49 protein-coding genes are annotated in these 56568 nt (G+C 72.7%); 13 read left to right on the forward strand and 36 right to left on the reverse strand.

The window, feature by feature from the left end:
* A partial coding sequence (locus tag HLB15_RS03940) for a TM0106 family RecB-like putative nuclease (RefSeq protein ID WP_171103897.1) occupies positions 1-2447 on the reverse strand: 2447 nt, incomplete at its 3' end.
* Positions 2448-2977: 530 nt separating this feature from the next.
* Here HLB15_RS03940 and HLB15_RS24685 point away from each other — a divergent pair.
* Positions 2978-3856, forward strand: a complete 879-nt coding sequence (locus tag HLB15_RS24685; protein WP_171103899.1) for an excalibur calcium-binding domain-containing protein — start codon at positions 2978-2980, stop codon at positions 3854-3856.
* Positions 3857-3994: 138 nt separating this feature from the next.
* On the opposite strand, the gene HLB15_RS03950 is transcribed toward HLB15_RS24685, so the two are convergent.
* From HLB15_RS03950 to HLB15_RS24690, 14 genes are all read right to left on the reverse strand, one after another.
* Positions 3995-5332: a hypothetical protein gene (locus HLB15_RS03950; RefSeq protein ID WP_171103901.1), complete on the reverse strand. Its 1338-nt coding sequence runs from the start codon at positions 5330-5332 to the stop codon at positions 3995-3997.
* On the reverse strand, positions 5329-5895 hold the full coding sequence (locus HLB15_RS24445) for a SigE family RNA polymerase sigma factor (protein ID WP_268241004.1): 567 nt from the start codon (positions 5893-5895) through the stop codon (positions 5329-5331). The genes HLB15_RS03950 and HLB15_RS24445 overlap by 4 nt, the downstream gene beginning before the upstream one ends.
* Positions 5896-6247: 352 nt before the next feature.
* Entirely contained in the window at positions 6248-7648 is a 1401-nt protein-coding gene (locus HLB15_RS03960) for a hypothetical protein (protein ID WP_171103903.1), read from the reverse strand.
* Positions 7645-8217 (reverse strand): SigE family RNA polymerase sigma factor, encoded by a 573-nt coding sequence (locus tag HLB15_RS03965; protein ID WP_171103905.1) that lies wholly within the window; start codon positions 8215-8217, stop codon positions 7645-7647. The genes HLB15_RS03960 and HLB15_RS03965 overlap by 4 nt, the downstream gene beginning before the upstream one ends.
* A 110-nt stretch (positions 8218-8327) precedes the next feature.
* The gene (locus HLB15_RS03970) at positions 8328-9146 is read right to left on the reverse strand and encodes an amino acid ABC transporter ATP-binding protein (protein WP_373291114.1); all 819 of its coding nucleotides are present in this window, start codon (positions 9144-9146) and stop codon (positions 8328-8330) included.
* On the reverse strand, positions 9143-10114 hold the full coding sequence (locus tag HLB15_RS03975; protein ID WP_171103907.1) for an amino acid ABC transporter permease: 972 nt from the start codon (positions 10112-10114) through the stop codon (positions 9143-9145). The genes HLB15_RS03970 and HLB15_RS03975 overlap by 4 nt, the downstream gene beginning before the upstream one ends.
* Before the next feature lie 111 nt (positions 10115-10225).
* Positions 10226-11158 carry an ABC transporter substrate-binding protein gene (locus HLB15_RS03980; protein WP_171103909.1) on the reverse strand — a complete coding sequence of 311 codons (933 nt, stop codon included), beginning with the start codon at positions 11156-11158 and terminating at the stop codon, positions 10226-10228.
* 290 nt (positions 11159-11448) lie between these two features.
* Positions 11449-11625 (reverse strand): methionine/alanine import family NSS transporter small subunit, encoded by a 177-nt coding sequence (locus tag HLB15_RS03985; protein WP_171103911.1) that lies wholly within the window; start codon positions 11623-11625, stop codon positions 11449-11451.
* On the reverse strand, positions 11622-13184 hold the full coding sequence (locus tag HLB15_RS03990; protein ID WP_171103913.1) for a sodium-dependent transporter: 1563 nt from the start codon (positions 13182-13184) through the stop codon (positions 11622-11624). The genes HLB15_RS03985 and HLB15_RS03990 overlap by 4 nt, the downstream gene beginning before the upstream one ends.
* Before the next feature lie 57 nt (positions 13185-13241).
* Complete coding sequence (locus HLB15_RS03995) at positions 13242-14498, reverse strand: FAD-binding protein (RefSeq protein WP_171103916.1); 1257 nt, start codon at positions 14496-14498, stop codon at positions 13242-13244.
* A 46-nt stretch (positions 14499-14544) separates the two neighbouring features.
* On the reverse strand, positions 14545-14925 hold the full coding sequence (locus tag HLB15_RS04000) for an STAS domain-containing protein (protein WP_171103919.1): 381 nt from the start codon (positions 14923-14925) through the stop codon (positions 14545-14547).
* Positions 14926-15196: 271 nt separating this feature from the next.
* A complete protein-coding gene (locus HLB15_RS04005) occupies positions 15197-15664 on the reverse strand; it encodes an aminoacyl-tRNA deacylase (protein WP_171103920.1) in 468 nt (155 codons plus the stop codon).
* 58 nt (positions 15665-15722) lie between these two features.
* Positions 15723-16031 (reverse strand): DUF2087 domain-containing protein, encoded by a 309-nt coding sequence (locus HLB15_RS04010; protein WP_229785610.1) that lies wholly within the window; start codon positions 16029-16031, stop codon positions 15723-15725.
* Positions 16032-16039: 8 nt separating this feature from the next.
* Positions 16040-17977, reverse strand: coding sequence for a M15 family metallopeptidase (locus tag HLB15_RS24690; protein WP_171103922.1), 1938 nt, complete (start codon positions 17975-17977; stop codon positions 16040-16042).
* Between the two features lie 389 nt (positions 17978-18366).
* Here HLB15_RS24690 and HLB15_RS04020 point away from each other — a divergent pair, with 389 nt between their 5' ends.
* From HLB15_RS04020 to HLB15_RS04030, 3 genes are all read left to right on the forward strand, one after another.
* Entirely contained in the window at positions 18367-18633 is a 267-nt protein-coding gene (locus HLB15_RS04020) for a hypothetical protein (protein ID WP_171103924.1), read from the forward strand.
* Between the two features lie 167 nt (positions 18634-18800).
* Positions 18801-19268, forward strand: coding sequence for a hypothetical protein (locus tag HLB15_RS04025; protein WP_171103927.1), 468 nt, complete (start codon positions 18801-18803; stop codon positions 19266-19268).
* Positions 19269-19471: 203 nt separating this feature from the next.
* Entirely contained in the window at positions 19472-20137 is a 666-nt protein-coding gene (locus HLB15_RS04030; RefSeq protein WP_171103929.1) for an HNH endonuclease family protein, read from the forward strand.
* A gap of 25 nt (positions 20138-20162) precedes the next feature.
* Here the strand turns inward: HLB15_RS04030 and HLB15_RS04035 are convergent, their stop codons facing one another.
* Complete coding sequence (locus tag HLB15_RS04035; RefSeq protein WP_171103932.1) at positions 20163-20738, reverse strand: hypothetical protein; 576 nt, start codon at positions 20736-20738, stop codon at positions 20163-20165.
* 218 nt (positions 20739-20956) lie between these two features.
* Here HLB15_RS04035 and hrpA point away from each other — a divergent pair, with 218 nt between their 5' ends.
* Positions 20957-25459 carry an ATP-dependent RNA helicase HrpA gene (gene hrpA / locus HLB15_RS04040; RefSeq protein ID WP_229785609.1) on the forward strand — a complete coding sequence of 1501 codons (4503 nt, stop codon included), beginning with the start codon at positions 20957-20959 and terminating at the stop codon, positions 25457-25459.
* A gap of 28 nt (positions 25460-25487) precedes the next feature.
* Here the strand turns inward: hrpA and HLB15_RS04045 are convergent, their stop codons facing one another.
* The 5 genes from HLB15_RS04045 to HLB15_RS04065 form a co-directional block, all read right to left on the reverse strand.
* On the reverse strand, positions 25488-27833 hold the full coding sequence (locus tag HLB15_RS04045; RefSeq protein WP_171103934.1) for a hypothetical protein: 2346 nt from the start codon (positions 27831-27833) through the stop codon (positions 25488-25490).
* A 122-nt stretch (positions 27834-27955) separates the two neighbouring features.
* The gene (locus HLB15_RS04050) at positions 27956-29242 is read right to left on the reverse strand and encodes a hypothetical protein (RefSeq protein ID WP_171103936.1); all 1287 of its coding nucleotides are present in this window, start codon (positions 29240-29242) and stop codon (positions 27956-27958) included.
* A 4-nt stretch (positions 29243-29246) separates the two neighbouring features.
* Positions 29247-30011 carry a hypothetical protein gene (locus tag HLB15_RS04055; RefSeq protein ID WP_171103939.1) on the reverse strand — a complete coding sequence of 255 codons (765 nt, stop codon included), beginning with the start codon at positions 30009-30011 and terminating at the stop codon, positions 29247-29249.
* Positions 30008-31228, reverse strand: coding sequence for a putative T7SS-secreted protein (locus tag HLB15_RS04060; RefSeq protein ID WP_171103941.1), 1221 nt, complete (start codon positions 31226-31228; stop codon positions 30008-30010). The genes HLB15_RS04055 and HLB15_RS04060 overlap by 4 nt, the downstream gene beginning before the upstream one ends.
* Positions 31228-31518, reverse strand: a complete 291-nt coding sequence (locus tag HLB15_RS04065; protein WP_171103943.1) for a hypothetical protein — start codon at positions 31516-31518, stop codon at positions 31228-31230. Before HLB15_RS04065 ends, HLB15_RS04060 begins: the two co-directional genes overlap by 1 nt.
* Positions 31519-31764: 246 nt before the next feature.
* On the opposite strand from HLB15_RS04065, the gene HLB15_RS04070 reads away from it, so the two are divergent.
* Together HLB15_RS04070 and HLB15_RS04075 are read left to right on the forward strand one after the other, a co-directional pair.
* Positions 31765-31968: a PspC domain-containing protein gene (locus HLB15_RS04070; protein ID WP_171103945.1), complete on the forward strand. Its 204-nt coding sequence runs from the start codon at positions 31765-31767 to the stop codon at positions 31966-31968.
* 137 nt (positions 31969-32105) lie between these two features.
* A complete protein-coding gene (locus HLB15_RS04075; RefSeq protein WP_171103948.1) occupies positions 32106-33539 on the forward strand; it encodes an alpha-amylase in 1434 nt (477 codons plus the stop codon).
* 142 nt (positions 33540-33681) lie between these two features.
* Here HLB15_RS04075 and HLB15_RS04080 read toward each other — a convergent pair whose 3' ends face one another.
* Complete coding sequence (locus HLB15_RS04080; protein ID WP_171103950.1) at positions 33682-34026, reverse strand: hypothetical protein; 345 nt, start codon at positions 34024-34026, stop codon at positions 33682-33684.
* Positions 34027-34037: 11 nt separating this feature from the next.
* On the reverse strand, positions 34038-35795 hold the full coding sequence (locus HLB15_RS24450) for a polymorphic toxin type 30 domain-containing protein (RefSeq protein WP_171103952.1): 1758 nt from the start codon (positions 35793-35795) through the stop codon (positions 34038-34040).
* A 107-nt stretch (positions 35796-35902) separates the two neighbouring features.
* On the opposite strand from HLB15_RS24450, the gene HLB15_RS04090 reads away from it, so the two are divergent.
* Positions 35903-37204 carry an MFS transporter gene (locus HLB15_RS04090; RefSeq protein WP_171103954.1) on the forward strand — a complete coding sequence of 434 codons (1302 nt, stop codon included), beginning with the start codon at positions 35903-35905 and terminating at the stop codon, positions 37202-37204.
* Between the two features lie 105 nt (positions 37205-37309).
* Positions 37310-37714, forward strand: a complete 405-nt coding sequence (locus tag HLB15_RS04095; protein WP_171103956.1) for a hypothetical protein — start codon at positions 37310-37312, stop codon at positions 37712-37714.
* Here HLB15_RS04095 and HLB15_RS04100 read toward each other — a convergent pair.
* Positions 37674-38507 (reverse strand): hypothetical protein, encoded by an 834-nt coding sequence (locus tag HLB15_RS04100; protein ID WP_171103957.1) that lies wholly within the window; start codon positions 38505-38507, stop codon positions 37674-37676. The genes HLB15_RS04095 and HLB15_RS04100 overlap by 41 nt on opposite strands.
* Before the next feature lie 119 nt (positions 38508-38626).
* Between HLB15_RS04100 and HLB15_RS04105 the strand changes: the two genes are divergently transcribed.
* Positions 38627-41902, forward strand: coding sequence for a DEAD/DEAH box helicase (locus HLB15_RS04105; RefSeq protein WP_171103959.1), 3276 nt, complete (start codon positions 38627-38629; stop codon positions 41900-41902).
* Positions 41903-41930: 28 nt separating this feature from the next.
* Positions 41931-42641 carry a DNA-binding transcriptional response regulator gene (locus HLB15_RS04110; protein WP_171103962.1) on the forward strand — a complete coding sequence of 237 codons (711 nt, stop codon included), beginning with the start codon at positions 41931-41933 and terminating at the stop codon, positions 42639-42641.
* 16 nt (positions 42642-42657) lie between these two features.
* On the opposite strand, the gene HLB15_RS04115 is transcribed toward HLB15_RS04110, so the two are convergent.
* Together HLB15_RS04115 and HLB15_RS04120 are read right to left on the reverse strand one after the other, a co-directional pair.
* A complete protein-coding gene (locus tag HLB15_RS04115; RefSeq protein ID WP_171103964.1) occupies positions 42658-42795 on the reverse strand; it encodes a hypothetical protein in 138 nt (45 codons plus the stop codon).
* Positions 42796-43631: 836 nt separating this feature from the next.
* Entirely contained in the window at positions 43632-44345 is a 714-nt protein-coding gene (locus HLB15_RS04120; RefSeq protein ID WP_171103966.1) for a hypothetical protein, read from the reverse strand.
* A gap of 198 nt (positions 44346-44543) precedes the next feature.
* On the opposite strand from HLB15_RS04120, the gene HLB15_RS04125 reads away from it, so the two are divergent.
* Positions 44544-45071 (forward strand): PDDEXK nuclease domain-containing protein, encoded by a 528-nt coding sequence (locus HLB15_RS04125; RefSeq protein ID WP_171103968.1) that lies wholly within the window; start codon positions 44544-44546, stop codon positions 45069-45071.
* Between the two features lie 8 nt (positions 45072-45079).
* Here HLB15_RS04125 and HLB15_RS04130 read toward each other — a convergent pair whose 3' ends face one another.
* Positions 45080-45961, reverse strand: a complete 882-nt coding sequence (locus HLB15_RS04130) for a hypothetical protein (RefSeq protein WP_171103970.1) — start codon at positions 45959-45961, stop codon at positions 45080-45082.
* Positions 45958-46554: a DUF6318 family protein gene (locus HLB15_RS04135; RefSeq protein ID WP_171103972.1), complete on the reverse strand. Its 597-nt coding sequence runs from the start codon at positions 46552-46554 to the stop codon at positions 45958-45960. The genes HLB15_RS04130 and HLB15_RS04135 overlap by 4 nt, the downstream gene beginning before the upstream one ends.
* Before the next feature lie 170 nt (positions 46555-46724).
* On the opposite strand from HLB15_RS04135, the gene HLB15_RS04140 reads away from it, so the two are divergent.
* Entirely contained in the window at positions 46725-46931 is a 207-nt protein-coding gene (locus HLB15_RS04140; RefSeq protein ID WP_171103973.1) for a hypothetical protein, read from the forward strand.
* A gap of 79 nt (positions 46932-47010) precedes the next feature.
* On the opposite strand, the gene HLB15_RS04145 is transcribed toward HLB15_RS04140, so the two are convergent.
* The 8 genes from HLB15_RS04145 to HLB15_RS04180 form a co-directional block, all read right to left on the reverse strand.
* Complete coding sequence (locus HLB15_RS04145) at positions 47011-51612, reverse strand: LysM peptidoglycan-binding domain-containing protein (RefSeq protein ID WP_171103975.1); 4602 nt, start codon at positions 51610-51612, stop codon at positions 47011-47013.
* Positions 51612-52070 (reverse strand): pilus assembly protein TadG-related protein, encoded by a 459-nt coding sequence (locus HLB15_RS04150; protein ID WP_171103977.1) that lies wholly within the window; start codon positions 52068-52070, stop codon positions 51612-51614. The genes HLB15_RS04145 and HLB15_RS04150 overlap by 1 nt, the downstream gene beginning before the upstream one ends.
* Positions 52067-52504 (reverse strand): TadE/TadG family type IV pilus assembly protein, encoded by a 438-nt coding sequence (locus HLB15_RS04155; RefSeq protein WP_171103979.1) that lies wholly within the window; start codon positions 52502-52504, stop codon positions 52067-52069. The genes HLB15_RS04150 and HLB15_RS04155 overlap by 4 nt, the downstream gene beginning before the upstream one ends.
* On the reverse strand, positions 52501-52878 hold the full coding sequence (locus HLB15_RS04160) for a TadE/TadG family type IV pilus assembly protein (protein ID WP_171103981.1): 378 nt from the start codon (positions 52876-52878) through the stop codon (positions 52501-52503). Before HLB15_RS04160 ends, HLB15_RS04155 begins: the two co-directional genes overlap by 4 nt.
* Before the next feature lie 3 nt (positions 52879-52881).
* Positions 52882-53181, reverse strand: a complete 300-nt coding sequence (locus tag HLB15_RS04165) for a hypothetical protein (RefSeq protein ID WP_171103984.1) — start codon at positions 53179-53181, stop codon at positions 52882-52884.
* A gap of 62 nt (positions 53182-53243) precedes the next feature.
* Positions 53244-54137 (reverse strand): type II secretion system F family protein, encoded by an 894-nt coding sequence (locus tag HLB15_RS04170; protein WP_171103986.1) that lies wholly within the window; start codon positions 54135-54137, stop codon positions 53244-53246.
* A gap of 28 nt (positions 54138-54165) precedes the next feature.
* Positions 54166-55044 (reverse strand): type II secretion system F family protein, encoded by an 879-nt coding sequence (locus tag HLB15_RS04175; protein ID WP_171103988.1) that lies wholly within the window; start codon positions 55042-55044, stop codon positions 54166-54168.
* A partial coding sequence (locus HLB15_RS04180) for a TadA family conjugal transfer-associated ATPase (RefSeq protein ID WP_171103990.1) occupies positions 55041-56568 on the reverse strand: 1528 nt, incomplete at its 5' end. The genes HLB15_RS04175 and HLB15_RS04180, both read right to left, overlap by 4 nt.

Raw genomic sequence — 56568 nt, forward strand, 5'->3', positions numbered from 1 at the left:
AGAGCGGCCCGCGCCGCATCCTCCACCGCCTGCTCCTGCGCCTCGTGCCCCGGACCCGCCTGCGGCGCGAGCGCCACGGGCGGCTGCTCGTGCGGCTCGGCCCCGCCGGCCAGCCGCTCGCGCAGCACGACGACGTCGCGCGTGCCCGGCGCGCCGTCGGGCCGGTCGACCTCGCGCAGCTCGAGCACGACGCCGCCGGAGTGCACCCCGCGGACCGCACGCCCTGCCACCTCGTCCCGGGGCTCGGCCACCGGCGGCACGGGCGGGTCGTAGAGGACGTGGACGCCGTCGCCGGACGCGAGGTCGGAGCCGTCCACCCGGGCCCCGTCGAGCATGCGGCCCACGAGCTCGAGGTCGCGTGACGCGAGGCGGTCGCGGCCCACGACCGCCCAGTCCCGCAGCACGCGTGACTGTTCCACGTGGAACGTCGACCGCCGGCCGGGCCACTCGTCCAGCGGGAGCTCGAGCCGCGCGTAGTGCTCCTGCCAGAACGGCTTCATCTCGCGCTGGTAGTACCCGACGGCAGCGCCCAGCAGCGCCAGCGCCTGGGTCTCCGGCGACCGGGTGCCGCGGTTCTCGCCCACCCGCTCCGCGATCTCTGCGCCGAGCGCGAGCCGCCGATCGCGCGCCTCCCGGCGGGCGGCGGCCCGCGCGGCCGCGGACTCGGCTCTCGCGTCCGGCACCGCGGTGGACGCCTCGATGGGCACCCGCGCCGCGGCTCGCGCCGCGCCGTCGACGCCTCCTGCCGCGTCCGCTCGCGCGGCCGGCACCGACCCGACCCGGGCCCGCGCCGCGCGCAGCCAGTCCAGCAGCCGGAGCGTCGAGCGGCAGTCGTACTCGTTGTAGTCCAGGATCCGCTGCCGGAGGGCGCGGGCCCGCTCGTCGCCCTCGGCGGCGAGCTTCGCGTACTCGGCGTACTCCGTGACCGACGCCGTCGCGCTCGTGACGCCCGCGCGGGCCGGGTCGTCCTGCATGTAGAGCGGTTCGAGCTTCTTGATGGACCTCGACCGGTCGGAGATCCGCAGGCACGCGCGCACCACGGCGTACAGGTCCACGAGCACGCCGTCACGCAGCAGCTGGTCCACCTCGTCCTCGTAGACGCCGTGCCGCGCCGCGATGGACAGCAGGTGGGTCTTCTCGTAGGCGGCGTAGTGGTAGACGTGCAGGTCCGGGTAGACGGCCCGGCGCCGGGTCAGATGGTCGACGAAGCGGACCAGGGCGTCCCGCTCGCCCGCCAGGTCGTCCGCCCACAGCCCGTGGAACGGGGGCGCCGGGTCCTGCGGGCCGGGTCGCTCGACCCAGCCGAACAGGTAGTCGAGGCCGGTCGCGGGTGCCCGCTCGTCCCCGGGCAGGCGCGGCGCCTCCCACAGCGGGTCACCCTCGAAGTCGAAGAAGATGTCCCCGGGGCTCGGCGCCGGCAGGTGGTCGATCGCGTCGGTCGCGACGAGCTGCCACCGCAGCCGCGCGTCCGGGCCGTCCGGGTCCGCGCCCTCGGGAAGGTGGTCGAGCGGCACCGACCCGTCGCCGTCGTCCAGGCCGAGCTGGAGGCGCGCCTGGGCACGCAGGCCCTCGAAGCGGCCCGCGGCCATTCCCTCGGGCGGATCCTGCGCGGCCGCCAGCGCGTCGATGGTCGTGAGGCCTGCGGCCGCCAACCGCACCCGCTGCGGCTCGTACACCCCGCCGACCAGCAGCACGTCGCGGCTCGCTGCGGCGGCCTCGGCACAGTCCGGGCAGTCGCGCAGGCGGCCGCACGCCTGGTACCGGTCGCCGCCCCAGCGCACCGGGCCGTCGTCCGCCACGTGGGTGTCGAGCAGCTCGAGCAGGCGGGCCCGTCTGCGGCGGAAGACCGGCAGCAGGTCGGCCAGGCGGTGGGACGTGGTCTCCCCCGTGCCGAGCACGAGGTGCACCTGGTCGGTCGGGTCGACGCGAGCCGCCACGAGCTGGTCGGCGTAGGCGGCGAGCTGCAGCAGCGCGCGCACCTTGGTGCGCCGCGCGAGCTTGGCGTCGTGCACCGCGTAGCGGAGCCCCCCGGACGTCGCGTCGCGCACCAGGAAGTCGGCCCGGCCGTGGAACCTGCCGTCGAAGAACGAGGCCTGGTACACGACGTCGGCCCCCTGCTCCAGGGCGGCGAGCGTCCGGGCGTGCGCGTCGGCGAGGTCGGTGGCGGACATGCGCCGGGCAGGCGTCACCTCGACCACCCCGCCGGCCCGGCCGGGCGTCGCGCGACCGTGCGCACGCAGGTACCCGTCGAGCACACGCTGCTCGTGCGCCTCGCCGAGGGCCGCTGTGCGGGCCAGCATCGCGTCCTCCTCGCGCGGCCGGCGCGGGGCGCGACCCAGCAGCTCGTCGAGGCGCCGCAGCAGGCGGAACTCGCACTCGCCGGCGGTCACGAGGTCGCTCGCCGAGTACACCAGGGTGCCTGCGTCGTCACGCTCCAGGAGGAACATGACCCAGGTCTACCAGCGACCTCTGACACGGGCACGCTAGTGTCGGTCGGTCAGCCGGTCGATATGCCCGATTCGACCTCCCGTTCTAGCGCCGACCCGGCCGGATGGCCGATAGTGGGGCCGACCGTACCGAAGGAGCAACCATGCCCGTGCGCTTCAACCCGCCTCCGGGTTGGCAGGTGCCCCCGGGATTCCGACCCGACTCCGCGTGGACCCCCGACCCCTCGTGGCCCCCGGCCCCGCCGGGGTGGGAGTACTGGGTCGACACCCCCCAGCCGGGCGGCGCCGACCGCACCGCCCCTCCCCCCGGACCACCGGCCCCCGGCTCCGCTCCCCCCGCGGCCCCCGGCGCGGACGCGGACACGCGCACCGTCGCGATCCAGGTCGTCGACGCACCGCCCGCCCGGCCCGCCTCCCTGGCGCCCGCCGGACTCGCGAGCCCTCCCGGTCCGCCGCCCGGACCGACCGCCGTGCCGGTCTCGGGACCGACCGCCGGACCGACCTCAGGGCCGACCTCCGGACCCACCGCCGTGCCGCCAGGAGCTCCGGCGCCCGGCTCCGCCGACGCGCTGGGCGCCACCATGACCCTGGCGCCGATCAGCGCACCGCCGGTCCGGCCTGGCTCGGGCCCGCAGCCGGCGTACCCGCCGCAGCACGGCACCCCGGGCGCACCGCCGCCCCCGCCCGCACCGCCCGAGACGGCGCGCAAGCCTGCTTCCGGCGTGCTCGCCGCGCTGAAGAACCTCGGCACCAAGCCCTCCGCGACGGCGCCGGCCCAGCAGGGCCCCGGTCCGCTGAGCATCGACGACGCCAACCACCACACCGACCGGCCCGCCGGTCGGCAGGGGCCTCGTGGCCCGGTGCCCGCCGTCGCACCGCCGTCGGCCGGCCGGCCTGGCGGCAGGAGCGGTTCGCGTGGTCCCGGCGTGGGGCTGATGGCCGCGATCGGTGTCGCCGCGCTCGCCCTCGGCGTCATCATCGGCGTCGTGGTGACCGCGGGCCAGCAGGCCGACGCCAACCAGGCGATCGCGGACGCCCGCACCGCCCAGGCGGGCATCGACGAACAGCTCGCGGACGTCGAGGCCCAGCAGTCGCGCGTCGACACGCAGCGGGACGAGGTCGCCGCCCGGGAGCAGGCGCTCGGCGAGCGCGAGGCCAAGCTCGAGGAGCGCGAGAAGGCCCTCAAGCAGCAGGAGGAGCAGCTCGCCCAGCAGCAGCAGGAGCAGGAGCGGGAGCGGGAGGACGACGACCGCGGCAACGGGGGCGGCAACGGCCCCGGGACGGTCTTCTACTGGAACTGCGACGCGGTCCGTGCGGCCGGCGCCGCCCCGCTCGCCGCGGGCCAGCCCGGCTACCTGCCGCACCTCGACCGCAACGGCAACGGCATGGCCTGCGAGGACGGCGAGTAGCAGGCGCGGGACGCCGGGCACCGGGGGCCGTCCACGAGAAAGGAGCGGGCCGAGACAGATCCCCAGACTCTGTCTCGGCCCGCTCGTGTGTTCCCGGCCCACGCCATCTCCCCAGACGAGACGTGGGCCGGGAAGTCTTTATCCGCCGAAGAGGCCCTCCAGGAGGGCCCCGAGGCCCAGCGGGTCGCTGTCGCTCTCCTCGGACGTCTCGCTCGGCGACGGCTCGGGCGTTCCCGGGCGCGGCGAGACCGCGCCGTCGGGCTGGACCTCGCCGGTCGCGGCCAGCTGCAGCGCCTCGCTCAGATCGATGAGGCACAGGCGCCACACCGCCGGGTCCACGCCGTCGGGCGCCTTCCAGAACGCCGTGCCGGACAGCTCTGGCGGGGCGGTCCAGCCGGTGCCGGTCCGCTGCGCGACACAGGTCTCCATGGCGGGGACCTCGTTCGCCTCGGCGTCCTCGACCAGCATCGGGGCGAGCTCCGCGACCACGGGCGCCGGCGCGACAGGCTCCGGCTCGCTCACCGACTCCTTGGCGGCGTCGTGCACCACCGCGCAGTCCGGCGACGTGGTGCGGCACCAGGAGGCGCTCCAGGTCCCCCGCTCCGCGTAGACGAAGCCGCGCGGCTCCGCCGTCGCGCGGTCCACCTGCAGCACCCGCATCCAGACGCTGCCGTCGCCGAGCACGTCGAACGGCGTGACCGGGAGCGACGACCCCGGAGCGGGCTCGTCACCCGGTGACGCGGGCGCCCCCTGCGCGCCCGCGGCACCACCGGTCTGCGGATCGTCGAAGACGAGGTGCTGCTCCCCGTCCGTCGCTGCGGACGAGAAGCCGAACACGAGGGCCGGCCCGCCGTCGGCGGGCAGGACCATCGCGTCCGAGGTCACGCCGCGCCACAGCAGCGTGCCGCCGAGGTTGCCCTCGCGGAGGTTCTGGAGCGCCGTGTCGCCGCCCGCGACGAGCTCGAGGTCGGTCGCGCTGTGGCGGCCGTCGATCGTCGCGAGGGTCACCACGGCGAGGTACCGCAGGCCGTCGCCCGCGGGCAGGCCGAGATCGAGCACCACGGTGTCGCGGTCGACGCGGTAGGTCGCGGGCCGCACCACCGACTGGACGCCGGGCACCAGGTACACCGCCTGCGCCTCGGGCTCACCGGACGGGAGGTCGGTCGGCGAGGGCACGGGCCGCTCGACGTCGAGGTCGCCGTCCTCGAGGAGCATCGGCGGCTCCGCGCTCGGCGACACCTCCACCTGCGTGCTGGGCCACAGCCCCGGGATGCCCGGGAGCGCGCCCGCCACGCCCGCACCCGCCGTCGCGAGCGCCAGGGTGGAGGCCACCGTCACACCGGTCCGGCGCACCGTGTGCTTGCGCCGGCTCGACCGCAGCACACCGTCGAGGTCCAGCGTCGACGCAGGGACCGCCGCGTGCGCGGACTCGCGCAGGCGCGTGACGAAGTCGTCGTCGGAGTGGTTCGTGGTCATCGGGTTCCGCCCGGGGCGTCGATGTCGAGGATCGTGCGCAGGTGGGCGAGGCCGCGCGAGGCCGTGGACTTCACGGTCCCGAGGGGGATCCCGAGCTCGCTCGAGACCTCCGACTCGGACAGGTCCAGGAGGTGGCGCAGCACCACGACGCGGCGCTGCTTCACCGGGAGCCGCAGGAGGGCACGGACGACGGCGTCCCGGTCGTCCACCGTGCGGGTGGGCGTGCGCGCGGAGCGCGGCGCGGCGACGTGGTCCTGCGGCAGCTCGTCCGGACCGGTGAGGATCTCGCGCCGCGTGCGGCGCCAGGTGTCGATGCGCAGGTTGGCGAGCACGCGGCGGGCGTAGACGAGCGGGTCGCCCTGGCGGGCCTTGTGCCAGTGCCGGTAGCACCGCTCGAAGGTCTGCTGGGTGAGCTCCTCTGCGCGGTGGGCGTCACCGCTGAGGAGGAAGGCCATCCGGTGGAGGGGATCCTTGGCCTCTCGCATGAACGCGGTGAACTCGTCGTTCTTCGAGGCCGCCGCGTTCCTGCGCGCGTGAGTGGCACGGGGCCGGTCTGTCCGCACGGGGAGCGAGGCTACGTCATCGGCGTCGCCGGCCCCACCTCGGACGACCGTCAGCGGGCGCGTGGTGGGGGCTTGGGTCTCCGGGTCCGCCGTCGCGGACGCGGAGCGGGGGGTCGAGGTGGATGGGGAGTCTGGGGTGTTCTGCTGGGTGGTCACGGTCTCCAGGTCGTCCGCAGAGCTGGAGTCGGCGCGCACGACGCGCAGCACCACGGGTCGGTGGACCCGCGGTTGCGGCGCCAGTGGGCGCGGACTCGTGACTGTCACGAACGGAACACGGCCCGGCGGGGGTGAAGGTTCCATCCAATTTTCCGGATGTTCCCCTCGGCCCGGCCGGGCCGTGCGGACCCGCGGGTCAGCGGCGGAAGTCGAGCGACCCCAGGAACGCGTGCAGGTCCCGCAGGCCCTGCTCCGTCCCGTCGAACTCGACCACGAGGAACAGGTTCTCGCCCCGGTCCTCCTGGTGCAGGTAGATGTCCACCCAGTAGTAGTCGGGCTCGCCGGCCGTGTTGTGGACCGTGGGCAGCACCTCGGCGTAGTCGGCGCCGGGCACGTCGATCATCTGGGACTGCGGCTCGGACATGCTCCGGGTCCACCAGCTGCCGCCCGGCTTGCCGCCCTGCACGTAGACCCGCTCGTGCCACTCGACGTCCTGCGGCTCGGTCGCCGGCAGGTCCGACGGCACGCCCGCCGGGTCACCGGGCAGGGGCGCCCCGACGTTCTCGTCCACGTGCGTGACCGTCGGGCCGGTCCACTCGACGCCCGGGGAGAACTCACCCTCGGTCGGCTCGCTCGTCCAGCCCGGCGGCACGGCGAACCGCAGCCCGTTGTGCTCGGTCTCGGTCCAGCCGTCGGGCACGCTGTGCTCGATCGCGTCGAGCACCGGCGTCGAGAACTCGGGCTGGAACCAGTCGGGCGCGCCCGCGTCCTCGAGCCACAGGTTGCCGACGAAGTCCCGCAGCATGGACTCGCCCTGCTCGTCCGCCGTGAACCGGGTGTCGATCACCCAGCCCTCGTCGCCCGCGCGGACCCGGACGGTCGCCGGGCGCACGCCGTCCTCGGGCTCGTGCTGCTCGATGACGACGAGGTCCGCGCCCTCGATGTCGAGCGTCGTCGCGCCCGAGTCCCGGGCGGGCACGGTCCAGTCCGCGACGTCGAACACGTTGCGGAGCTCGATCGTGGCGTCCATGTCGTCGATGGTCCCGTCCTCGCCGAGCCCGCCGGCCCGCGGGTGGTCCGGGGACAGCCAGCCGGCCACACCTCCCGCGTTGACGTCGCCCACCGCGATCCAGCCGCCCCCTGGCACCTCGTACCAGAGGCCGCCGAGGATGTACGGCGTGTGGCCGCCCTCCTCCACGACCCCGCGCTCGACGCCGGGCAGGACGGGCAGCTCGCCGTCGCCGGTCCGCAGGTAGCGGGTCGGCTCCGTCGCGGACGACGACGGCGACGGGCTCGGTTCGCCCGGGGACGATCCGTCGGTCGGTGCCGAGCGCGTCGCCGTGCGGTCGGTGCCGGGCAGGGGCTGCCGCTCCCCGAGGATCGTCGAGGCGGCGCCGAGGCCTGCTCCCAGGACGGCGAGCGCCGCCGCCCCCGCCGTCACGGCCGTCACGAGGCGGCGGCGTCGCACGGTGCGGACCGCACGCACGGCCATGGTGGTCGCGTCCAGCGAGGCCGGTGGCTCGATGGCCGTGCTGGCGGCACGCAGGTCCGCCAGCATGGCCGCGTCCTTCTTCGCGTTGATGTCGTGCACGTTCATGATCGACCTCCCTCGCCGTCGGCCACGATCGCGCGCAGGCGCGCGAGGGCGCGTGAGGCGGTGGACTTCACGGTGCCCGCCGAGATGCCGAGCTCCGCGGCCGTCTCCGCCTCCGAGCGGTCCAGCAGGTAGCGCAGCACCACGACGCGGCGCTGCTTGACCGACAGGGCCATGAGCGCCCGCACGAGGCGGTCGCGGTCGGCGAGCCCGGCGTCGGAGCCCGGCGACGAGCGGTGGCCGACGGCGGCGCCCGGGTCGTCGGTGAGCACCTCCCGGCGGGTGCGGCGCCACGTGTCGATGCGGGCCGTCGCGAGCACGCGGCGCGCGTAGGCGAACGGGTCACCGTCGCCGACCTTGCGCCAGGCCTTGTAGGTGCGTTCCAGGGCGAGCTGGACCAGGTCCTGCGCACGGTGCGGGTCGCCGCACAGCAGGTAGGCGATCCGGTACAGAGCCGCCGTGCTGGTCTGGGCGAACGCCGTGAAGTCGGCGACCGGGTCGACACCGCTGCGGATGACGGCGATCTCGCCGCTCCTCGGTTGCACCTGCTGCCCCACCGCCACCTCGCTCATGCCGCGCTCCGCCCCGGACCGGCGGACCACCCCGGCCTGCGGCGCACCCCGCGCCGCGTCGTCTGCGTCATGCACCCTAGACGCAGCCGAGCGGCGGGAGGTTGTCTGCGTCAGAGAACGTGCGAGAGGAAGTTCTTCGTGCGCTCGTGCTGCGGGTCGTCCAGGACCCTCTCCGGCGGGCCCGCCTCGACGATGACGCCGTCGTCCATGAACACGACGTGGTCGGCCACCTCGCGGGCGAAGCCGATCTCGTGCGTGACCACGATCATGGTCATGCCCGAGCGCGCGAGGTCCCGCATCACGGCGAGCACCTCGCCCACGAGCTCGGGGTCGAGGGCCGAGGTCGGCTCGTCGAACAGCATGAGCTCGGGGTCCATGGCCAGGGCCCGGGCGATCGCCACACGCTGCTGCTGACCGCCGGAGAGCTGCGCCGGGTAGTGGTCGGCCCGGTCGGCCAGGCCCACCCGCTCGATGAGCTCGAGCGCCCGCTGCCGCGCCTCGCGCTTCGACAGCCCCTTGACCTGCACGGGAGCCTCCATGACGTTCTCGAGCGCCGTCATGTGCGGGAACAGGTGGAAGCGCTGGAACACCATGCCGATGCGCGAGCGCTGCCGCGCCACGACCTTGGGGTGCAGCCGGTGCAGCACGCCCTTGGCGTCCTCCCGGTAGCCCATGAGCTCGCCGTCGACGACGACCGAGCCGCCCGTGATCTCCTCGAGCTCGTTCACGCAGCGCAGCAGCGTCGACTTGCCGGACCCGGAGGGGCCGAGGATCACGGTGACCGAGCCCCGTGCGACGTCGAGGTCGACACCCTTGAGCACGTGCACGGCGTCGTGCCCGTGCCCGAAGACCTTGTGCACCTGCCGTACCGCGACCATGGTGTCCTGCGCGGCACCGGTGTCCGGTGCGTCCGTGTCCGTGGCGCTCATGGCGTCACCTCCTTGGCGAGATCGACCGTGACCGTGCCCGACGCGGCGATGGCCGCCTGCCGGCCGCCCGGACCCTTGCCCCGGCCCCTGCGGCCCGTCGCCGTGCCGAACCCGCGGCCGTAGTACTGCTCGAGGTAGTGCTGGCCGACCATGAGGATCGACGTGATGAGCAGGTACCAGATCGCCGCGATGACGAGGAACGGGATGGGCAGGAACTGCCGGTTGCCCATGGCGGAGGTCGCGAACTGCAGCTCCAGCGTGAACGGCACGGCCACGACGAGGGAGGTCGTCTTGAGCATGGAGATGGTCTCGTTGCCGGTCGGCGGCACGATGACGCGCATGGCCTGCGGCAGGATCACGCGGCGCATGATCTTGCCGTCCTTCATGCCCAGCGCCTTGGCGGCCTCGGCCTGGCCGGGGTCGACGGACGTGAGGCCCGCGCGCACGATCTCGGCGAGGTACGCCGACTCGTTGAACGCCAGGCCGAGCAGCGCGGCCCAGAACGCGGTGATCACGTCGTCGGTGCGGAACGTGAAGAACTCCGGGCCGAACGGGATGCCGAGGGACAGCCGCGGGTACAGCACCGCGAGGAGGCCCCAGAAGATGAGCTGCGTGTAGATCGGGGTACCGCGGAAGAACCAGATCCATGCCCAGCTCACCCAGCGCATCACCGGGTTGTCGGAGCGGCGCATGATTGCGAGCGTGATCGCCAGCACGACGGCGATGGCCATCGAGCCGAACGTCAGGATCAGCGTCCACATGACGCCGCGGACCACCACGACGTCGCGCAGGTACAGCCACACCACGTCCCAGCGGAAGTTGTCGTTCGTGACCAGCGCGTTGGCCACCATGGCGGCGAGCACCAGCACGACGGCGGCCGCGACGAGCCGGCCGGGACGCGGCACGGGCCGCGCGTGGATGCGGTTGGGCACGGGGTCGTTGCCCGGCGGCGACGTCTGCGTCGTCACGTCACCCAGTCCTTTCGTCGGAGGTCGGCGGAAAAGCTGAGTGCACGGTACCCGCGATCGCACGGCGTGCGGACCGCGGGTGCCGTGCACCCCGGTGGGTCACCGAGCGGCTCACTCGGCCGGGTTCAGCTCCGCCTCGTCGACGACCGGCTCCGAGCTGCCCCAGCCGGCGAAGATCTCCTCCAGCGTCCCGTCGTCGATCAGCTTCTGCACCGCGGCCTGGACGGCCTCGGTGAGCTCGTCGTCGTCCTGCGACACGACGATGCCGTACGGCGCGGCGTCGCGGATCTCGCCGATCGTCTCGACCTCGCCGCCGGTCTGCTCGATCGCGTAGGCGGTCACGGGCGAGTCGGCGTACATGGCCTGCAGCTTGCCGCCCACGAGGTTGGTCGTGACGTCGGCCTGCGACTCGTAGCGCACGACGTCGACCGGCTCCTCGCCGTCCTCCTCGCACTGCTCCGAGATGTCGGCGAGCTCCTCGTCCTGGATGGTCGAGGTCTGCACGCCGACCGTCGTGCCGCAGAGGTTCTCGGGGTCGAAGTCCTCGGGGTTGCCCGCCGCGACGCCGAACTGCGAGCCGGCGACGGCGTAGCTGATCATGTTCGCCTGCTCGGTGCGCTCGTCCGTGATGGTGAACGACGAGATGCCGACGTCGTACTTGGTACCGATCGCGGGGATGATGCCGTCGAACGCGGCCGACTGGATGTCCGCCTCGAGGCCCAGCACCGCGGCCACCGCGTGGATCGTGTCGATGTCGAAGCCGACCGGCGTGGTGCCGTCGGCGTCGATGAACTCGGCGGGGGCGTACTCCGTGTTGGAGCCGACGGCCAGCGTGCCCTTCTCGGCGATCTCCTCGGGCAGCAGCGCGGCGATCTCCTCGTCGGCCCCGACGGTCGAGGGGTCGAAGGACGCGGCGGCGCTCGCGTCGTCCGAGCCACCGGTCGATCCGCCGGACGGCTGCTGCGACGCGTCGGTGCACGCGGTGAGGACGAGGGTGGCCGCGGCGAGCGCTGCCGTGGCGGTCAGGGCGGGAAGCCTACGCATCAGGGGTCTCCTGGTCGGGTGCTGAACGTCGTGCGGAACGTCGTGTGACGTCTCACGAGGCCCTCAGCGACCCGGCAGATCTCTGTCATCAGGGGAGCAGAGGACCCGACGGCGCACGAGGCGCCTCGATTCGAGTCTCACCCAACCGTGAGGATGCTCTGACGTAAACCCATTGTTTCGAGACCTATATCACATTGTGACATCCGGTAACGTTTTCGTTTTTTCACCCCCGCGCCAAGCGCTGGCCTGCGCAGACGCCGTGGCGGTGTCCGCGCAGGCCTGGGCGCCCGTCAGGTGTCGTGCTCGACCGGCTCGTCCGGGCGGTCCTCGGGACCGCCCTCGTGCTCCCAGCCGTGCGGGTAGGACGTGCGCTCGGGGCGCCGGACGAGGGCCACGATGCTCGCGGCGAGCCCGCCCCACACGACGACGAGCGCGACGACCAGGAGGGCGACGGCGGCTCCACTCATGACTTACCTCCGTAGGTGGGCCAGGCGACGAAGTCGTCGGGGGCGACGCGCCAGCGCATCCGGCTCAGCACCAGCGCCGCGACGACGAACAGGGCGACGACGCCCCAGCCCATGACGGCGAGGTACCAGGACGCGTAGCCCTCGTAGCCCTCGGTGATCAGGGTGACGATGCGCGAGACGAGCATGGCCGTGAGCACGACGGGGCCGAGCACCACGATGCAGAACGACCACCAGCGCCCGACCGGGATGGTCGACACCCCGTTGAGGTGGAACCGCATCTCCTCGGTGCGCCGCAGGACCCAGCCGATCACGACCGTGGTGACGACGGCGGACGCCACGATGCCGATGTTGTTCGCCCACTGGTCCACGGTGTCGAGGGCGATGAGGCCCGTCGTCGTGGAGAAGGCCCCCACCGACAGCACGCCGGCCACGACGCCGATGCGGACCGAGGCCTGCCGCCGTGTCCAGCCGAACTTCTCCTGGAACGACGCCGACACCACCTGGAGGATCGACAGCAGCGAGGTGAACCCGGCCATCACCAGCGACCCGAAGAACAGCGCGCCGAACAGCCAGCCGACCGGCATCTGCGAGACGATCGCCGGGAAGGTGACGAACGCGAGGATCGGCCCCGAGAGGCCTTCGAGCTCGGCGACGGCGACGCCCTGCTCGTGGGCGAGGAAGCCGAGGGCGGCGAACACGCCGAGCCCCGCGAAGACCTCGAAGCCCGAGTTGGCGAACGCCACGACGAAGCCGGGCGACGTCAGGTTGGCGCGGCGCTTCCGGTAGGACGCGTAGGTGATCATGATGCCGAAGGCGATGGACAGCGAGAAGAAGATCTGGCTGTAGGCCGCGATCCACACGTTGGGGTCGAGCATCGCGCCCCAGTTCGGCGTGAACAGCGCGTCGAGGCCATCGGCGGCGCCCGGCAGGAACAGCGCCCGCACCACGAGCGTGCCGAAGGCGAGCAGCAGCAGCGGCATGAAGACGACGTTGACCTTCTCCAGGCCCTTGGCCACGCGGGCCGCCAGGACGACGACCACCGCGACCCACACCAGCACGAGCGGGATGAGCACGGCGGGCACGAAGTCGAGCGTGAACCACGGGTCGGCCCCGCCGACGTCGGCGAGCTGGAGGTAGGTGCCCGTGAAGAACCCGGCCGTGTCGTCGCCCCACTGCAGGCCGAACGAGTACACGAAGTAGCTCAGCGCCCACGCGATGATCACCGCGTAGTACACGGCGATGGCGAAGCAGATCGCCACCTGGAACCAGCCGAGGCTCTCGAGCCACCGCTTGACGCGGCGGAGGGCGAGCGGCGCCGAGCCGCGGAACCGGTGCCCGACCGCGTAGTCGAGGAACAGGATGGGGATACCCGCCGTCAGCAGCGCCACGAGGTAGGGCACGATGAAGGCGCCCCCGCCGTTCTCGTAGGCCACTCCCGGGAAGCGCCAGATGTTGCCCAGCCCCACGGCGGACCCCACCGCGGACAGGATGAAGCCCAGCTGCCCGCTGAACTCCTCACGCTTCGCGGGCTCCGCGGTCGTGCTTCGCGCGTCGCTCATGGTCCTGATCCTGAGGGAAATCCACCCAAAAGGCGAGCCTGTCTCACCGGTGTGGCGTCATCCCGCCAGGAGCTGCCCCACATAACCGCCCCGGAACGCCCCCTTCGGGTCAAGACGTGCGGCCAGCGCGGCGAAGTCACCGAACCGCGGGTAGAGCGCGGGCAGGTCGGTCACGGGGACCGTGAACAGCTTGCCCCAGTGCGGACGCGCGCCGAGCGGCAGCAGCGCCGCCTCGAGCTCCGGCAGCACCGCGCGGACGGCCGGCCAGTCCTGCCGCCACGTGAAGTGCAGCGCCAGGCTGTCCTCCCCCGCGGTGCTCAGCCACTGGTCGTCGCCCGCCACGGTGCGGATCTCCGAGGTCAGCAGCAGCGGGCCGACCCGGTCGCCCAGCGCCCGCACGGCGCGGACGGCGTCGGGGCCCGCCGCCCGCGGCAGGAGGTACTCGGACTGCAGCTCCTCGCCCAGCGACGGCGTGAAGTCCAGCCGGAAGTGCGGCAGCCGCTCGAACCACGGCCCCGGCACCCCGCCCTGCTCCGTGCACGCGACGGCGGCGACGTCGGGCAGCGGGTGCATCGCACGGGTCGCCGGCGACGCCCCGAGCTCGGCAGGGAGCGTCGGCGCCGCGCCCACGCCGTCCTCCACGCGCGACTTGCACCAGACCAGGCGCACGTCCGGCTCGTACCAGCTCGTGAAGACGCTCACCGAGTACGCGCTGCCCATGACGGCGTCGAGGTTCTCGACGAGCGCGTCCCACGACAGGCCCGTGAAGACGTCCTGCCGCACGTCGAACGCCGGCGCCGTGGCCAGCTCGACCCGCGTCACGACGCCGAGGGCGCCGAGCGCCACCACCGCACCCGGGAAGTCCGCGTCGCCGCGGCGCAGGGTCAGCGTCTCGCCCCCGGTGGTCACCAGCTCGACGCCGACGACGTCGCCCGCGAGCGACCGCGTGCCGTCGCCCGACCCGTGGGTGCCGGTCGCGACCGCGCCCGCGACGGAGATGTGGGGCAGGGACGCCATCGCGGCGAGGGCGCGGCCCTCGGCGTGCAGCGCGGGGGCCAGCTCGCCGTACCGCAGACCCGCGCGGACCGACGCCACACCGGTGACCGGGTCGACCTCGAGGGGCGGGCGGCCGTCGTCGAGCCGGTCGAGCTGCACGTGCACGCCCGTCGTGTCGGCGACGTCACTGAACGAGTGGCGCGACCCGAGCGCCCGGACGCGGGGCTCGCCGGCGACGATGCCGGCGAGCTCCGCGACGGTCCGGGGACGCTCGACGCGCACGGAGGAGTAGGTGAGGTTCGCGGCCCAGTTCTTCACCGGACCAGGGTGCCACCCCGGACGGTCCGGCTCGTGCAGCGGTCCGCTACGCGGTTGCCGTCGCGTTGCGGACCACGGGGATCCGCTGGCTGATGCCGACCATGTCGAGCACCTCCATGACGACGTCCGACGGCTCGCGCAGGAGCACGGGCGAACCCGTCTCCTCGCCCAGGACGAACACCTGGAGGATGAAGGCGACCCCCGAGGAGTCGATGAACGTGACGTCCCGGGCGTCGACGATGACGGGGTCGGGATCGGGTCGTGCGGCGAGCGTCGCCATCGCGGCGCTCGCGTTCTCGCGCAGCAGCGCGTCGATGTCACCCCAGAGGGTCACCACCGTGCCCTCGTAGGTGGTGCGGCAGGAGATGCCGGAACCCGCGCGGTCGGGTTCGACGTCCTGCACGGCGTCTGACGGGAGAGGGTCCATGGGGTCAATCGCTCCGTCCTGCAGTGGTCGGGCCTCTGCTTCGTGGTCTTCAGGTCACTCTGGCTGGCACGTGCTGGGGGGCGCTCACTTGGACACTTCTTGGTTCGCTCTGTCCCCTCTCTGGGGAGAAGGGGCAAGAATTGCCTATGGCGAGTGTTCACCCGGCACTGGGCTTCCGTCCACCCCCCAGGCGTTACGGTCACGTTGCGCGGCGGAGAACTCCGCCCCTGCGGGTAGCCGCGGACCCGGCCGGCCACCCGCCCGAGGCGGCTCAGACAGGGTCGGTCACGTCCGCGACCGTGGCGTCGAGCGCCGTCGTGAGGTCCACGGCGTCGACGGTGGCGCCCACGCCGTGGGCGCCCCCACCGATCGACACGGGCCCCGGCTCGCTGAGCCGGGAGTCCGCGACGACGGGCCACCTGTGCAACGCCCCGAAGGGCGTGATGGTTCCCCGCTCGTAGCCCGTGACCTCGAACGCGACCTCCTTGCTCGGCATGGACAGGCGCGACACGCCGAGCAGCGCGCGCAGCCTGGGCCACGAGATCTGCCGGTCCCCCGGCACGAGCACGAACAGGTAGTCGCCCTCGCCGCGGCGCACGACGATGGTCTTGATCAGCCTGCCCGGCTCGACGCCGCGCGCCGCCGCGGCCTCCGCGAGACTGCCCACCGCGTCGTGGCGCGTCATCTCGAACGGGATGCCGGCCGCGCGCAGGGCGGCCACCGCTCGTTCCTCGCTCATGCCGTTCCCTATCCCGAAATCGCGGGTGTTCGTTGTCTCGACATATGGTCAAGACCCGTCAGGGGTGGTCGTACTCGGTGCGCTCCGTGCGCCAGTACTCGGCGCCGTCCCGCGTGCGCTGCACCAGCCCCTGGTCCACCATCGCACGACGCAAGCCTGCCGGATCCTGCGCCAGCTCGCTCAGGCGGTCGGTCAGCTCCCGCTCCGTGAACGGCTCGAGCAGCACCGGCATCGCCCGGGCCGCCAGGTAGCGCGTCACCGCGAGCTTGTCGCGCCAGCGCCGCGGCATCCCCTCGAGCCGGCCGTTGCGCAGGAAGCGCTCGGGATCGCCGGGAAGCTGTTCGGTCGGGTTCGGCTCTGTCGTCACGTCCTCGTTCAGTCCTCGTCGTCGACGACGGCGAGCTCGTCGTCGTCGGGCTGCTTGGCTGCGATGCCGGACGCCGTGTCGGCCGAGGACTTCTCGCCCTCCTGGCCCGTGTCGCCCTCCGGCGGGCAGGGGTCATTCTCCTCACCGGTACCGGGCTCGTCCGTGCCAGGCTCGCCCGTCTCGGATCCGTCGGTGCTCGGCTGCCCCGTACCGGCCTGGCCCGGCGCGGCCGTGCCGGTCGATGCGGAGCCGGTCTCACCCTCGGCCTCGCCGGGCTCGGTACCGGGCTCGGTCCCGTCGTCGGCGCACTCCGGATCGCTCGGCGACGGGCTCGGCTCCGGATCCGTCGGATCCGTCGGCGAGGGGCTCGGCCCCGGGTCGCTCGGCGACGGGCTCGGCTCCGGGGCCGTCGGCGACGGGTCCGGCTCCGGGTCGTCCGTCGCCGGCGGTGTGGACGGCTCGGTCGTCACGGGCGGCTTCGTCGGCTTGCTCGGCGTCGGCCTGGGCTTCGGGTTGGTCGGCTTCTGCGACGGCGGCGTGTCGCCTGGCTTGCCCGGCGTGGCCTTGTCGTCGTTCGGCTTCGGCTTGTACGGCGGCTTGTAGTGCGGGGTCGACGTGTCGTCCGGGTCGTTCGGCGTCCAGGTACCGACGTCGGACGGGTCGATGGCGCGGTTCGGGATCGACCCGGCCGCGAAGAACTCGAAGTGCCACGGCTCCGGCTTGGCGCCGTCCAGGCGGGCCCACGAGGGGTTGTCCCAGCCGTAGTCCGGGCCGTGCAGGCGCAGCCAGACGTACTCCGGGGAGTGACCGCCGGCGATCGGGTTGCCGAGGTCGACCGCGAGGCCCCAGCCGTGGTTCGACGTCCCGGGGATCGCGGCGAGGTGCGGCTTGATCCCCTTGAGGGTCACCTGCATCTCGTAGGACCGGTAGGAGTCGGTCATCGGGATCGGGTACCCGAACTCCTTCTCGAACTCGGCGCTCAGCGCGGTCAGCCGCTCCGCGGCGTCGCACCGGAGCATGTGGCCGGGGGCGAACTCGAGAGGGCAGAGCACGTCCGCCGGGATGCGGCCGTTGGCGTAGCCCGCGGTCGACCCGCCGAACGTGGCCACGACGTCGAGCAGGCTCTCGCGCAGCGAGAACCCCTCCCTCGTGATGCCCTCCACCTCGACGAGGGCGTTCGGGACGGACGGGTCCAGCATGTTCGCCAGCCGCACGGCCGCCATGACCACCTGGTCGTAGGTGACGTACCCGGCCGCGTGACCGGGAGCGGCGTCGTCGTGCTCCGCCGAGCCGGCGTGCTCGTCGTCCGTCTGCGGGTCGATCACCGAGCCGCGGCCGTTGGACACCTCGATCGCGGGTGCCGTGCGGTCCGGGTCGGGCTCGTCGCGGCCGCCCGGACCCTCGGAGCCGTCGTGCTCGTCGGCGGCGTCCTCGTCCGAGCCGCCGCGTCCGCCGGCGCCGGCGTCCCCCGCGTCCTTGCCGGAGCCGTCCCTGCCGGAGCCGTCCTTGCCGGAGCCGTCCCTGCCGGAGCCGGAGCCCGCGTCGCGTCGCACGGGCGCGTCCTCGACGCGCAGCCCCTCGTTGTTCTCGCCGAACGCGAGCTGCTGCATCTGGTACGTCGTGTAGAGCATGCCGAGCTCGGCGGCGGCCTGAGCGACCGTCGGGCTGAACGCCGCGCCCTGCTCCTGCGCCATCCGCTCGGCGCGCTCGAGCACCGCGACGACCTGGGCGAGCGTCACACCCTCGGGCACGGACCCGGTCTCGCCCACGCGCACGCTCTCGACCGACCCGTAGAGCCGGATCGGCGGCTCGCCCGGGGCACCGGCGGGGCCGGACCCCGGCACGCTCGCCGAGGCAGTGAACAGGACGGCGGCCGCGAGGCCGGTCGCGAGGGCGCCCGTGACGAACGACCGGAGCAGCCGACGTCGACCGCCCCGTGCGGCCACGAGACGGTACGAGCGGGGTATGGAGTGGCTGAGGGTACGCAAGAACCTCGAGCCGGTCGTCGCCTCGTTGCTCACACGTCACCCCCTCCGGTCGGCGCGCGTCGTGCTCGTGCGCGGTACGTCCCCTTCCGAATTCTGCTCCAGGACTATCACGTCCAGGTGAACTCGAACGGCGTAATTCTCAGCGGTCCGGTGAAACCACCCTCCCGACGGACGGGCGCACGCCACGACGGGTGACGCACCACCGACGTCCAGGGTAACGATTCGGACGTACTGCGCAATGCCCTCTTCCGACCCACTCCGGGATGCACCACACTGTCCCGGTCCGCACGGGCGCCAGCGCGCCCGCCGTCGAACGGCCGGAACAGTGGCCGTGAAAGGAAGACCCCATGTCGGAGACCCCCGCCGCCCCCGCGACCCAGGGCGCGGTCCAGGACCCGCAGGCGAACACGCTGGCCATCGTCGGCTTCGTGTTCGCCTTCGTCGCGCCCCCGATCGGGATCATCATCTCGGCCATTGCGGTCTCGAAGGCCGGCAAGCTCGGCTTCGACAGCAAGCTCGCCAAGTGGGGCCTCGGCCTGGCCATCGTCTTCACGGTCGGCTACCTGGTCTTCGTCGGCCTGGGGGTCTGGGCCGCGCTCTCCGTCTCGGCCTGAGTCCTAGCCCGGTCCGCCGGCCGGGTCACCACAGGGCCGCCGCTCGCCGAGCGGCGGCCCTGCCGCGCGTCACGGCTTGATATCGGGGTATCCAAGACGATTCGGATACACCACAATATGGCCTGACATTTCACCGAGAGACGCTGCGACCAGGGAGCACCACTGCCATGACCACGCCCGACACCACGACATCCACGGCACCGGACGAGACCACGACCACGGAGACGACCGAGGCCGTGACCGAGCCCGTCGCGGCGGAGGCGACGGCCGAGGTGACGACCGAGGCGCAGGCAGAGGGTCGGACCGTCGCGACGGAGGCCGCACCGGCGGACATTCCGGCAGGCACCGCCGTGGCGACCACGACCGCCACCGAGACCGCCGTGGTCGCCCCCGCCGCCGAGGAGGAGGAAGAGGACCCGCAGACGACGGTCTTCAGCCTGCTCACGTTCTTCCTCGCCGCAATCCCCCTCGTCGGTGTCGTGCTCAACGCGATCGCGGTGAAGCGTGCGGGCAAGGAGGGCTTCGACCTGTGGCTCGCCCGCTGGGGCCTCGCGCTCGCCATCCTGGAGACGCTCGGCGCGCTCGTCCTCGTCGGCCTCGGCTACTGGCTCGGGTACGCGACGGCGACCGCCTGACCACAGCCCCTCGAGACCCGCTCCGACAGCGTCCCGCGGCGCGGTTCCACCACCGGAACCCGACGCGCCGGCGCTCCAGGGGCGGGTCTTCGACTGTCCGGAGCGGGTGAAATTTTGGCTATCGTCACATCGTGGTCATTCGGGAGTCATCACCCGAGACCACCATGAAACGCGCCCGGTCAGTCTCGAGGAAGGTCTGTCCCATGCCGCAGCACGCCGTCCGACGCACCGCCCGCCTCCGCCGCCTCGTCGCGTCGGCCGTGGCGCCCGCTCTGCTCGCGCTCCTCGTCCTGGTCCAGGCGCCGGCCGCCGCCGCGTACCCGCCGGACCTCCCGTCCAAGGCGGTGGCACAGGCCGAGCTCGACGCCCTCCCCGTGCGCGCCGAGGGCGCGTCGGCGCCCTACGACAGGGACCTCTTCCCGCACTGGATCACCGTCGACGGGTGCACCACGCGCGAGACGGTGCTGCAGCGCGACGGCGACGGCGTCGAGGTCGGCAGCGACTGCTACCCGACAACGGGCAGCTGGTACAGCGAGTACGACGGCGAGACCCGCACGGCACCGGCCGACATCGCGATCGACCACGTCGTGGCCCTGGCCGAGGCCTGGTACTCGGGCGCGAGCGAGTGGACGACGGCCCGGAGGCAGGACTTCGCCAACGACCTCACCGGGCCGCAGCTCATCGCGGTGACCGCCGAGGTGAACAGCTCCAAGAGCGACAAGGACCCCGCCGAGTGGGTGCCTCCCCTGGCGAGCAAGCGGTGCGCCTACGCCAAGATGTGGATCCACACCAAGGCGCGCTGGGACCTCACCGTGGACAGCGCGGAGAAGTCCGCGCTCCAGCCGCTGCTCGACGGCTGCTCGTACTGAGCGAGCGCCGGTCCGCGGGTCCGGGTCAGGCCCGGGTGCCCGTGCTGCGGACCGGCGGCCTGACCCGCACGTGCGCGAGCGCGGCATAGAGCGCGCGCTCGGCGTCGCGCACGGCGACGTACGCGTCCGAGCACGCCGCGTAGCCCGCGCACGCGGCGTCGAGCACCGCGAGCGCCGCCTCGGCCGTCGTCTCCGCACCCGTGTCGCCGGTCGCCGCTCCCGCTGCCCCGGGCCCCGGCGGTCGGGCCGCGGCGCCCAGCGGCAGCGTGCTCGCGGCACCCTGGGCGGCACGCAGGTGTGCCAGGCCGGTGGCGTGCCGCGCCTGGGCGGACTCGAGGGCCGCCGCGTAGGCGTCGAGGACGTCGGCCACGGCGGCGAAGCCCGGCACCGCGTCCCGGAGGCTCCGCGCGCCGACGCGCAGTGCGACGGGGTCGCCGTCGGGGCCACGCTCGACAACGGCGTCCCATCCGGCGGCCGCCGTGCGGAGCCCACCGACCAGCCAGCCGACCTGCTCCGGCGCGACGGTCTGCTCGAACGCCTGCCGCGCGCGGCTCAGGCCGGCGATCCGGTTCTCGCAGAGGGCGATGAGCGCGTCGCTCATGCCGGCCCGTCGGCCCCCGACGGGCCGCCCGTCGCGCTGTCCGCCATACCGCCCCCTCAGACCGAGGTGCCCGTCACCCCGGCCTGGAGGATCCTAGGCCGATCCGGCAGGTCACGACATGGGGAGGGATCCCCATGCGGGTGGCCGACCGCGCCGGGAAGGGGCCGCGCGACCCGCCCGGCGAATTGGTCTTGCCGAGCCTGGGAGAATAGGGGGTTGTGAGTAGCGAGCCTTCCTCCACCCCGGTGTCCGACGGCGACCGCGGTCGCGCGGGCGAGGGCCGCACCCGTCGGCGCGGCGAGCGCCGGCGGACCGGCCCGCAGCGCGGGAAGGGCCCGCAGCGTGTGACGACCGCCCAGCTCGAGGCGGCCGCCGCCCGGCGCGCGGCCGTCGACGTCCCCGAGATCACCTATCCCGCCCAGCTGCCCGTCTCGGCGCGCCGGGAGGACATCGCGGCGGCGATCCGCGACCACCAGGTCGTGATCGTCGCCGGCGAGACCGGCTCGGGCAAGACCACGCAGATCCCGAAGATCGCGCTCGAGCTCGGGCGCGGCCGGCAGGGGCAGATCGGCCACACCCAGCCCCGGCGGCTGGCCGCGCGGACCGTCGCGGAGCGCATCGCCGAGGAGCTCGGCACGCAGCTCGGTGACGTCGTGGGCTATCAGGTGCGGTTCACCGACCAGTCGAGCGAGCGAACGCTGGTCAAGGTGATGACCGACGGCATCCTGCTCGCGCAGATCCAGCGGGACCCGCAGCTCCTGGCCTACGACACGATCATCATCGACGAGGCGCACGAGCGGTCCCTCAACATCGACTTCCTGCTCGGCTACCTGTCCCGGCTGCTGCCCCAGCGGCCGGACCTCAAGCTCGTCATCACGTCCGCCACCATCGACTCCGAGCGGTTCGCCGCGCACTTCTCCCCCGCCGCGCTCGCCGAGCGGGGCGGGGCGCCGGAGTACGTCACCGAGGTCCTGCCGGACGCGGCACCGATCGTCGAGGTCTCCGGGCGCACCTACCCGGTCGAGATCCGCTACCGCCCGCTGTCGCCGGACGAGGACGAGGGCACCGGCGACGGGGAGCGGGCGCCGTCGTCGCGCACCAGGGGGCGGGCGCGCGGCGGCGAGGAGAAGGACCTCGTCACCGGGATCATCGACGCGTGCGAGGAGCTCCTGCGGGAGGGCGACGGCGACATCCTCGTCTTCCTCTCGGGCGAGCGGGAGATCCACGACGCCGCCGACGGGCTGGCCGGGCACTTCAAGGAGCGTGTGCGCGACCCGAAGCACCCGCAGCACATCGAGGTGCTGCCGCTGTACGCGCGGCTGTCGAGCGCCGAGCAGCACCGGGTGTTCCAGCCGCACGCCGCGCGACGCATCGTGCTCGCCACGAACGTCGCCGAGACGTCGCTGACCGTGCCGGGCATCCACTACGTGGTCGACCCGGGCACGGCCCGCATCAGCCGCTACTCCAAGCAGACCAAGGTGCAGCGGCTGCCGATCGAGCCCGTGTCGCAGGCCTCGGCCAACCAGCGCAGCGGGCGCTCGGGCCGCGTGGCCGACGGCATCGCGATCCGCCTGTACTCGCAGGAGGACTTCGAGAAGCGGCCGGAGTTCACCGAGCCGGAGATCCTGCGCACGTCGCTCGCGTCGGTGCTGCTGCAGATGATCTCGGTGGGCGTCGTCAGCACGCCCGACGACGTCGCCCGCTTCCCCTTCGTCGAGGCGCCCGACACGCGCGCGATCCGCGACGGCGTGCAGCTGCTCACGGAGCTCGGCGCGCTCGAGGAGGTCGACGGCGTCACGCGGCTCACCGAGACCGGCCGCACGCTCGCGCAGCTCCCGATGGACCCGCGGCTGGCCCGCATGGTCATCGAGGGTGCGCGGCACGGGGTGGCCCGCGAGGTCGCCGTCGTCGCGGCCGCCCTGTCCATCCAGGACCCGCGCGAGCGCCCCGCCGAGCAGCGCGCGCAGGCCGACCAGCTCCACGCGCGGTTCGCGGACCCGCGCTCCGACTTCCTCAGCTACCTCAACCTGTGGGAGTACGTGCGCGAGCAGCAGCGGCTGCTGTCCGGCTCGGCGTTCCGCCGGCTGTGCAAGGCGGAGTACATCAACTTCCTGCGCGTGCGCGAGTGGCAGGACGTCGTCGCGCAGCTGCGCGACATGGCGCGCCCGCTCGGCATGGACATGACCGGACGCCCGACGCCGCCGCTCGTCGTCGGCGCGGTCGGGGCCGCGGCGGACGCCGCCGACGCCGCCTCGGCACAGCAGCAGGTGTCGTACCGGTACGGCTGGGACGAGGACACGATCCACCGGTCGCTGCTCGCGGGTCTGCTCTCGCAGATCGGCATGCAGGAGACGGGCGAGGTCAAGGCGTCCGCCGTCGCGCACCTGCGGGGCGAGGCGCGCGAGCGTGCGCTGCGGCGCGCGAAGAAGCAGGCACGCAACGAGTACGTCGGCGCGCGCGGCGCGCGGTTCGCGATCTTCCCGGGGTCGCCGCTGTCCAAGAAGCCGCCGGTGTGGATCATGGCGGGCGAGCTCGTGGAGACGAGCAGGCTGTGGGCACGCGACGTCGCCCGCATCCAGCCGGAGTGGGCCGAGGAGCTGGCCGGGCCGCTCGCGCGGCGCACGTACTCCGACCCGCACTGGTCGACCAGGCGGGGCGCCGCGATGTGCACCGAGAAGGTGCTGCTGTACGGCGTGCCGATCGTGTCCGACCGGCGGGTGCTGTACGCGAAGGTCGACCCCGAGGCAGCGCGCGAGATGTTCGTGCGGCACGCGCTGGTCCAGGGCGAGTGGACCACGCACCACGGCTTCTTCCACGACAACCGTGCCCTGCTCGAGGAGGCCGGCGAGCTCGAGGCCCGCTCGCGGCAGCGCGGCCTGGTCGCGGACGAGGACGACCTGTTCGCCTTCTACGACGAGCGCGTCCCCGACTCCGTGGTGTCGGCCGCGCACTTCGACCGGTGGTGGTCGCGCGCCCGGCGCGAGACGCCCGACCTGCTCACCTTCACCATGGAGCAGCTCGTCGGCGACGCGTCCGTCGACACCGCCGCGTTCCCCGAGACGTGGCCCCAGGGCGAGCTCTCGCTGCCGCTCACCTACCAGTTCCAGCCCGGCTCCGACGCCGACGGCGTGACCGTGCACGTCCCGGTCGCGGTGCTCGCGCGCGTGGTGCCCGACGGGTTCGACTGGATGGTGCCCGGTCTGCTCGAGGAGCTGACGGTGGCGACGATCAAGTCGCTGCCCAAGGCGGTGCGACGGGAGCTCGTGCCCGCGCCCGACGTCGCGCGCGAGGTCGTCGCCTGGATCCGCGACAACTGCCCCGCGTGGGAGGACCTCGCCCGCGCCGGTGACATGGCGGAGCCGTTCACCTCGGCCTTCACGCGCGCCGTGCGCGCGGTGCGCGACGTCGTCGTGCCGTCGGAGGTGTGGGACGCCGAGCGCCTGGAACGCCTGCCCGCCCACCTGCGCGTGACGTTCCGCGTCGTCGAGGAGCGTGGCACGGGGCCGTCGGCGACGTCGGTCGTCCTGGACGAGTCGAAGGACCTCGTGCTGCTGCAGCGCAAGCTCGCGGCGCGCGCCGAGGCCGCCGTGCGGTCGGCGGTGCGCGGTGCCGTGGGTGCGGCGCTCGCCGAGGCGCGGGCGGCGGCGGGTACCCCGCGGCCCTCACCGGAGGACGCGTCCCCCGCCGCGGTGGCCGCGCGCCGGGACGGCGCACGGCAGGACGGGACCCCCGCCCCGGCGCCAGCGGGCGTCGTCGGCGAGCAGACCGGCCTCACCACCTGGCCCTCCGGCCTGCCCGACGGCGGCACCCTGCCCGCGTCCGTGTCCACCGACGTCGGGGCGGGCATGGTGGTGCGCGGCTTCCCCGCACTCGTCGCGGAGCCGGCGCCGAAGGTCACGGGACAGCCGCGCACGGTCGGCGTCGCGCTGCGCATCCTGGCCGACGAGCACGCGCAGGCCGAGAAGCACGCCGCGGGCGTGCGGAGGCTGCTCACGGCCGAGGCCACGCTCGGCACCGGACGCATCACGACCCGCTGGACGGGCACGCAGTCGCTCACCCTGGCGGCGTCGCCGTACCCGAGCACCGAGGCGCTCGTCGCGGACCTGCAGCTCGCGGCCGTCACGTCGCTGACCACACCGGCGGACGAGGCCCGCTACGACACGCCGCCCGGCGGACCGGACGCCGCGGGGATCCGCACGGCGTCCGCGTACGCGGAGGCGCTGGCGTTCGTGCGCAGGCACCTGGAGGACGAGGTGCACCGTGTGGTCGGGCACGTGGTGGCCGCGTTGTCGGCGAGCCGCGCGCTCGAGGCGGAGGTCCGCGCGTCGAGCAGCCTCGCGCTGCTGAACACGCTCCAGGACCTGCGCGAGCACCGGGCGTCCCTCGTGCACGACGGGTTCGTGTCGGCCACGCCGCCGCGGCGGCTGCCGCACCTGGCCCGCTACCTGCGGGCGGACTCGCACCGGCTGACGAAGGCGGCGGAGAACCCGGCGCGCGACTCCGACCTGGCCTGGCGGATCAACGACGTCACCGCGGCGTACGAGAAGGCGCAGGCGGCCTACGCCGCGGGCACCCCGGACGCGGCCCGCGCCACCGAGCTCGCGGAGGTGCGCTGGATGCTCGAGGAGCTGCGCGTCTCGCTGTTCGCCCAGCAGCTCGGGACGGACGGCCCGGTCAGCGAGAAGCGGATCCGGAAGGTGCTCAACCCGGGCGGGTGGTGAGCGGGGCGGACGGCCGCCCCGCTCACCGTCATCGCAGGTACGCCGGCCGGTCGTAGCCGCTCATCAGCGCGCGCTCGCCCTTCTTCACGAGCACCACCTGGACCGCGGTGTTCCGGTACGAGTACGACTCCGTCCCCGCACCCGACCCGTTCCTCGCCCAGCCGAGCCAGCCCTTCCCCGCCACGTGCACCCGGTAGTAGATGTCGTACTGCTTCGCCATCTCCCCGGTGAGCCGCATCTTGTACGCGGACGTGCGGTTGCTCGCGTGGAACGTGCCCGCGACCTTGGAGTCGCCGACGTACGACCGCCAGCCGTCGCCCTCCACCTTGGCCGCGACCTGGACGCTGCCGCTGTCGCTCCTGCCCTTGACGTGCACGCGGACGGCGTTGAGGCGCTGGGAGGTGTCGGTGAGCCCGGCGGTCGAGCCGCCGTGCACCAGCTTCCTCCACCCGACGGGGCGCATCCAGGGCTCCACCGTCACCTGGTCCTGGGTCGCCTTCTCGTAGAACGGCGCCGCGCCCGTGCCGGACGCCGAGGGCGACGTGCCGTGGGGCAGGAGACGCACCTGGACCGCCTCGATGCGGTAGCCGTACCCGACGGTCCCGGCGTTCTCGCCGTTCTTCGCCCAGCCGAGCCAGCCGTGCTTGGGCACCCACGCGCGGTACCAGACGTCGTAGTACGGGGCGAGCACGCCGCCGTCGTCGATCCGGAAGGCCTCGAGGCGGCGGTTCTCCCCCACGCTGCCGATGTAGTGGACGTCGCCCTTGCGCTGCAGTCCCTGCCAGCCCCGGCCCTGGACGTAGCCCTTCATCGCAAACCAGTAGTCGGGCAGGATCGGGTCACCGGCCGCGGGCTCGCCCTCGCTGAACGAGTAGCCGGCCGGCCAGGGATGGGCCGTGATCATCTCGAGAGCGTCGCCGCTGCCCGGGTCCCCGACCTCGGCCACGCCGTGCGGCCGGCAGAACCCGTAGCTGTCCGACCAGGAGGTGCCCACGGCCTTGCCGGTGGCGCAGACCTGAGGCTCCGGCCGGTCGCCGATCACGACAGAGGTCGAGACGGTCTTCGGGACCATCCGCGGACCCGTGGCCGTCACCCGGAGGGTCAGCGTGTGCTTCTCGTCGCGGGGCAGGCTGAGGTAGTAGGGGTTGTCGTCGGTCTCGGTGGCGACCAGCTTGCCCGCGCTCAGCCACTCGTACTCGTAGGACGTCGGCGCCGGCGAGAACCCGGAGACCTCCGCCTTGAGGTTCGGGTCCAGGCGGACACCGCCGAGCGCCGTGATGGTCGCCCTGCCGCCGCTGAACGCGCAGTCGCCCCCGCAGAGGCGCGCCGTCGTCGTGACGAGCGGGGCGCCCTCGAACTGCCGGTACTCCACGGTCACGTCCCGGAAGCCCGTCCCGAGCAGTGCCTGCTCCAGGGGCACGGTCTGCGCCTGTGCCGTCATCGCGGCACGACCGAGCTCGTGGCCCTGGTACAGGACGACGAGGTCGCCCATGGGCCAGCCCCCGAGGTCCTCGGTCAACGTGGCCGTCACCGGGATGCGGCCGTCGCCCGGGGTGGTGTCCTCGACGTCGGCCAGGGTGACGGCAGGAGGGGTCGGCTCCGCCTCGCCGGCGGCGGCGACCCGCAGGGTCCTGCGCGTGACCGGACCGGGGACGCCGTACCGGTCGACGCCCCGCACGTGCAGGTACCGGGTCCCCGACACGGTGGGGACCACGGGGACGGTCAGCGGTCCTGCGCCCGGCGCCGGCACGGTCTCCCAGGCCGTCGGCCGGGTCGTGCTCCCGGTCAGCGCGTACTCGACGGTGACGGCGTCGCCCCCGCGGGTGTGGTTCACGAGGAACCGGCCCGGGACACCGACCCCGCCGCGCGGCTCGCCCGCCACGTACACGGCCTCCTCGCCCAGCACGGGGACCGTGGAGACGCTCGGCGGCTGCCGGATCCCGAACCGGCACGACGCGACCGGTTCCTCGGCGAGCTCACCGTCGACGCGGAGCCGTGTCTCGAGGGTGTAGACCGTGTCGTGGTCCGCCGGAAGATCGCGCGTCAGGGACGCGACGCCGCCCTCGATCGCAGCCGGCCAGCGATCGACCACCACACCGTCCGGACGGACGATCGTGTACATCAGCGCCGTGGCAGGGGTGGGCTCCTCGAAGGTGGAGCCCCACGTGAGCGTGGCGCGGCTGCCGCCCCCGTGGAACCAGACCGGCTCGTCCGTGCAGAGCTCGCCGTTCACCGTCGTCGTGGGCGGTGCGGACTCCGGAAGGGCCGCCGGTGCCGCGGCGGCAGGGGTCACGAGCAGCCCCGCGAGCAGCGCGCTCCCGGTCAGTGCGGCAAGGGCCCGTCCGGGCGCACCGGTGGTGCCGAAGATCTTCATCGACTGTCCTCCCAAGACCCCGCGGGGTCGCCGACGACCCAGCGGAGGCGGGGGTCGGGCTGAGACTAGATGTCCGACCCGACCTGCAACAACGTCGAAGATCCACGTTCACCCGCACCGGGTCACGGCACGCGGAGGCCCGCCTCCCCGGCGAGCTCGCGCACGCGCCGCACCGCCGCGCACCGCAGCGCGACCTGCGACCCGTCGGGGAGCACGAGCCAGTGGCTGCGGGTCGCGAGCACGTGCGGCTCCCCGCTCACCAGCCCGGAGCCCGCGGGCACCGGGAGCGCGACGCCTCCGGCGACGAGCTCCACGCCCTCGCCGCCGCCCCGGAGGACGGCGGGACCGGGCGCGACGACCGTGGGCCCGAGGGGCGGCACGTCGTCGGGCAGCACCTGCACCGCGACACCGTCGGTGCCCCCGCCCGAGCGGGCACGGGCCGAGCGGACCGCGAACGACCCGAGCAGGAGGGCGGCGGGCACCGCGCACACGAGGAGACCCGCCACGACGGCGCCACCGGTCATCTCACCGGCGGCGACGCGCGCCACGAGCACGGCGGCCGCGCCGAGCGCGACGGGCAGCATCACCCAGCTCACGCGCCGGTACCAGGAAGCGGCCGGCGCGGGCGCCGCGCGGCCGGTCAGCACCCGCCACCCGGTCCAGCGCCTCCGGTCGTCGTTCTGCAGACCGACGAGCGCGACCGAGTCGGCGACCCGCCGCCAGGCACGAGCCGTCGCGCACAGCGTCACCACCAGGAGCGGCAGGACGGGCGCCGCCGTCGCCAGACCGCCGAGCCCGCCGTCCCACGACGCCGACACCGCCACGAGCGCGACCAGCACGAGCAGCGGGTAGACACCGGCGCGCACCATGTCGAGGCCGCCGCTCACGCCACCCGTGCCGCGCAGTCCGGGGAACGGCGCGAAGTCGCCGCTCTCGCGGACCCGGAAGTCGTGCTGCGCCTCGGGGTCGGGTCCCTGTCCGTCGTGCCGCCGTGCGGGCAGCGCGAGCACACGCGGGTCCCGGACCGCCCGCGACCAGGCGTGGCGCAGCCGGCGCGCCCGCCCCCAGTCCCGGCGGTACCAGAACCACCAGGCGAGCACGCCGAGCGCGAGCACGGGACCGATGACGAGCGACGGCACGTCCGCCGTCTCCCCCGGTGCCCCGGCGCCGGCCAGCACGACGAGCGGCTCGGCCAGGAGGCCGACGCCCGCCGAGACGCCCGCGAGCATGGCGGCGCCGGCGAGCAGGCGCACAGCGCCGCTGTCCCGGCGCTCGGCCCGGCCCAGGGCGTCCGCGGCGGTGTCGTACCAGTCACCGAAGGTGGCGGGCAGGGACACCTCCTCCGGGAACGGGGGCAGGCTGCGGCGGTCGCGCGCCGTCGTGCCGGCGGGAGCGGCTGCTGACGTCATCGCCTCACCCGGCCGCCGGGCCCGGCGTGCCCGGGCCGTCGAGGGGCGGCAGGTCCTCGGGCGCCGGTGCGCCGCTGAACAGCGGGTTGCCGTCCTTGTCCACCGGCGTGATGGTCGCGGGCCCTGCCATGGCGGCGAGCAGCATCCCCAGGCCACGGACCTGCGCGGGATCGGTCGAGAACCCGAGGAGCATGAGCGCGGGGCCACCGGACTTCGGTGCGGCGACGACGGCGGCGAGACCGACCGTGCGACGGACCGGCTCGACGTCGTCGGGCGCACCCGGCTCGCGGTACGTCGCCTCGTACTCCGTCGTGAGGCCGAGCGCCGGCCCGACGCCCGTCTCGAACGTCTCGGTGTACGCCTGCTCGAGGTCGATGCCCGCCTTCGCGCCGATGACGCGCCGGATGACCTCCAGCAGCGAGAGCGGGCCGTCGAAGGCCGTGACCGGGCGGACGGTCCCGATGACGTTCCAGAAGATCTCGCGGCCGAGGGCCGTCGGCCCGTCGTGCTCCGCGCCCTGGTACACGAGGCCGTGGAGGAGCACCCGCTCCCTGCGCCACATGTCGCGCCAGGACTGCAGGCCCGCCAGGAGCCTGCTCGCGTCCGCCTCGGGCAGCGGGGTGCCGACCTGCTCGAGCGCGGAGCGGATCGTACCGAGGGCCTCCTCGGCGGTCGTGGTGCCCGCGAGCTCGACCCAGTCGTCGGGCACGCGGGTGCGCAGCCGCCAGCGGGTCGGGTTGTCGGCCTCGGCCGACGTCGTGACCGTCACCGCGTGACCCCCTTCTGGTTGTCGAACGTCCCGTTCGTGTCGTTCTCCGTGTCCCACCCCATCATGCCGAGGCCGATCGGCGTGGTACCGAACCACTGACCCTGGTCGAGCATGATGTCCAGCGAGCGCCAGCCCATCTCGGCGACCGAGTCGATCGTGCCGCCCTTGGCCGCGAGCGAGAAGAAGCCGGGGATCTGGTGCCCCTGGCCGAGCAGGAACTGGCCGAACGTCGGCGCCGCCTTGCCCGCGGTCGTGGCGGCGGCCGCCGTCGCCTTGAACGTGGCACCCAGCGCGCCGACGCCGAGCGCGGTGGCGACGATACCGACGACCACCGACGGGGTGAAACCCCCCTTCCACGAACCGGCCTGTCCGGCTGCCGACAGGTAGGACGCGAGCGTGCTGCCCGCCGTGGCCGCGAGGCTGACCAGGCCGAGCACCTGGGCGCCAGGGATGGGCAGGAGCGCGAGGATGCCGGTCACCAGGGCGACGACGTTGAGGATGTTGGAGATGAGGTTGAGGAGACCCGCGTTCTCCGCCGCCCACTCGAGGATCATGTCCCCGATGTCGGACACCCAGTCGCCGAGGTCCTCGAACCGGTCGCCGACCCAGTCCACCGCCTTGTCCCACCAGGACGGGTCGTCGGGCGCCATCGCGGCGGCGGTGTCGAACTCGTCGAGCAGCGTGCGCGACGCCGCGTCGTAGCTCCGCACGAGCTGCTCGATCTCGCGCCAGACGCCGTCGACGTGCTGCTGCGCCGAGTCCAGCGCCTCGCGGGCCTGGCCGCGCTCGCGCGCGTTCTGCTCGTACCGCTGGTGCTCGGCGTCGGTGGCGTCGTCGTCGGGGCGCGGGAGGTCCTCGAAGCCGTGGTACCGGCGCTCCGCCGCGTCCCGCGCGGCCTTGGCCTCACCGAGCCGCCGGTCCAGGTCGTTGGCGTCGGTGCGGAAGGTCGAGAGCTTCGTCGCCCAGGTCTCGAGCGCCCCGGCGGCCTTGCGGAACGCGCCCTCGGCCTCGGAGACCTTGGGCCGGAAGTCGTCGTGCAGCATGGACCGGAACGCGATGGCGGTCTCGCCGAACCACTCGCCCTCGTTGACGCTCTCGAGGAGGAACGTGACGCGCTCGAGCGTCTCGTGGCCGCCGGTCAGGCCGGTCGCCAGGCTGCCGGTGACGGTGTGGTCGCCCGGGGCGGGGTCGTACCCGATGTGCTCGTACTGGACCATCACTCGCCTCCCAGCGCCTTGGCGAGGTCGGCGTCGACCTTCGCGAAGCCCTCGCGGATGATCCGGAGCTGCTCCTGAGCGTTGCCGGTCGCCTCGCACATCTGGTCGATGCTGTAGTCCCAGCGGTCCTTGAAGTGGGCGACCTTCTCGACCAGCTCGGGCTCGCCGACCGCCGACGGGTCGGCCTTCTTGATCGCGTTCAGCGGGTCGTACAGCCGGTCCTTCATCTGTCCCAGGTCGTTCTCGACCTGGGCCAGGAACGCGTCGTTCATCACGAGGTCGCCGCCCATGGTGCCCTTTCTCGGATCCTGCGTGCCGCCCGGTGCGGACACGACAAGGCCATGGCCTGCCGTTGCCGAGGCGGGTCATGGCCGGTAGGTGCTGCTCATCTTCTGCTGGGCACAGGATCGCAGCACCGCCGGAGGCCGACAACGGGGAGAACTCCCCGTCCCCTGGGTGTCCCCGGGAAACGTTCAGGGACGGACCGGGGGATCACCCGATGGTGTCCCGGAGCCGCGGTGCCTACCGTCGATGACATGAGCACACAGACCCTCTCCCGCCCCCTCGACGACCGCATGATCGGTGGCGTCTGCGCCGGCATCGCCCGACGCTTCGGCTGGCGCACGTCCACCGTCCGGATCCTGACGGCCGCCTCGATCCTCATCCCCGGCCCCCAGGTGCTGGCCTACCTCATCGCCTGGGCGGTGATCCCCGGCGAGCGCCGCACCCAGGCGGTCTGACGCCGGCCCGGGTGGCCAACCTTTTCACCCGGGCCTCTGGCGTGTCGCGGCAGGCATCTGCAAGGCTTGCAGCAAGATCCGGAAACGGCCGTGCAGCGCCGCACGCGCCCTGCCGGGAACGCCGCAAAGGAGCCGCCATGACGCGTCGCTCGCACGCGCCCCGACGACTGCTCGCCACCCTCACGACGATCGCCACCGCCCTCACGCTCGGCCTGGTGGCCGGCGCCCCCGCCGCCGAGCGCGCCGAGGCCGCGACGCCCCGCCACGGCGACGGCGACGTCATCCTCAACCTGTTCCAGTGGACCTGGGACTCCGTCGCCGCGGAGTGCCGCGACGTGATCGGCCCGGCCGGGTTCGGCTACGTGCAGGTCTCGCCGCCGATGGAGCACATCCGCGGCACCCAGTGGTGGACCTCGTACCAGCCGGTCAGCTACCGGATCGAGTCGAAGCTGGGCACACGGTCCGAGTTCGCCGCCATGGTCGCGGCGTGCGACGCCGCCGGTGTCGGCGTCATCGCGGACGCCGTCGTCAACCACATGGCCGGTGCCGGGCAGTCCGGCACGGGCGTGGCCGGGACGGAGTTCTCCGACGACCACTTCGCCGGGACCTACGGCGCCGCCGACTTCAACGACTGCCGCACGGACATCAGCGACTACACCGACCGCTACCAGGTGCAGCACTGCCGGCTGGTCTCCCTCCAGGACCTGCGCACCGGCTCCGGCTCCGTGCGCGACCGCATCGCGGCGTACCTCGACGACCTCGTGTCGCTCGGGGTCGACGGCTTCCGCATCGACGCCTCGAAGCACGTCCCGGCGTCGGACCTCGAGGCGATCAAGGCGCGCATGCGGAACCCGGGCGTGTTCTGGGTGCACGAGGTGATCGGCGCGGCGGGCGAGCCGATCCGCCCCTCGGAGTACCTCGGCAGCGGCGACTCCCACGAGTTCGAGTACGCGCGCCGGCTCAGGCACGACTTCGACGGCCAGATCAAGAACCTGCGCTACATCGGCGACGGCACGCTGCCCTGGGACCGCGCGGGCGTCTTCGTCGACAACCACGACACCGAGCGCAACGGCGAGTCGATGAACTACCGGTGGGGAGCCAAGTACGTCCTGGCGAACACGTTCCTGCTCTCGTGGCCGTACGGTTCGCCCACCGTGTACTCGGGCTACGAGTTCTCGGACACCGACGCCGGGGCGCCCGGCGCCACCGCGACCAGCGTGCCCGACGCCACCTGCGGTGCCGGCCGGTGGACCTGCACGCAGCGGTGGACCGAGATCCGCGGGATGGTCGGTTTCCACAACGCCGTGAGCGGCACCGAGGTCACGAACTGGTGGGACGACGGCGACAACCTCGTCGCCTACGGTCGTGGCGCGAAGGGGTACGTCGTGCTCAACAACACCGGCTCCACCGTGCAGCGGTCGTTCCAGACGTCGCTGCCCGCGGGGACGTACTGCGACGTGGTCGCGGCGGCGGACTGCTCGGTGCAGCGGACCGTGGACGGCGACGGGTGGTTCACGGCGTCGATCCCCGCGTACGGAGCCCTCGCGATCCACGTGGGGGCGCGGGCCTGACCCCGGGAGGGCGGCTGTCTCGCGGAGACGTGTCGCGCTCGGTAGACCGTGTCTACCCAGCGCGACACGTCTTCGCGCTGAAGACCCAGCCGGCCGCCTTTTCGGCGGCCGGTCACGAGCGATCGGCAACCACGACCTCGACCTACTTCGGCGCGATCGGCAGGTCGTCCTGCAGACCCTCGATGTACTCCGCAGCCCACGGCTGGTCCCAGGAACGATCGGCAAGGACCCGCGAGAGCGAGTCAGCCGGCGCGAGGCCCAGAGCCGAGATCTCAGCAATCGCATTCAGCTGAGCTTCCAGTGCCGTTTCTGAGTCCTCCAGCGAGATCACCGCGTCGAGGGCACGACTGATGACGGCGGCGTGGTGCGGTTCGAGAGCGCTCGAGACCCAACCCGCCACCTTCTCGGCAGCCAGTTCACGGTCACGAGGCGTCGATGATGCCAGTTCGGAGAGGAGGGTCCTGATCGTTTGAACGTCGTCTGCCATCTGCGCTCCTGTCAGCTCCAGGGAAGAGGAACATCGGACGGCCACGGAATGTGCGTCGCGTTTGCCTGTTCCGGGTTGTAGTGAGGGCTGTTCGGGTTGTGCGCCTGCGGATGCGCGAACCCACCGCCCTCCATCTCGTACTTGTTACCGACTCGGTAACGATAGATCGGGCCTTCAGCCGCGTTCGACCCCGGCGGAGCGGTGCCGTCGGCGTCGTGTGCGCGGAAACGATGCGTCTTCCCGTCTTCGGTCCACTTGAAGTGCACGCCCTTCTGCGCGCCTCCCCCGGAGTGCGGAGTGAAGGGAAGCATCTCTGCGTCGTCGGGCACGCGTGCCATCGGGCTGTTCGGGGCGTTGCGAGCCGCAAGGACTTCGTCAGGCCATCCCTGTGGACCGCCGTGGTTGTTGTGGACCAGGACCGGGAGGTCTCCGGCCAGGACGTAGTAGGTGTGGGTGTCCTCGACGTGGAAGTTGTAGACCTGCTCGATGTCGACCAGGTCGCGCTCCTCGACCTCGACGGCCTGCACGGTCGCGGTCCCCTCGACAGTGACCAGGACGTCCCCCACACGCAGGTTCCCGGCCATCTGCCACCCACGGTCCGCGGTCATGAACGGGTGCTCGGCCGTGGTCGAGATCCGCTGCCCACCGATGGTCAGGTGGTACAGCACCAGGGTCTGGTGCACGAACGTCTCGGCCACCAGTGCCAGCTCGTCCGTGCCGGTGTCCAGGTTGCGGGTCCAGACCTTGTCCCCGACCCGGATCTCCTCGATCGGCCTGGGACCGTCCACGGTCAGCACCGGGGTCCCGGCCACGAAGCAGGCCCCGAACCCGAGCTTGCACCACCCCTTCTTCATCCCCTGCTTGAACGCCCCCTTGGCGATGGACTTCGACAGGCCCATCGCTGCCTTGGCCGCACCACCCAGACCGATCAGAGACAACGCCGCACCCGCGATCGCGATCCCCGCCTCGGCCCACGACCGCTCACCCGTCGCAGCAAGAGTGATGTTCGCCACCGCCGACACGATCGCCGCGACCGCCGCGATCACGATCAACACCCCCGCCAACGCCTGCCCCACCACCGGGATGAACGCCACCACGATCGCCAGCACCCCCGCGATCGTGGAGACCATGTCCGCGATATCCGCGATCGCCGCAACCAGCTTCGAACCCCAGTTGTCCCACCAGCTGTCATTCAGATCATCAGACGAGGTGATCTCCTCGATCCGATCCATCGCCGCACCCGCCGCCCGATCCCGATCCGAGACCGCCGACTCGATCGTCGACCTGGCCCCAGAGACCACACCCTGCGCCTGCGCGGCCTGATCACCCGCCTGGGACGCCTTACGCGCAAACTCCTGCTTCTCCACCGGATCCTTCGCACCATCGGCCAGCTCCTGCCACCGATCCCGCGACCCCGACGCCGCATGAACCTGATCCTGCGCATCCCGCGCCCGATCAAGAGCCGCCAACGTCTCGGCCTGCACCCGCTCCAACGCCGAGGCATACCCCACCAACGCCTCACCAGCAGCCACATACCGCGCATGCGCCTGACGGATCTCGCTGACGGTGTCCTCCTTGGCACCCATCAACGCATCCACCGCCTGCGACACCGTCCCGGCCACATCAAGACGACTCATCGCCCCCGCGGCGTTGTCGATCGAGCGGGCCACCTCCCGATACTCCTGCCCACCCGCCAGCACCAGCACCGGATCACCCGGCGTCGGATCCGCATCCAACCCCACCGGCGACCAATCCGACGGCCTCGACATCAGCGCACCCCTTCGCTCGAGCGGACAGGACCTCCGACCTGGAACGATATGGCGTCACCCCACGGCTTGACCATGGATAAGACTCCCCATCGAACTAGGGTGAGCGGGTGACCGTCCTCGCCGAGCTCCGAGCCCTGCTGCGCCTGTCCGGCTTCCGCAAGCTCTTCGCGGTCCGGCTCGTCTCCCAGGCGGGCGACGGCATGTTCCAGGTCGGGCTCGCGAACCTGCTCTTCTTCTCCCCCGAGTCGCAGGGGTCGGCGGGTGCGATCGCCGGCGCCTTCGCCATCATGCTCGCGCCGTTCACGATCGTCGGGCCGTTCGCCGGCGTGTTCCTCGACCGCTGGCAGCGGCGGCAGGTGCTGGTCCTCGGCAACGCGGTGCGCGTCGTCGTCACCGGGACCATGGCGGTGCTGATGCTGACCCAGGGCGTCACGCCCGCCATCTACGTGCTGGGCCTGGCCGCGCTGAGCGTCAACCGCTTCCTGCTGGCCGGCCTGTCAGCAGGCCTGCCCCGCGTCGTCCAGGGCGACCTGCTGCTCACCGCCAACGCCCTCACACCTACCCTCGGCGCGGGCGCGGCGTTCCTCGGGGGCGGCGTCGGCTTCCTGCTCGGCCTGATGATGCCGGCCGGGCGCGTGCAGGACGCGACGGCGCTGGCCTGCGCGTGCGTCGTCATGGGCTGCGCCTCGCTGCTGGGCCTGCGGATGTCGCGCACGCTGCTGGGCCCGGTGCGCCCAGCCGTCGGTTCGATCCGCAACGACCTGCTGGCCGTGACCCGCGGCCTCGCCGACGGCGCCCGCTACCTCACCGCCCGCCGCACCCCGGGCCAGGCGCTGCTGGTCATGGCGCTGCACCGCTTTCTCTACGGCGTGGTCTTCATCGCGTCCATCCTCATGTCGCGCAACCTCCTGGCCGCGCCCGGCGACAGCACCGGGGGGCTCGCGACCTTCGCGACGGTCATCGGGGCCACCGGCGTCGGCGGCGGGCTGGCGATCCTGCTCACGGCCGTGCTCGCGCGGCGCATGGCGCCGCAGACGTGGATCGCCGTCATGCTGCTCCTGGCCGGCCTGTCGCAGCTCGTCCTCGTCCCGGAACCGGGCTTCGGCACCGTGGTCGCCGCGGCGGGCCTGCTGGGGCTCGCGGCCCAGGGCGCGAAGATCGCCGTCGACACCATCGTCCAGCGCGACTCCGAGGACGTGTACCGCGGCCGCGCGTTCGCCTTCTACGACGTCCTCTACAACGCGGCGTTCGTGGGCGCCGCGGCCCTCGCCGCCTTCCTCGTGCCCGACGTCGGCTGGTCGCCCGGGCTCTTCGTCGCGCTCTCCGTCGCGTACCTGGCCACGGCCCTCCTGTTCGGGCTCAAGGGCGCTCGCACAGCGGTCCTGGTCCGGCAACCCGACACAGGGTGAATTATGGATGAGGTCTGGTCTCTAGAGGCTGAGATGCCTGTTTTGGCCGCAGAACGGTGCAAGGATTGATGCACTTACCTACAGAGGGACTGGAGGCATCAGTACATGTCCGACGCACCCGCCGTCACCCCCACGCCCACCTGGGGTGAGGTGTTCCCCTGGTTCCGCGAGGTCATGGCAGAGGACGACGCCTGGTACGTGGGTCAGGTCGACAGCAAGACCGACATCGGTGTCGCCCGCCTCGCGGACGCCGCCGTGTCGCGCCTCAAGTCGCTCCCCGTGGGCCGGCTCTACCCCGCAGTGCGGCGGGTGGAACGGCTCGACGACCTCACCTGGCCCAAGCACCGGCTGCTCAACGCGCTGCACCGCGGTGGCTGCTTCACCGGTGACGACCTCTCCTACATGGTCATCGCGGAGATGCTCTCGTGGGAGTCGGTCGGCCCCGTGATCGTGAAGCAGATCCTGGAGGTCATCGCACTCGAGGAGATCCGAGCGAGCTCGGCGAGGTAGCACCTGCCACTCGTCGGGCGTCCGCCACACGACGGGCAGCGACCACCGCGAACGGCACCACGGCGAGCAGCAGCCCGCCCTGCACGACCTGGACAGCACGGTACGTCTCGCTCCAGACCTCTGCCGCGCCGACCGCCCCCGCGATCCCGAGCACGCCGAAGACGCCGGCCAGGACCGCACCGACCCGACGGGTCACCGCCGAGGGCCACCCGCACAGCAGCGCCGCCGCGACGGCGAGCAGGTTGAGCACCAGGACCACCAGGTAGGAACCCATCATCCCGGGCACCGGCCCGCCGTACGGCATCATCGCGATGACCGGCTCGAGCACGCTGCCCCAGACGACGTAGAGCGCCGCACCGGCGAGCACGACCCAGAAGCCGGTGCGGCGCGCCGACGTCGGCTCGTGCAGGAGCCGGGCGAGCAGCGCGCCGACGAGCACGAGCCCCAGCTCGAGCATGGCGAGGAGCGTGCCGAGCAGGAGCTCGGGCCGCGCGCCCTGCACCAGCTGGACGGCTGCCGTGCCGACCTGCAGGAGCAGGTGCAGGCCCACGACGACGATGACGGCGGTCAGGACCCGGCGGGCCCGCAGCACCGTGACGCCGACCGCGAGGACGATGGTCCCGGCCATGGCCGCGTTCTCGATCACGTAGACGGTGTTGCCCGTCGTGAAGCCGAGGTCGAGCTCCGTCCCTGGCACCAGCAGGCGCAGCGGCACCGACATCCACACGGCGACGGCGAGGAGCAGGAGGCTCAGGGCGGCGGGGCGCCGTCCGGCGTCGGGCAGGCTCTTCATGCCCACACTCTTGCAGACCACGGCGTCGTCGCGTGGCGCGAAGCACGGGTGAAGGGCGTCCGGGGGCACGCTGTGGACGGATCCGCGGGGGTGTCGGAGGCGCGTGGAACCATGGAGGGGTGTCAGCGTCCCTGCCCGTGCCCCGCGTCCACCCCGCGGCGATCAAGCTCCTGGTGGGCAGCGGGGCGTACCTGCGCGGCGAGGACTACCAGCAGCAGGGGCGCGTCATCTCGTGGGAGTGGGTGCCCGACGAGCACCTCCTCGTCTCCTGGGTGCGGGGCAGCGGGCGCAGCGCCTACTCGTGCTCGGTCGAGCTCGCGGCGGACGGGAACGGCGGGGGCGTCGTCGTCGGCACCGACTGCACGTGCCCCGTCGGGTCGGCCTGCAAGCACGTGGCGGCCACGCTCCTCGAGGCGGGCACGGACGGCCTGGCATCGCTGGTGCGCAGCGCGTCGTCGCTGAGCCGCGCGCCGCAGGTGCCCGCCTGGAAGGCGGCGGTCGAGCGGCTCGTCCCGGCCGCGCCGGCACCCGGCACGGGGCCGGACGAGGCCGCTCCGCAGCTCGCGCTCCAGTTCCGGGTGGACGGCACGGCGTCGTCGGACAACCTGTCGCTCTCCGTGCGCCCCGTGGAGCGCAACGGTCGCGGCGCGTGGGTCGGCGGCTCGGCCTCCTGGAACTACATCCGCAACGGCTTCCTGCGCGGCATCGACCCGGAGGTCCGGGAGTGGTTCACGACGCTCGACTCCCTGCGCGCGACCAGCCCGCGCGGCTACGGCTTCGTCAGTGCGGGTGACTGGCTGAACCTCGACGACGTGCTGCCCCGCCCCTTCTGGCGGCACCTCGCCGACGCGGCGGACCTCGGCATCGAGCTCGTCGCCAAGTCGAAGCGGGACACCGTGCGCGTCGCCCGCGAGGCCTCCGTCGCCCTGGACCTCTCGCTGCCCGACGGCGGCGCACGCCTCGAGCGGACGGTCGCCTTCGACGGCGTGACGACCCGCGCGACCACCGTGGGCACGCTGGGCAGGCACGGCCTGTTCGCGGTCGAGGAGTCGCCGTCCGGCCGCACCGTCGTCCTGGGCCCGACGCCTGCCCCGCTCACCGACCAGGAGCACGCAGCGGTCCACCTCGCCGACGTCGCCGTCCCGCCCGACGCCGTCGACGAGTTCCTGGCCGACTACCTGCCGCGGCTGCGTCGCGAGGTGCGCGTGCGCGCCGACGACGACGTTCCGCTGCCCGAGCTGCCCCGGCCGCAGCTCGTCCTCGCGGTCGAGGCGCCGTCGCCCGCGGAGCTCCGGGTCCGGTGGTGGTGGGCCTACCCGCCGTCGGACGCCGAGTACCCGCTGACGACGGCGCTCGAGCCCGGTGCGGAGCTGCGGGACCTGGAGGCCGAGTCCGCCACCGTCTGCGCGGTCGTCGACGCGGTGCGCGAGGTCCCCGGCTTCGCGCACTTCCGGGTGGCTCCCGAGGTCTTCCGCGACCTGCAGGCGATGGACTTCGCCACGACGGTGCTGCCCGTGCTCCGCGAGCTGCCCGACGTGCGCGTCGAGAGCGCCGACCTGCCCGAGTACGCCGGGCTGGAAGCCACGCCTGTCGTCAGCATGCGCGCGTCCGACAGCGAGGACCTGGACTGGTTCGACCTCGGCGTCATGGTCACGGTCGACGGTCGCGAGATCCCGTTCGGCCCGGTGTTCGACGCGCTGGCCCGGGGCAAGCGGCGGTTCATGCTGACCGACGGGACGTGGCTGCGCACCGACCTGCCCGTGTTCGCGCGGCTCCGGGCCCTCATCGAGGAGGCGCGGCGGCTGTCCGACCGGCCGGGGAAGCTCCGCATCAGCCGGTTCAACGCCGGGCTGTGGGCCGAGCTCGAGGAGGTCGCCGACGTCGTCGAGCAGTCCGACCGGTGGCGGCGTTCCGTGACCGACCTGGTCCGCCTGACCGACGAGGGCGTGGACGGGCCCGGACCGCTGGCACCGCCGGTGGGGCTCAAGGCGGAGCTGCGTCCTTACCAGCAGCGCGGTTTCGAGTGGCTGACCTTCCTGTGGCGGCACGGGCTCGGCGGGATCCTCGCCGACGACATGGGGCTCGGCAAGACGATCCAGACCCTCGCGTTCATGGCGCAGGCCCGCGAGGAGGCCGCCGACAGCGACCGTCCGCCGTTCCTGGTGGTCGCACCGGCCTCGGTGGTGGGCAACTGGGTGGCGGAGGCCGCCCGGTTCACGCCGGACCTGCGTGTGGTGGCCCTGCCGACGACGGCGCGCAAGGCCGGTGTGACCGTGGCGGAGGTCGCGCGGGGCGCCGACGTCGTCGTGACGTCCTACGCGATCTTCCGGCTCGACCATGACGCGTTCGCCGGCGTCGGCTGGAGCGGGCTGGTGCTGGACGAGGCCCAGTTCGCGAAGAACCACCAGACCCGGGCCAACGAGGCGGCGCGCCGCCTCAAGGCGCCCTTCAAGCTGGCCATCACGGGCACGCCGCTCGAGAACAACCTCATGGAGCTGTGGGCGATGCTCGCGATCGTCGCGCCGGGGCTGTACGGGTCGGCGTCGAAGTTCCGGGAGGACTACGTCAAACCCGTCTCCGGTGAGGGCGACTCCGGCCCGCTGCTCGCGCGGCTCCGTCGCCGCATCCGTCCGCTCATGCTGCGCCGCACCAAGGAGCAGGTGGCGCCGGAGCTGCCCGAGCGGCAGGAACAGGTGCTGCGCGTCCCGCTCGACGCGGCCCACCGTCGGCTCTACGACACCCACCTGCAGCGGGAGCGGTCGCGCCTGCTCGGGCTGCTCGACTCGTTCGACGAGAACCGGGTCGCCGTGTTCCGCGGCCTGACCACGCTGCGACGTCTGGCCCTCGACGCCTCCCTCGTGGATCCCGAGTACGAGGGTGTGCCGTCGGCGAAGCTCGAGCTGCTGGCCGAGCAGCTCGCGGAGGTCACGGCCGAGGGGCACCGCGCGCTCGTCTTCTCCCAGTTCACGTCGTTCCTGTCCAAGGCGGCCGAGGTGTGCGACCAGCTGGGCATCCCCTACGAGTACCTCGACGGGTCCACGCGCAGGAGACCCGAGGTGATCGCCCGCTTCAAGGACGGTTCGGCGCCGGTGTTCCTGATCAGCCTCAAGGCGGGCGGGTTCGGGCTGAACCTCACCGAGGCCGACTACGTGTACCTCCTCGACCCGTGGTGGAACCCCGCCACCGAGATGCAGGCGATCGACCGCACCCACCGCATCGGTCAGACGCGCAACGTCATGGTGTTCCGGATGGTCTCCGAGCACACCATCGAGGACAAGGTGATGGCGCTCAAGGAGCGCAAGGCCCGTCTGTTCGACGCGGTGCTGAGCGACGACGCCGAGGTGTTCTCCGGGGCGCTCGGTGCGGACGACATCCGGGCGCTGCTGGACGGCTGACCTGCCCGTTCCCGGTACGGTGAGGCCCGTGTCCGACGTCGCTGACCTGATCGGGGCGGTCGCCAGCCTGCTGTGGCCCCTGCTCGTGATCGTCGTGCTGCTGGTGTTCGGCGGTCAGCTGCTGGCGAAGCTGCGCAGCTCCGCCGACGTGACGCTGGAGATCGGCGGCCAGCGCCTCAACTTCAGGCAGGCGGCGGACCAGCAGGCCGACATGATCTCCGACCTGCAGCTCGAGCTCGCCTCCCTGAAGCGCAGGCTGGAGGCCGCGGAGCAGGCGGGTCCGGGCGCGACGGCGGTGCCTGCGGACGAGGACCCGGCCGACGACGCGTGGGGCTCGGGCGATCAGCCGGCCCCTGGCGGCGGAGCGACTCCACGGTCGATCCTCTGGGTCGACGACCACCCGGAGAACAACGTGATGCTCGCCGAGACGTGGCGCAGGGATGGCATCCACGTCGAGATCGCGCGCTCGACCTCGGACGCCCTGCGCCTGCTCGACCAGCGGCGGTACGGGCTCGTCATCTCGGACATGGTCCGCACCGAGTCCGACACCGAGGTGCCGGACGCCGGCCTCCAGCTGCTCCACCAGGTGCGCGCCCGGGACACCGCGACGCCGTTCGCGCTCTACGGCAATGTCGGCCTCTACGCGGACGCGGCACGGGCCGCCGGCGTGACGCTCGTGACGAGGTCGACCTTCGAGCTCGTCGAGTACGTGAGCGGGCTGGGGATCGTGACGGGCTGAGCCGCCGGCTCCCCGCTCAGCGGTGGAGGAGGGCCTGGAGCTCGCCGATGCGGATCTGGGTGGAGTTGGACTGCGGCGGCACTTCGATCTGGCCGCTTTGGCCTCCACCCTGCCATTCGACGACCCAGTACGCCGTGCCTGTCAGAGTGAGCACGCCCGGCGTTCTGTTTAGATCAGCACCGAATCCACAAGTAGGCGACGGCTCCGCCGTATTCCGTCCGTCGAAAGGAGTCCCGGCAGCGTTCGCGCCCTCACATGAGATTGACCCCACGATCGCACCGTCACTCGATGTCAGAGTCCATTCGACTCGATTCAACGTACCAGTCGCGGTGACAGACAGGCCGCCATCGCTTGCCGAACGGGTGATAGGTCCGACAGTGTTCTCGGCACGATCAGCGATCCACAACCAGACCGGTAGACCGATCGTCCCCACCGAGGCGATGTTGCTCGCCGAGGCGGGAGGTGTAGAACCGATCTCGCCCATCGTCAGGCCCATCGAGGCTACGGCTCGACGAGCTAGCTCCTCGGCTGATGGACCGGCTGCCGCCGGACCGCTTGGCGCCCAATCAAGGTGCGCGTCGGGACACGGATCCGGCCCACCGACGCAGTCGATAGGACTGCACTCGACGATCACTCCGTCCGTATGTTCACCCCAAACGTCCTGGTGCACATTTGGATCGTCCGTCACGACCCGAACGTAGCAATACCCGTCCCACACTCCGAACTCGGAGGTACAAGGGATTTCGCGACCTTCCAGCCGACAGGTCCGCGGTCCCTGGTTGTCTCCCCCACCCTCTCCATCACCGTCGCCACCTCCACCACCGCCATCTTCGTCTTCGCAGATCGTTATAACGGTGCCGTCCGGCTGGGCGACTTCCCTACAGTCTGCGGATGCGGCGGGCGTCGCTGGAGCGACAATGAACGACAACGCAAGCACCGACATAGTCGTCAAGAGCCAAGCAAAGCGATTTACATTTCGCACACGAGATATCAACATGCTCGCTCCACCTGCCGGTCCTCGTCGTCAATTGCCCAACCGCGTTCAGTGCCGTGGTGTCGCATTTCATACGAGATGTAGTAGCGGGTTGGAGCGCCCGCCTGGCGTTGCATCTGTGTGCCATTTTCTTCGAACGTCTTAACTTGGGAGAAGTCGACACAAACCTCGAACGATGCGCGCTCGTACCCGGCCTCGGCCGCCCGATAGCCGGTGTTTTGGGCGGATTCGATTTTTGCGGCGCCGGTCGTGTAGTACCCGGCTTCTAAATTCTGCGAGTACAGAGCACCCATGGCGTCACGAATCTCAAAACTTCCCCAGAACGGAACCAGGGACCGTTCCCAATCCTTGTATCCACTGTTCGCCACTCGCGCCGTCGCCTCGTAGTACTCCACGAGCCGGGCCTTGGCGTCCGCGATGTTCTTCTGCTTGATCTGCTCCGGAGTCGTCGGCGACGGGGACGCGCTCGGCGAGGTCGACGGGTCTTCCGATGCCGAGATCGAAGCGGACGGCGATGCGGAGCTCGTGCCCGGACCCGGGATCGCACCCTGCACGCTTCCGGGGTTGAGCACGCCCGACCGCACCAGCGCGAACCCGGCTACCGCAAGGACTGCGATCCCGATGAGGACGGCGATGGTGCGCGTGGGCGTGATGGCGGACGAGACCATCCGGGGCGACTCCCTCAACGTCGGGCAGAACTCAGCGAACACGGCCGCAACAAGGGTGCGGCATGTTCGTCTTCTCGGCAAGGTGCTTCCGTGATAATTCACAACATCCCGCCAACCCAGGACAACAAGTAGCCAGCAACGGGTCATGGAGACGCCATCGTGGCACGACGATCACTCCTGTTCACTGCCGGATCACGGTTCGGGTGGCGCAACACGCACCACCTCTACAGGATTGCGCTCATGACCTTCTTTCAACGCACCGAGGACGCCGGGCCGGAGGGCTTCGAGGATGTGGTCGGCGAACTGGTCCAGGCGATCCGGCGCTCCTTCGCCAGCGTCGTCGTGGACCACCTCGCGGAGACGCTCGCTGTCCCGGCCCGCCAGATGTGTCTGGTCGACCGGCACGTGCAGATTCCCGAGGGCGGTGAGATCCACGTGATCGACCTCCTGCTCTTCCACGTCACCCAGATGCGCTACGTCGTGCTCACTGTCCACGTCGGCCGTTTCGACCCCGCGCTGGTCGACCGCTGCCGCCATGTCCTCGGCCTCGTCGACGCCCTCGTCCGGGTCCCCGAGGTGCAGGGCTCCACTGTCGGTGCCCTGCTCTGCACCGACGCCGGCACCGACCAGGACCCCGGTCCCGTGGTGGTCACCCTCTACGACGACGTCGAGCCCGACCGACGCTCCGAGCTGCCGACCGGGCTCGAGCTGACCGAGCTGATCGGACGCTGCCTCGACTCCACCGCTCCTCGGAACCAACCGGTGTGACGACGGGGTCATCCGCCGTAGAGGTCCTCGACCAGCCGTGCGCGCGCCGCCAGGATCTCCAGGGGGTCCGATGAGGACGTCGTCGTCGCCTCTCCCGGTACGTCGCGCCACGTCGGCTCACCGGCGATCCGGAACTGCCCGCGCCACGTCGTGGTGAGCGAGATAGTCGCCGCGCCGGTGTCGGCATAGGCGTGGGCGACGGTGTGTGCCGGATACGGCGCGCCCGGATCGGTGGTGCTGAGCGGCGCGGAGCCGTCACCGAAGTCCCAGGCATAGGCACTCGGCACGGCGCGAATCTCGACAGGGATCCCGAACAACTGCGTGCTCACTGTTCGGGGGACGGCCTCGGTGTACGCGATCGTGTCCACGTTGACGAGCGTCCAGCCGTCCGGTGGCTGCACGGTGATCTGCGACGGCTCGATCTCCATCTCACGGAACATGCGTGCGGCAGCCGCAGGGATGTCGACCTGCTGGCGCGCCTCGGCGAGGCACGACTCCTCCTCCACGAGCTCTGCGTCGGACCAACCCTCGTCCCCTCGTCGCTGCTCGAAGAGTGCGCCCACGGCGCGCTCGTCCTCGTCGCACTCGATGCCGGCGTAGGCGAGCTGATGTCCTTCGTCGCACGATTCCGCGAGAACGGTAGCCCCGGCCAGATCACGGAGGAAGCAGAGGGCGGGCGTGGTCCGCCATTGACGGATGGGGGGCTCTGGCACCTCACGCGGCACGAAGCGAGAGTCAGCGCCCGAACCAATTCCGCCCTGCATAGGCACCACTGCTTCGACTGAGATTTGGTCGTGTTCTGAGGTGCCACTGAAAGTCGGCTGCTCGTCCGACGACCCCAGAGACAGAGCTACGCCAAGTACAAGGCCGAGGGCCTTGAGTCCGCTCATGACTCCGCCCTAGGAGCAATCGCGACGACCACCCAACGCCCGTTCCTGCGGCCCATCTCCACGCGGTGCTCGGACACGCTCTCTTCTGCCGACGACACGACGGAACCATCAGCGGCTGTCGTACGAGATGCCTGCTGCGTCACCTCGACGTCCAACGGATAGATCCCGGTGACCTCGTCCCTTTCGTATTGCTCCACAAGGGTCATCGCTATCTCGCCGCCTTCGTAAGCCCGGTCCTGCGCCTGCGCCCGGCTCACGTCCTCCAGAGCCTGTGAACAAAACCCACAAGCCCGATGCGACATCGCCTCGAACTCCTCCGTGTCCCCCGTCGCCATCACATACGGGTAGAGCTCGATGAAGTACTCCGCCGCCGCAGCCGCCCCCTCCGCGTCGTCGCGGTTCATCGCCTCGGGCCGCTCCGGCTTCGCCGGCGCCGACGGGGACGGCGATGCCGACGTCTCCGCCGACACCCTCGGCGACGAGGCACCGTCGTCAGGTTCGGCCGCCGAGTCCGTGCATCCCATCAGCACCGGACCCAGCAACGCCAACCCCACCAGCACACCCAGGCCCGCACGCACACCGCGCATCAGCATCCCCCTGCCTCCGGCCCGCCGTTGCCCATCCGCAACGACTGGGAACGACGCTAACGACGCCCCGTCGATCCGGAAAGTGATCGCGGTGGACCCTGTGGACAACTGTGCATAGAAGCATCTTTACCATGGTCTAGATGACAGAACCTGTAGGTGCTCTACAGGCTTGCTCCATGACCACGTACGCCGTGATCGCCTATCAGAGCGAGCAGCGATGGACGCTGCACGCCGTCGGCGTGCCCGGGGCGATCGCCCGTGCGGCCCTGCTGGACGACGCCGAGTCCGCCCTGCGGGAGCTGCTCTCGCGCCTCACCGCCGAGGACGCCGACACGATCGCCATCGACCTCGCGCCCATGCCCGGCCCGTGGGGCTTCGACTGAGCACCCGGACCCGTCTCGGCACACGAGAACGACGGACAGCAGTTCGCGCCTGCTGTCCGTCGCCCGTGCCTGCTGCTCGTCAGCGGTCGGCGTCCGCCTCCCGGCGCCGCACCTGCTCGTCGACCTGGGCGAGCAACTCCTCGGTGTCGGGCTCGGGCTCCATGGCGAGCTGCTCCAGGTGGTCGCGCAGCCGGTCCACGAGCCGACCGACCGCGTCGCGACGGCCCGACGCCAGCTCGGCCCGGATGCCGTTCCGCCACGACCGCTCGTCCACCGGGTCGGCCAGGCGGCCCACCTGGGAGGCGTGCCGCGCCGTCGCCACGTCGCCCGCGAGCAGGGCGCGCCGGGCGACCTCGTGGGACACGTCCACGACGCCGGAGGAGATGGTGTGCATCAGCTGCTCCGCCCAGGCGTACTTGCGCAGCGGCACCCCCTCGAACGGCCGACCGCGCACCAGCTCGAGCGCGGTGAGCAGGTCCTCGGTCGGCGTCTGCGTGAGGTCGGGGCCCACGAGGTCGCAGAACCGGTGCCAGTCGGTCGTCACCCCGCGCAGCCGGTAGCCGGCGGACTCCAGGTCGGCCTGCCCGCCGTCGTCCGCGGACCAGTAGCGCGGGAGGTACTCGTAGCCCTCGCCGTCGACGCCGAGCCACCGGCGCGCGCGGGAGACCGCGGAGCGCCGCGTGGCCAGGTTGGGCTCGCGCGTGGGCCAGAGCGCCTTCGAGATGTCCGACCCGCGGGAACCGGGGTTGAACGCGAGGAAGGCGATGAGCTCGGTCGCCTGGCGCTGGTGCGTCGACGGGAGCTCCACACCCGTGGTGCCCGAGAGCTCCACCCGGCCCAGCACCCGCACCATCGGCGGGCCCGGCGGCTCCTCCGGGGGCGGGTTCGACTCCCCGCCCGCACCCGCAGCGGTGCCCGGACCGTCCGGTCCCGTGACCACGGGCGTCCCGTGGGGTGGCGTCGCGACGCTCACGGCCGCGGTCGCCCAGGGCGAGAAACCCGCGGGCACGGGCTCACGCACCGCTCCCGCCGCGCCGCCGACCGTCCCCGTCGCGTAGCCCGCCGACGGCGCGAGGCCCGTGGGGCGGCCCACCGTGACGTCCGAGTCGGCCGCGCCGTCGCGGACAACATCCATCGGGATCTCCTCCAGCGTCGGTTCCGTGCGGTCGATCGACCGGCTCCAGGCCGCGCCCTCCGTGGTCTCCGGGTCGGAGAGCAGGGACAGGGCCTGTGCGTACGTGGTGGCGTCGAGCTGCTGCGGCCGCACGGCGACGTACGCGGGCACGAGGATGCCGCGCGTCGTGTCACCGCCCGTCAGCTCGCCCGTCAGGTCGAGCACCCAGTCGCCGACCTCGGCGCCCGACGTGACGGCCGCGATGCCCACACCCGGCACGCGCTCGACCAGGCTCTCCAGCGTGGCGCGCTCGTCCGGGCCCAGGCGCTCCCCCACCAGCAGGATCTCGGGCGTCCACGCGTCCGTCGCGACGCCGCGCCCCCGCGCGTCGGCGACCGACGAGGCGCCGACCTGGCGGAGCGTGCGCTCGACGTCCGCGGCACGGGCCTCCAGCTCCCGGACGATCGCCGCCAGGCCGGGCACGTGCCGCACCCGGCCCGTGTCGACGACGCCCGGCAGCTCGGCGAGCGCCCCCACGACGGTCACCTGCAGGTCGTCCGCCCACAGGCTCGTGGCCAGCTCGATCGCGAGCGCCGCGAGGGTCGCCTGCGCTGCGGCGTCCGTGCCCCGGATGTCGAGGCACGCGAGGTTCTCGAGGTCGACCATGAGGTGCGAGTCCTCGTCGTCGTGGCCGACGGTCACGAGCGCCGGGTAGGGCGCCTCACCGGCCACGGCAGCACCGCCCTGCGGCGCCGGCACGTCGCCGGCCGCGAGCTGCCAGACCAGTCGGTCTGTCGTGCTGACCCACGGCTCGGGGAGGTCGGCGGCGCTGTCGAGGTAGAGCTCGACGAGCTCGCCGCTCTTGAGCCGCGCCATCCGCACCGCCGGCAGCGGGAGGCCGCGGTCGCTGTGCCACCGGGCGAGACCACGGAGCGCCTGGTCCACCTGCTCGCGGCCGAAGGGGTCCTCGACGGCGCGCAGCTCGCGCTCGAGCGCGCCGGCGGGCGTCCCGGGTCCGGGGACCACGATGGTCTCGCCCGACACGCGGCCCTTGTGGGTGCGGCGGCGCTTCACGGCGACGAGCGCGAGCAGTCCCGCTGCGAGCAGACCGCCGACGCCGGCGGCCGTGCGCACGTCGACCGTCTCCACGACCTCGTCGGCGGCGTCCGACACCGCGCCGCCCACGGCGTCGAGCAGCGACGTGCCGTCCTCCGAGGCGGGCTGGGGTGCCGCCGTCGTCGCGCCGGCGACGTCGACCGGCCCGAGGCCGGCGTCCGGAGCCGCGGACTCCACGGCGACCTCGGGGACGTCGTCGCCGACGACGGGTCCGTCGCCCGCGCCGCGCGGCAGCAGTCCGCCGGCCGCGCTCGACGTCGTGGTCGCGCCCGACTCCGGGACGAGGGGTGCCGGGAGCTCCGGGAGGCCGTCCGCGCCGCTGCCGACGAGGTCGTCGTCCACGACGTCGTTCCCGCCGCCGCCCGTCGACACGTCGTCGCCGCTCCGTGCGCCGCCCGATGCCGGGCCGCCCCAGGTCGTGCCCGCACCGGAGTCGGTCGTCCGTGTCGGCTCGTCGGGCTCGTCCCGCGGCAGGAGGTCGTCGGCGATGAGGTTCTCCCAGGGGACGGCGTCGCGCGTGGCGTCGTCGCGGGCGGACCGGTCGAGGTCGGGCTCGTTCTCGAGGTCCTCCGGGGTGACCCGCTCGTACTGCGGCTCCTCGGTCGGCTCGGGCGCAGGGGGCGCCTCCGGGACGAGGATGCCGTCGGCCGTCCGCTCGGGGGCCGGCTCCTTCTCGGGGGCCTGCTGCTCGTCGCGTCCGCCGAGGCCCGCTGCGCCGGTACCGACGTCGGCGGGGTCGGGGGTGTCGCGCCGGGTCGAGTCGCCCTCGCCGCTGGACGGCCGTTCCCCGGCGTTCTGGCCGGCCCGGTTCGGCCGCTCGGTGGCCGGGGCCTCGCCCGCAGGTCGCTCGTCGGCCGGAGTCTCCTTCTGCGGGGCGTCGCCGCCCTGCTCGGTGATGTCGTCCGGCTCGACCTCGACCGCGCCTTCCGGCGTCACCTCCGTCGACGGCGTGCGCTCGGTCTCCGCACCGCCCGTGGGCTCCTCCTCGGCCGGCTCACCAGCCTGCTCACCGGAGTCCCTGCCGCCCGCGGCGCCCGTCGCGGAGTCCACGCCCGGCTTGTCGAAGTCGGGCCGCCCCGCGAACGCCCGGCCCGGGGCGCTCCCCTGCGCCTGCTCCTCGGCCTCCGCGCCGGGCTCGGCCTGGTCCGGGGCCGCGGAGCCGTCAGCGGCGTCCTCGCCGCCCGGCGCCGCGGAGTCGGTCCCGCCGTCCGGCCCGGCCGCGTCGGCACCGCCGTCGCCGGCGTCCCCGGCGTCCGGCGCGGCGTCCGACCCGTCAGCACCCGCACCGTCACCACCAGCACCGTCACCACCAGCACCGTCACCACCAGCACCGTCAGCACCAGCACCGTCAGCACCGGTGTCCGTCCCGGCGTCCTCCTGCGCCCCCGGGACGGTCACCGTCCAGCCCGGGTAGATGAGGTCGGGATCCGTGAGCCGTCGCCCGTCCGGCTGCACCGTGTCCCGCGAGGCCTCGTACACCTCGGGGTACCGGGTCCCGTCGCCGAGCTCCTCCTCGGCGATGCCCCACAGCGTGTCCCCCCGCTCGACGACGACCTCGGCGGCCTGCTCGGCCCCGTTCCGGCGCACGTCGACAGCACCCTCGGGGTCGTCGCCCTCGCCAGCCGTCTCGGACGTGCTCGTGGACGGCGCGATCGCGATCGGCCCGTCGGCCTCCGCCGCGCCCCCGGACGTCGGCGTCACCCGGGCCTCGGCGGGCAGCCGGAGCACCCATCCGGGCTCGATCCAGTTGCCGGCGTCGAGCGCGCCGCCGTCGGCCTGCACCACGCCGTAGTTGAGGTCGGCGATCTGCTTGAACCGCGCGCCGTCGCCCAGGGTCTGCTCGGCGATGCGCCACAGCGAGTCGCCGGGCTGCACCGTGTAGGTGGCCGGCGGCGCCTCGTCGGCGGCCTCCTGCGCGGACGCCTCGGCGCCGGCGGCCTGCCGCCCGACCGCGTCCGACGCGACGGGCGCCGTCGCCACGGTGCCGGTCCGCCCGGCCTCCTCGTGCGCGGGCGCGGCCGCCGCGGGCGGCACCGAGGGCGTGGCGACGAGCATCGTGATGACGGCCCCGACCAGCACGGCGGCCGCGCGCTGCTGTGCCCCGAGCCCCCGCACGTGCGGCGAGCGCCGGCCGCGCAGTGCCGCGACCACCTCGATGACCACCGCGACGGCGAAGGTGAGCCACGCCAGCCAGCCCACGACCTTGACGAGGCCGATGAGCACGGAGCCGGTCACGTCGGGGCTCGTGAGCAGCACGACCACGCGGTCGAGACTGACCGGTCCCGTCCACAGCGGCCCGCCCAGCACCCACAGCCCCACGGGGATCCCGACGACCAGCGCCAGCAGCAGCAGCACGGCGCCGAGACCTCTGGCGACGCGCGCACCCGCTCCCCGCTGCGGCCCGCCCGGCTGACCCGTCATGACACGGCCCTGGACTGTCGAGGTGCTCATCAGGACTCCTCCTGTCCTATCCCGCGGACTGCCCGCGCCTCGGCGTCCGCCGAGACGGTGAGCGAGCTGATACCGATCAGGGTGAGGAACGTGGTCCGGTAGGTGACCTCGGTCCCCACGGTCACCGTCGCGCCGTCGACCCCGGTCACACCGCCCTGCACGCCGAGCACGCCGAGCGTCTCGGCGGCGGCCTGTGCGGCACGGTTCGGGTCGACCTCGGGCGGCAGGCCGCGCTGGGCGCGGTCGATCCGGATCTGCTGCGCGGCGGCACGCGCGGCCTGGTCGGCCGCGTACTCCGCCTCGTCCTGGGCGTGCAGGCGCCCGCCGCCGTCGACCACGAGGCCGATCGCGATGATGAGCGCGGGCACCATCCCCGCCGCGAGGATGTTGATCTCGCCGCGCTCGCGGCCCTGCGACCGCCGCAGCCTCCACGACATCGTCCCGACCCCCCTGGTCATGACCGCCCCCGGTACGCGTCGAGCACCGACGTGCCCGTCGCGCTGATCGTGCGTGTTCCCGGCGCGCCCGGCAGGCCGAGGTCGCTGAGGGGCACCACGCACTCCACGCGCACGGTGATGGTCCCGACCGTGCCGAGCGGCAGCGCGAACGCGTCGGTCGTGGGCCGCACGGCCGTCTGCGCGCAGCGCACGCCGGAGTTGGTCAGCGTCGACGTGGCGGTCGACGTCGCCTGGACCTGTGCGACGTCCGCCGTCCGGCTGATCGACGCGGCCCGCGCCGCCTCGTTCGCCGCCGACTGCACCACGCCCTCGGCCAGGACGATCCGCCCCGCCATCACGAGGAGCAGTGCGATGAGCAGGAGCATGGGGAAGACCACCGCGGTGTTGATCGCGACGTTCCCGCGCTCCCTGACCTGATGTCGCCCGTCGGTCATGGCGCCACCGCCGAGGTGAAGCGTTCGACCGGGCCGGTGGCCGACTGCTCGACCCGCAGCCCGCGGAACCCGGGCACGATCGACGGCGCCAGCCCGACCACGCGCGCCGTGGCCGTCTCCTGGCCGCGCACCACCGAGACGGTCACGGACGCGAAGGCGTCTCCCGCGCGGGCGAGCCGCGACGACGCCTCGGCGTACCCGGCGTCGACCGACCCGCCCTCGACGCGGGCGGCCTGGACCGCACCGTTCGCCACGGACTGGGCGGTGTTCTGCGCGTGGAACCACAGCATCCCCTGCACCATCGCGAAGATGAGCATCAGCACGATCGGGTACGTGAGGACCGTCTGGATGGAGGTGGCGCCGCGTTCGTCCATGGACTACCCACCGCCGCCGAGCTGCGCCATGTAGCGGTCGACGAGGCCCTTGATCGCCGCGCCGAGCGCGATCGCGATCCCGAGGCCCACCACGGACAGCACGACGACCTCGATCGACTCGAGGCCCGCCTCCTCCGGCTCGCCCGCGCGGCGGGAGTCGAGACGCCGGCGCAGCTCGGCGGAGCGTTCGGCGAACCGGGTGTTGAGGGCGTCGACGTGACCGCGCGCCGCGGCAGCGCGGAGCGACGCACGCGTCACGGCGCGCGACGCCGCTGCCCGGCCCTGGCTCAGGTGCTGGTTCATGGTGACTCCTGGGGTGATGTCGACTTCAACAAATGGGTAAGAACCGGCTCGTGTGACACGGCTCAGGGTGCAGTCTGAAACATAGTGACCCCGATAGGGAAGATGAGCATCAAAAAGTACACAAACACCGTCATGGTCCCGGGCACGGTCATCCGCACCGTCGCGTCGTGCGCGAGCTGCTGCTCGACGTCGAGCTGCGCGTCGCGCATCGCCGCCGCCTTGGACTGCAGCTGGTCGTGGATCGCGGACCCCTGGGTACCTGCCAGCTCGACGATCGCGGCCACCTCGGCGAGCGCGTCGACCTCGACCTCCTCGCCGAGCTCGCGCAGCGCCACCCACGGTGCCTGGCCCTCCCACCGGCTCCGCTCGAGGGCCGCCGCGATCCGCCGGAACGGCCACGAGCCCGCCACCTGCGCCGCCGCGAAGGTGGCCTGCGTGGCTCCCGCGCCGGAGATGCGCTCGATCGCGAGCAGCTCCAGGTAGGTCGACACCGCGCGCGAGAACTCCTGCCGCGCCCGCTTCGCCTTGGACCGCGCGTCGAGGTCGGGCAGGAACCAGGCGCCGAGGGCGAACAGGAGCGCGACGCCGAACGGCACGGCGACCGGCAGCCCGAGGTCGAGCAGGCTCACGCACAGGCCGAGGAACGGCACCGCCACGAGCACGATCACCGTGCCGAGCGCCTTCTCGCCGTAGTGGTCGGTCGCGGTCTTGCCGATGAGGTCGAGGTCGGCGCGCGTCGGCCCCCAGCGGCCCAGCAGCGTCATGGGCAGCCGACGCTGGGCCCAGGCCCCGAACAGCTGGGTGTACCGCTGGGTCGCGGTGAGCTCCACGCCGTCCGACACGGTGACGGGCTCGATCCGGTCCTCGCCGCTGAGCCGGTCCAGCGCGGACTGCAGTCGCGGCGTCGAGGGCAGGAGCTCGCGCACCACGAGGAACAGACCGAGGCCCGCGACCACGCCGATGCCTACCGCCCACGGCCACATGTCAGGCCTCCCGCTCGTCGGGCAGGAACCGCGGGATCGGCCGTCCGAGGCTGATCTTGCGCATCCACAGCAGGCACGCCACGTACGCGGAGAAGAGGACGACCGCCACGACCTGCCCGAACGGCGTCGCGTAGCCGCTGAGATACCCCGACAGCGCGGTGGCCACGAGCACGACGAGCGTCACGATCGTCACCCAGCGCACGGTCGCGCGGCCCGTCGAGCGCTCGGTCTCGATCTCGCGCCGCGCCTTGGCCTGCGCCGAGAGCGACTCCGCGAGCTGCCGGAGCGCGGGCGCGACGGCGCCCGTGCGGTTGTCCGACTCGAGGATCATCGCCGAGGCGATCATGTCCGCCGAGTAGTCGTCCATCTCCTCGGCCCACCGGTACAGAGCGGGCTTGATCGGCTGCCGCGCCTCCAGGCGTGCCACGAGCCGGGCGAGCGACGGCCGCACCGACGGCGCCGCGCTGTGCAGGGTTGCCGCAATACCCTGCTCCAACCCGACGGCTCCGCCGGACAGCACGCCGATGAGCGACCGCACCCAGGCGGTCAGGTCCGTGAGCTTCTCCACCTCGTCCGACTGCGTCGTCGTGCGGAAGAGGGCGGGCAGGCCCACGAGCAGCACCGGCACGATGAGCACGAGCGACCACCAGCCGGTGACGATCCCGACCACGAGGCCCGCCCCCGCCCCGACTGCCAGCAGGTGGCGCTGCGCGTGCAGGGGCCCGCCCTTGGTCAGGCCGACGAGGCGGAGCAGCCCGTGGAACGGCGGGGTGGTCCGCGCAGGCCTGGGCCGCGGTTCGTACCGCTGCGCGCCGACGACGACGAACCACACGCCCAGGCCCAGCGCGAGCCCGGTGAGCACGGCGACGAGGGTGGTCATGCCTCCCCCCACAGCCCGTCGCGGTAGTTGAGCAGGCCGGCGTCGAAGCCCTGGGCCTCGAGGTCCGCCAGGAACGACGGCGTCACGCCCGGTACGGCGCGCCCGTCGGGTCCTGGCTGGAAGACGTCGGTGACCGCGACGGGGTTGCCCGCCTCGCCGCGCGTCACCTCGATGACCTCCGAGACGTACCGCGTGCGCAGCCCGTCCGGCCCGACGTCGACCCGGAGGAAGACGATGAGGTCGACCGACTGCGCCACCTGCCGGTAGGCGTACGTCTCCGACAGCGTCGAGTCCTGCACGGCCATGCCGACGAGGCGCTCGACGACGTCACGCGCGCCGTCGGCGTGCACGGTCGACAGCGAGCCGTTGCCCATCTGCATCGCCTGGAACATGGACACGATCTCGGGCCCGCGCACCTCGCCGACGATGACGCGGGAGATGTTGTGGCGCAGCGACTCGTACACGTTGACGTTCGTGTTGATCTCGCCGACGCGCCGCCCCGACGTGTTCATCTCGCCCGAGCCCTCGCGCGTGCGCAGCGCGACGACGCGCTTGTGCTTCTCGGGCTCGAGGTGCAGGTAGAGCTCGTAGTCGGTCTCGATGGTCGCGATCGACTCCCAGGGGTCGAGGCTCGCGCACAGCGCGCGCAGCAGCGTCGTCTTGCCGCTGCCCTGGCCCTGTCCGGAGACGACGATCGACTTGCGCGCGCGCACGGCCGCCCCGAGGAACTCCGCGAGCACCGTGTCGACGGTGCCGTTGCGCCGCAGCAGCTCCAGGTCCACCGACTGCAGGCGCTGGAGGCGGATCGTCACGCGCGGCCACGGCACGACCCAGCCGACGGCCGCGAGGCGCACACGGCCGGGCAGGTCGAGGTTGAGGAACGGGTTGGCGCGGGTGAACGAGCGCTCGTTCGCGGGGTCGCGCGACGCGAGGAACTGCAGGAAGTCGATGAGCTCGGCGTCGGAGTCCGCGATCGGCTCGGCGTACGTCCTGCGGCCGTCGCCCATGAGCATGAGCACGGGAGCCGTGCCCGTGATCTCGATGTTCTCGACGTCGGGCGTGTCGATGAGCGGCTGCAGGCGCCCGAGGCGGAACAGCGCGTCGAACAGGGCGCGCGTGACCTCGACCTGGTACTCGGTGGTCCAGCTGCGCTGCCCGCCCGAGAGCAGGGCGTCGTTGTGGTCCCGCACGACCTGCTGGATGAGCTCCTGGCCCAGCGCCTCGCGCTGCTCCTCGTCCAGCTCCCGCGTCGAGAGCGCCGTCGTGAGCCGTGAGGAGACCTCGCCGCGCAGGCTGTTGACCTGCCGCCAGAACTCGGCGTCGCGCAGGCGGGGGTTGCCCGGCTGGCCGTGGTACTCGCGCTCGGCCCGTGCCACGGCGCCCACCCAGGGCGAGGCCGCGCCGCCCGACGACGCGCCGTTCCCGCCGGGCGCACCACCTGGCTGCGGTGTCCGGGCCGGCTGCGGGCCCGCGGGGCGCGCGGTCTGCTCGACGGACGCGGTCCACGTGTTCTGCGGCGGGGTC

The organism is Promicromonospora citrea (genome assembly GCF_013004695.1).
GTDB classification, from domain to species: Bacteria; Actinomycetota; Actinomycetes; order Actinomycetales; family Cellulomonadaceae; genus Promicromonospora; species Promicromonospora citrea.

Bases quoted from the DNA above. Each gene is read 5' to 3' on its own strand.
- HLB15_RS03950 (WP_171103901.1), bottom strand. From the start codon at position 5,332: ATGACCACGAACCACTCCGACGACGACTTCGTCACGCGCCTGCGCGAG.
- HLB15_RS03960 (WP_171103903.1), bottom strand. From the start codon at position 7,648: ATGAACGTGCACGACATCAACGCGAAGAAGGACGCGGCCATGCTGGCG.
- HLB15_RS03965 (WP_171103905.1), bottom strand. From the start codon at position 8,217: ATGAGCGAGGTGGCGGTGGGGCAGCAGGTGCAACCGAGGAGCGGCGAG.
- HLB15_RS03970 (WP_373291114.1), bottom strand. From the start codon at position 9,146: ATGAGCGCCACGGACACGGACGCACCGGACACCGGTGCCGCGCAGGAC.
- HLB15_RS03980 (WP_171103909.1), bottom strand. From the start codon at position 11,158: ATGCGTAGGCTTCCCGCCCTGACCGCCACGGCAGCGCTCGCCGCGGCC.
- HLB15_RS03985 (WP_171103911.1), bottom strand. From the start codon at position 11,625: ATGAGTGGAGCCGCCGTCGCCCTCCTGGTCGTCGCGCTCGTCGTCGTG.
- HLB15_RS03990 (WP_171103913.1), bottom strand. From the start codon at position 13,184: ATGAGCGACGCGCGAAGCACGACCGCGGAGCCCGCGAAGCGTGAGGAG.
- HLB15_RS04000 (WP_171103919.1), bottom strand. From the start codon at position 14,925: ATGGACCCTCTCCCGTCAGACGCCGTGCAGGACGTCGAACCCGACCGC.
- HLB15_RS04005 (WP_171103920.1), bottom strand. From the start codon at position 15,664: ATGAGCGAGGAACGAGCGGTGGCCGCCCTGCGCGCGGCCGGCATCCCG.
- HLB15_RS04020 (WP_171103924.1), top strand. From the start codon at position 18,367: ATGTCGGAGACCCCCGCCGCCCCCGCGACCCAGGGCGCGGTCCAGGAC.
- HLB15_RS04025 (WP_171103927.1), top strand. From the start codon at position 18,801: ATGACCACGCCCGACACCACGACATCCACGGCACCGGACGAGACCACG.
- HLB15_RS04030 (WP_171103929.1), top strand. From the start codon at position 19,472: ATGCCGCAGCACGCCGTCCGACGCACCGCCCGCCTCCGCCGCCTCGTC.
- HLB15_RS04035 (WP_171103932.1), bottom strand. From the start codon at position 20,738: ATGAGCGACGCGCTCATCGCCCTCTGCGAGAACCGGATCGCCGGCCTG.
- HLB15_RS04045 (WP_171103934.1), bottom strand. From the start codon at position 27,833: ATGAAGATCTTCGGCACCACCGGTGCGCCCGGACGGGCCCTTGCCGCA.
- HLB15_RS04050 (WP_171103936.1), bottom strand. From the start codon at position 29,242: ATGACGTCAGCAGCCGCTCCCGCCGGCACGACGGCGCGCGACCGCCGC.
- HLB15_RS04060 (WP_171103941.1), bottom strand. From the start codon at position 31,228: ATGGTCCAGTACGAGCACATCGGGTACGACCCCGCCCCGGGCGACCAC.
- HLB15_RS04065 (WP_171103943.1), bottom strand. From the start codon at position 31,518: ATGGGCGGCGACCTCGTGATGAACGACGCGTTCCTGGCCCAGGTCGAG.
- HLB15_RS04070 (WP_171103945.1), top strand. From the start codon at position 31,765: ATGAGCACACAGACCCTCTCCCGCCCCCTCGACGACCGCATGATCGGT.
- HLB15_RS04075 (WP_171103948.1), top strand. From the start codon at position 32,106: ATGACGCGTCGCTCGCACGCGCCCCGACGACTGCTCGCCACCCTCACG.
- HLB15_RS04080 (WP_171103950.1), bottom strand. From the start codon at position 34,026: ATGGCAGACGACGTTCAAACGATCAGGACCCTCCTCTCCGAACTGGCA.
- HLB15_RS24450 (WP_171103952.1), bottom strand. From the start codon at position 35,795: ATGTCGAGGCCGTCGGATTGGTCGCCGGTGGGGTTGGATGCGGATCCG.
- HLB15_RS04095 (WP_171103956.1), top strand. From the start codon at position 37,310: ATGTCCGACGCACCCGCCGTCACCCCCACGCCCACCTGGGGTGAGGTG.
- HLB15_RS04100 (WP_171103957.1), bottom strand. From the start codon at position 38,507: ATGAAGAGCCTGCCCGACGCCGGACGGCGCCCCGCCGCCCTGAGCCTC.
- HLB15_RS04125 (WP_171103968.1), top strand. From the start codon at position 44,544: ATGACCTTCTTTCAACGCACCGAGGACGCCGGGCCGGAGGGCTTCGAG.
- HLB15_RS04130 (WP_171103970.1), bottom strand. From the start codon at position 45,961: ATGAGCGGACTCAAGGCCCTCGGCCTTGTACTTGGCGTAGCTCTGTCT.
- HLB15_RS04135 (WP_171103972.1), bottom strand. From the start codon at position 46,554: ATGCTGATGCGCGGTGTGCGTGCGGGCCTGGGTGTGCTGGTGGGGTTG.
- HLB15_RS04140 (WP_171103973.1), top strand. From the start codon at position 46,725: ATGACCACGTACGCCGTGATCGCCTATCAGAGCGAGCAGCGATGGACG.
- HLB15_RS04145 (WP_171103975.1), bottom strand. From the start codon at position 51,612: ATGAGCACCTCGACAGTCCAGGGCCGTGTCATGACGGGTCAGCCGGGC.
- HLB15_RS04150 (WP_171103977.1), bottom strand. From the start codon at position 52,070: ATGACCAGGGGGGTCGGGACGATGTCGTGGAGGCTGCGGCGGTCGCAG.
- HLB15_RS04155 (WP_171103979.1), bottom strand. From the start codon at position 52,504: ATGACCGACGGGCGACATCAGGTCAGGGAGCGCGGGAACGTCGCGATC.
- HLB15_RS04160 (WP_171103981.1), bottom strand. From the start codon at position 52,878: ATGGACGAACGCGGCGCCACCTCCATCCAGACGGTCCTCACGTACCCG.
- HLB15_RS04165 (WP_171103984.1), bottom strand. From the start codon at position 53,181: ATGAACCAGCACCTGAGCCAGGGCCGGGCAGCGGCGTCGCGCGCCGTG.
- HLB15_RS04175 (WP_171103988.1), bottom strand. From the start codon at position 55,044: ATGACCACCCTCGTCGCCGTGCTCACCGGGCTCGCGCTGGGCCTGGGC.